This is a genomic window from Egibacteraceae bacterium, from assembly GCA_035540635.1.
Classification (GTDB): Bacteria; Actinomycetota; Nitriliruptoria; order Euzebyales; family Egibacteraceae; genus DATLGH01.
The window spans coordinates 1-57,671 of sequence record DATLGH010000045.1 but is presented as its reverse complement, the minus strand read 5'-3'; the positions used below and the strand labels follow the sequence as shown (position 1 = coordinate 57,671).

The 57,671-nt window shown below is 72.8% G+C and carries 55 protein-coding genes (1 of these 55 running past the window's edge); 20 read left to right on the top strand and 35 right to left on the bottom strand.

All coding sequences use genetic code 11. From position 1 onward, the window contains the following. From VM324_07785 to VM324_07770, 4 genes are all read right to left on the bottom strand, one after another. A protein-coding gene (locus VM324_07785; GenBank protein ID HVL99178.1) for a fumarylacetoacetate hydrolase family protein crosses the window boundary here: on the bottom strand, positions 1–615 show its 5' portion. It extends 195 nt beyond the left edge of the window; the window shows 615 of its 810 coding nt (coding positions 1–615); it begins with the start codon at positions 613–615; its stop codon lies beyond the left edge, outside the window. Between the two features lie 155 nt (positions 616–770). After that, positions 771–2,477 (bottom strand): citramalate synthase, encoded by a 1,707-nt coding sequence (gene cimA, locus VM324_07780; GenBank protein ID HVL99177.1) that lies wholly within the window; start codon positions 2,475–2,477, stop codon positions 771–773. A gap of 295 nt (positions 2,478–2,772) precedes the next feature. Further along, the gene (locus tag VM324_07775; protein ID HVL99176.1) at positions 2,773–3,693 is read right to left on the bottom strand and encodes a branched-chain amino acid transaminase; all 921 of its coding nucleotides are present in this window, start codon (positions 3,691–3,693) and stop codon (positions 2,773–2,775) included. A 5-nt stretch (positions 3,694–3,698) separates the two neighbouring features. Beyond that, a complete protein-coding gene (locus VM324_07770) occupies positions 3,699–4,775 on the bottom strand; it encodes a 3-isopropylmalate dehydrogenase (protein ID HVL99175.1) in 1,077 nt (358 codons plus the stop codon). 87 nt (positions 4,776–4,862) lie between these two features. Here VM324_07770 and VM324_07765 point away from each other — a divergent pair, with 87 nt between their 5' ends. The 3 genes from VM324_07765 (at position 4,863) to VM324_07755 (ending at position 6,979) form a co-directional block, all read left to right on the top strand. Next, positions 4,863–5,372 carry a GNAT family protein gene (locus VM324_07765; protein ID HVL99174.1) on the top strand — a complete coding sequence of 170 codons (510 nt, stop codon included), beginning with the start codon at positions 4,863–4,865 and terminating at the stop codon, positions 5,370–5,372. A gap of 8 nt (positions 5,373–5,380) precedes the next feature. Beyond that, positions 5,381–5,767, top strand: coding sequence for a VOC family protein (locus VM324_07760; protein HVL99173.1), 387 nt, complete (start codon positions 5,381–5,383; stop codon positions 5,765–5,767). Between the two features lie 102 nt (positions 5,768–5,869). Continuing rightward, positions 5,870–6,979 carry a hypothetical protein gene (locus VM324_07755; protein ID HVL99172.1) on the top strand — a complete coding sequence of 370 codons (1,110 nt, stop codon included), beginning with the start codon at positions 5,870–5,872 and terminating at the stop codon, positions 6,977–6,979. 25 nt (positions 6,980–7,004) lie between these two features. Here VM324_07755 and VM324_07750 read toward each other — a convergent pair whose 3' ends face one another. Then, entirely contained in the window at positions 7,005–7,937 is a 933-nt protein-coding gene (locus VM324_07750) for a sigma-70 family RNA polymerase sigma factor (protein HVL99171.1), read from the bottom strand. 307 nt (positions 7,938–8,244) lie between these two features. On the opposite strand from VM324_07750, the gene VM324_07745 reads away from it, so the two are divergent. Next, on the top strand, positions 8,245–8,694 hold the full coding sequence (locus VM324_07745) for a phage holin family protein (protein ID HVL99170.1): 450 nt from the start codon (positions 8,245–8,247) through the stop codon (positions 8,692–8,694). Next, the gene (locus tag VM324_07740) at positions 8,664–9,119 is read left to right on the top strand and encodes a DUF4235 domain-containing protein (protein ID HVL99169.1); all 456 of its coding nucleotides are present in this window, start codon (positions 8,664–8,666) and stop codon (positions 9,117–9,119) included. Before VM324_07745 ends, VM324_07740 begins: the two co-directional genes overlap by 31 nt. Before the next feature lie 38 nt (positions 9,120–9,157). Here VM324_07740 and VM324_07735 read toward each other — a convergent pair whose 3' ends face one another. The 11 genes from VM324_07735 to VM324_07685 form a co-directional block, all read right to left on the bottom strand. Further along, positions 9,158–9,910 carry a hypothetical protein gene (locus VM324_07735; protein ID HVL99168.1) on the bottom strand — a complete coding sequence of 251 codons (753 nt, stop codon included), beginning with the start codon at positions 9,908–9,910 and terminating at the stop codon, positions 9,158–9,160. Continuing rightward, positions 9,910–12,849 (bottom strand): DEAD/DEAH box helicase, encoded by a 2,940-nt coding sequence (locus tag VM324_07730; GenBank protein ID HVL99167.1) that lies wholly within the window; start codon positions 12,847–12,849, stop codon positions 9,910–9,912. The genes VM324_07735 and VM324_07730 overlap by 1 nt, the downstream gene beginning before the upstream one ends. Positions 12,850–13,063: 214 nt before the next feature. Beyond that, complete coding sequence (locus tag VM324_07725; protein HVL99166.1) at positions 13,064–13,618, bottom strand: hypothetical protein; 555 nt, start codon at positions 13,616–13,618, stop codon at positions 13,064–13,066. Between the two features lie 180 nt (positions 13,619–13,798). Continuing rightward, positions 13,799–17,413, bottom strand: coding sequence for a YCF48-related protein (locus tag VM324_07720; protein ID HVL99165.1), 3,615 nt, complete (start codon positions 17,411–17,413; stop codon positions 13,799–13,801). A gap of 94 nt (positions 17,414–17,507) precedes the next feature. Next, the gene (locus VM324_07715; protein HVL99164.1) at positions 17,508–18,317 is read right to left on the bottom strand and encodes an ABC transporter permease; all 810 of its coding nucleotides are present in this window, start codon (positions 18,315–18,317) and stop codon (positions 17,508–17,510) included. Positions 18,318–18,337: 20 nt separating this feature from the next. After that, the gene (locus tag VM324_07710; protein HVL99163.1) at positions 18,338–19,279 is read right to left on the bottom strand and encodes an ATP-binding cassette domain-containing protein; all 942 of its coding nucleotides are present in this window, start codon (positions 19,277–19,279) and stop codon (positions 18,338–18,340) included. Between the two features lie 25 nt (positions 19,280–19,304). Further along, positions 19,305–19,895 (bottom strand): 3-isopropylmalate dehydratase small subunit, encoded by a 591-nt coding sequence (gene leuD / locus VM324_07705; protein ID HVL99162.1) that lies wholly within the window; start codon positions 19,893–19,895, stop codon positions 19,305–19,307. Positions 19,896–19,947: 52 nt separating this feature from the next. Continuing rightward, on the bottom strand, positions 19,948–21,378 hold the full coding sequence (gene leuC, locus VM324_07700; protein HVL99161.1) for a 3-isopropylmalate dehydratase large subunit: 1,431 nt from the start codon (positions 21,376–21,378) through the stop codon (positions 19,948–19,950). 86 nt (positions 21,379–21,464) lie between these two features. After that, positions 21,465–21,680, bottom strand: a complete 216-nt coding sequence (locus tag VM324_07695) for a hypothetical protein (protein ID HVL99160.1) — start codon at positions 21,678–21,680, stop codon at positions 21,465–21,467. Next, a complete protein-coding gene (locus tag VM324_07690; protein ID HVL99159.1) occupies positions 21,677–23,251 on the bottom strand; it encodes a 2-isopropylmalate synthase in 1,575 nt (524 codons plus the stop codon). Before VM324_07690 ends, VM324_07695 begins: the two co-directional genes overlap by 4 nt. Before the next feature lie 231 nt (positions 23,252–23,482). Next, on the bottom strand, positions 23,483–23,983 hold the full coding sequence (locus tag VM324_07685) for a TIGR00725 family protein (GenBank protein HVL99158.1): 501 nt from the start codon (positions 23,981–23,983) through the stop codon (positions 23,483–23,485). 55 nt (positions 23,984–24,038) lie between these two features. Between VM324_07685 and VM324_07680 the strand changes: the two genes are divergently transcribed. After that, positions 24,039–24,599 carry an ACT domain-containing protein gene (locus VM324_07680; GenBank protein HVL99157.1) on the top strand — a complete coding sequence of 187 codons (561 nt, stop codon included), beginning with the start codon at positions 24,039–24,041 and terminating at the stop codon, positions 24,597–24,599. On the opposite strand, the gene VM324_07675 is transcribed toward VM324_07680, so the two are convergent. Further along, positions 24,572–25,231, bottom strand: coding sequence for a PhoU domain-containing protein (locus tag VM324_07675; GenBank protein HVL99156.1), 660 nt, complete (start codon positions 25,229–25,231; stop codon positions 24,572–24,574). The genes VM324_07680 and VM324_07675 overlap by 28 nt on opposite strands. A gap of 15 nt (positions 25,232–25,246) precedes the next feature. After that, positions 25,247–26,347, bottom strand: coding sequence for a Na/Pi symporter (locus VM324_07670; GenBank protein HVL99155.1), 1,101 nt, complete (start codon positions 26,345–26,347; stop codon positions 25,247–25,249). A gap of 398 nt (positions 26,348–26,745) precedes the next feature. Here VM324_07670 and VM324_07665 point away from each other — a divergent pair, with 398 nt between their 5' ends. From VM324_07665 to VM324_07625, 9 genes are all read left to right on the top strand, one after another. Next, entirely contained in the window at positions 26,746–27,861 is a 1,116-nt protein-coding gene (locus tag VM324_07665; protein HVL99154.1) for a potassium channel family protein, read from the top strand. Between the two features lie 253 nt (positions 27,862–28,114). After that, the gene (locus VM324_07660) at positions 28,115–28,339 is read left to right on the top strand and encodes a hypothetical protein (GenBank protein ID HVL99153.1); all 225 of its coding nucleotides are present in this window, start codon (positions 28,115–28,117) and stop codon (positions 28,337–28,339) included. Next, entirely contained in the window at positions 28,336–28,587 is a 252-nt protein-coding gene (locus tag VM324_07655; GenBank protein HVL99152.1) for an MrpF/PhaF family protein, read from the top strand. The genes VM324_07660 and VM324_07655 overlap by 4 nt, the downstream gene beginning before the upstream one ends. After that, entirely contained in the window at positions 28,584–28,895 is a 312-nt protein-coding gene (locus VM324_07650) for a monovalent cation/H(+) antiporter subunit G (GenBank protein HVL99151.1), read from the top strand. Before VM324_07655 ends, VM324_07650 begins: the two co-directional genes overlap by 4 nt. Then, the gene (locus VM324_07645; protein ID HVL99150.1) at positions 28,892–29,131 is read left to right on the top strand and encodes a hydrogenase subunit MbhD domain-containing protein; all 240 of its coding nucleotides are present in this window, start codon (positions 28,892–28,894) and stop codon (positions 29,129–29,131) included. Before VM324_07650 ends, VM324_07645 begins: the two co-directional genes overlap by 4 nt. Beyond that, on the top strand, positions 29,128–29,883 hold the full coding sequence (locus VM324_07640) for an MnhB domain-containing protein (protein ID HVL99149.1): 756 nt from the start codon (positions 29,128–29,130) through the stop codon (positions 29,881–29,883). The genes VM324_07645 and VM324_07640 overlap by 4 nt, the downstream gene beginning before the upstream one ends. Continuing rightward, positions 29,880–30,230: an NADH-quinone oxidoreductase subunit K gene (locus VM324_07635; GenBank protein ID HVL99148.1), complete on the top strand. Its 351-nt coding sequence runs from the start codon at positions 29,880–29,882 to the stop codon at positions 30,228–30,230. The genes VM324_07640 and VM324_07635 overlap by 4 nt, the downstream gene beginning before the upstream one ends. A gap of 2 nt (positions 30,231–30,232) precedes the next feature. Beyond that, positions 30,233–32,023, top strand: coding sequence for a proton-conducting transporter membrane subunit (locus tag VM324_07630; protein HVL99147.1), 1,791 nt, complete (start codon positions 30,233–30,235; stop codon positions 32,021–32,023). Between the two features lie 148 nt (positions 32,024–32,171). Then, positions 32,172–32,927, top strand: a complete 756-nt coding sequence (locus tag VM324_07625) for an alpha/beta hydrolase (protein ID HVL99146.1) — start codon at positions 32,172–32,174, stop codon at positions 32,925–32,927. Here the strand turns inward: VM324_07625 and VM324_07620 are convergent. Next, positions 32,924–34,393: a hypothetical protein gene (locus VM324_07620; GenBank protein ID HVL99145.1), complete on the bottom strand. Its 1,470-nt coding sequence runs from the start codon at positions 34,391–34,393 to the stop codon at positions 32,924–32,926. The genes VM324_07625 and VM324_07620 overlap by 4 nt on opposite strands. Before the next feature lie 118 nt (positions 34,394–34,511). Here VM324_07620 and VM324_07615 point away from each other — a divergent pair, with 118 nt between their 5' ends. The 3 genes from VM324_07615 to murJ all read left to right on the top strand — a co-directional run bounded on the left by VM324_07615 (position 34,512) and on the right by murJ (position 39,316). Further along, a complete protein-coding gene (locus VM324_07615) occupies positions 34,512–36,098 on the top strand; it encodes an SDR family oxidoreductase (GenBank protein ID HVL99144.1) in 1,587 nt (528 codons plus the stop codon). A 388-nt stretch (positions 36,099–36,486) separates the two neighbouring features. Beyond that, positions 36,487–37,536 carry an NAD-dependent epimerase/dehydratase family protein gene (locus VM324_07610; GenBank protein ID HVL99143.1) on the top strand — a complete coding sequence of 350 codons (1,050 nt, stop codon included), beginning with the start codon at positions 36,487–36,489 and terminating at the stop codon, positions 37,534–37,536. A gap of 88 nt (positions 37,537–37,624) precedes the next feature. Continuing rightward, complete coding sequence (gene murJ, locus VM324_07605) at positions 37,625–39,316, top strand: murein biosynthesis integral membrane protein MurJ (GenBank protein HVL99142.1); 1,692 nt, start codon at positions 37,625–37,627, stop codon at positions 39,314–39,316. Between the two features lie 112 nt (positions 39,317–39,428). Here the strand turns inward: murJ and VM324_07600 are convergent, their stop codons facing one another. From VM324_07600 to pdhA, 8 genes are all read right to left on the bottom strand, one after another. Continuing rightward, the gene (locus VM324_07600; GenBank protein HVL99141.1) at positions 39,429–40,157 is read right to left on the bottom strand and encodes an ABC transporter ATP-binding protein; all 729 of its coding nucleotides are present in this window, start codon (positions 40,155–40,157) and stop codon (positions 39,429–39,431) included. Continuing rightward, on the bottom strand, positions 40,154–40,921 hold the full coding sequence (locus tag VM324_07595) for an ABC transporter ATP-binding protein (GenBank protein ID HVL99140.1): 768 nt from the start codon (positions 40,919–40,921) through the stop codon (positions 40,154–40,156). The genes VM324_07600 and VM324_07595 overlap by 4 nt, the downstream gene beginning before the upstream one ends. Continuing rightward, positions 40,918–42,033, bottom strand: a complete 1,116-nt coding sequence (locus VM324_07590) for a branched-chain amino acid ABC transporter permease (GenBank protein HVL99139.1) — start codon at positions 42,031–42,033, stop codon at positions 40,918–40,920. Before VM324_07590 ends, VM324_07595 begins: the two co-directional genes overlap by 4 nt. A gap of 1 nt (position 42,034) precedes the next feature. Next, the gene (locus tag VM324_07585) at positions 42,035–42,967 is read right to left on the bottom strand and encodes a branched-chain amino acid ABC transporter permease (GenBank protein HVL99138.1); all 933 of its coding nucleotides are present in this window, start codon (positions 42,965–42,967) and stop codon (positions 42,035–42,037) included. Positions 42,968–43,006: 39 nt separating this feature from the next. Next, entirely contained in the window at positions 43,007–44,191 is a 1,185-nt protein-coding gene (locus VM324_07580) for an ABC transporter substrate-binding protein (GenBank protein ID HVL99137.1), read from the bottom strand. 181 nt (positions 44,192–44,372) lie between these two features. Next, on the bottom strand, positions 44,373–45,707 hold the full coding sequence (locus VM324_07575) for a dihydrolipoamide acetyltransferase family protein (GenBank protein ID HVL99136.1): 1,335 nt from the start codon (positions 45,705–45,707) through the stop codon (positions 44,373–44,375). A 2-nt stretch (positions 45,708–45,709) separates the two neighbouring features. Continuing rightward, positions 45,710–46,681 (bottom strand): alpha-ketoacid dehydrogenase subunit beta, encoded by a 972-nt coding sequence (locus VM324_07570; GenBank protein ID HVL99135.1) that lies wholly within the window; start codon positions 46,679–46,681, stop codon positions 45,710–45,712. Further along, entirely contained in the window at positions 46,682–47,791 is a 1,110-nt protein-coding gene (gene pdhA, locus VM324_07565; protein HVL99134.1) for a pyruvate dehydrogenase (acetyl-transferring) E1 component subunit alpha, read from the bottom strand. 273 nt (positions 47,792–48,064) lie between these two features. Between pdhA and VM324_07560 the strand changes: the two genes are divergently transcribed. Continuing rightward, positions 48,065–48,229, top strand: a complete 165-nt coding sequence (locus VM324_07560; protein HVL99133.1) for a hypothetical protein — start codon at positions 48,065–48,067, stop codon at positions 48,227–48,229. A gap of 55 nt (positions 48,230–48,284) precedes the next feature. Next, the gene (locus VM324_07555; GenBank protein HVL99132.1) at positions 48,285–49,232 is read left to right on the top strand and encodes a sirohydrochlorin chelatase; all 948 of its coding nucleotides are present in this window, start codon (positions 48,285–48,287) and stop codon (positions 49,230–49,232) included. Positions 49,233–49,257: 25 nt separating this feature from the next. On the opposite strand, the gene VM324_07550 is transcribed toward VM324_07555, so the two are convergent. The 8 genes from VM324_07550 to ilvN all read right to left on the bottom strand — a co-directional run bounded on the left by VM324_07550 (position 49,258) and on the right by ilvN (position 57,502). Continuing rightward, on the bottom strand, positions 49,258–50,520 hold the full coding sequence (locus VM324_07550) for a glycosyltransferase (protein ID HVL99131.1): 1,263 nt from the start codon (positions 50,518–50,520) through the stop codon (positions 49,258–49,260). A gap of 956 nt (positions 50,521–51,476) precedes the next feature. Further along, a complete protein-coding gene (locus VM324_07545) occupies positions 51,477–52,157 on the bottom strand; it encodes a hypothetical protein (protein HVL99130.1) in 681 nt (226 codons plus the stop codon). Next, complete coding sequence (locus VM324_07540) at positions 52,154–52,381, bottom strand: hypothetical protein (GenBank protein ID HVL99129.1); 228 nt, start codon at positions 52,379–52,381, stop codon at positions 52,154–52,156. Before VM324_07540 ends, VM324_07545 begins: the two co-directional genes overlap by 4 nt. Positions 52,382–52,432: 51 nt before the next feature. Further along, the gene (locus tag VM324_07535) at positions 52,433–53,401 is read right to left on the bottom strand and encodes a D-isomer specific 2-hydroxyacid dehydrogenase family protein (protein ID HVL99128.1); all 969 of its coding nucleotides are present in this window, start codon (positions 53,399–53,401) and stop codon (positions 52,433–52,435) included. A 1-nt stretch (position 53,402) separates the two neighbouring features. Continuing rightward, positions 53,403–54,974, bottom strand: coding sequence for a phosphoglycerate dehydrogenase (gene serA, locus VM324_07530; GenBank protein ID HVL99127.1), 1,572 nt, complete (start codon positions 54,972–54,974; stop codon positions 53,403–53,405). Between the two features lie 78 nt (positions 54,975–55,052). Then, the gene (gene metF, locus VM324_07525) at positions 55,053–55,934 is read right to left on the bottom strand and encodes a methylenetetrahydrofolate reductase [NAD(P)H] (GenBank protein ID HVL99126.1); all 882 of its coding nucleotides are present in this window, start codon (positions 55,932–55,934) and stop codon (positions 55,053–55,055) included. Between the two features lie 5 nt (positions 55,935–55,939). After that, positions 55,940–56,935 (bottom strand): ketol-acid reductoisomerase, encoded by a 996-nt coding sequence (gene ilvC / locus VM324_07520; protein HVL99125.1) that lies wholly within the window; start codon positions 56,933–56,935, stop codon positions 55,940–55,942. Between the two features lie 42 nt (positions 56,936–56,977). Beyond that, on the bottom strand, positions 56,978–57,502 hold the full coding sequence (gene ilvN / locus VM324_07515) for an acetolactate synthase small subunit (GenBank protein HVL99124.1): 525 nt from the start codon (positions 57,500–57,502) through the stop codon (positions 56,978–56,980). Between the last annotated feature and the right edge of the window lie 169 nt (positions 57,503–57,671).

Sequence of the window (57,671 nt, the reverse complement as noted above, 5' to 3'; positions counted from 1 at the left end):
CGCCACGAGCTCGGCGACCCCGAACACGAGGTCGGCGGTCGAGCCGTCCTGGCGCAGCTCGCCGTTGACGCGACACCGCACCGCCAGACCGTCGGTGGGGTCCACCGCCGTGTCGATCCAGGGACCGAGCGGGCAGAAGGAGTCGAAGCCCTTCGCGCGCGTCCACTGGCCGTCGCGGGCCTGCAGGTCCCGAGCGGTGACGTCGTTCGCGCAGGTGTAGCCGAACACGTAGCCGAGCGCCCGCTTGGCGGGCACCTTCCTCGCGAGCACCCCGACCACCACCGCGAGCTCCGCCTCGTGGTGGACCTCCCCGGAGAGCACCGGCAGGCGCACCGGCTCACCCGGTCCGATCACCGCGGTGCTCGGCTTCGAGAAGACGAGCGGCTCCGCGGGCACGTCACCACCCATCTCGGCGGCGTGGTCGGCGTAATTCTTGCCGACGCAGAAGATCTTGGAGGGGATGATCGGCGCGAGGAGGCGAGCCTTGTCGAGTGCGGCTGCCTGGTTCGTGAGGCGGAACTCGGTGAATGGATGGCCCTCGACGAGGACGACGTGGCCGTCGCGGACCACGCCGAACTCGGGGCCGTCAGGGCGCGAGACACGGACGATGCGCACGGCACGGCTCCTTGCACGGGGGTCGCGCCCGGAAGCCTAGCCGACCGCTACGGCCCTTCCCGTGGCGCCCCCGAGCTTGGCAGTGGCGGCGCCTCGGACACGGAGGCGCGTACGACGTCCCGCGCCGGCGATGACGAGCGCCCGGTGGCGGCCGGTCACGCATCCGCGTCCTGCTGCTCGCGCAGGCCGTAGGTGTACGCATCGGCCATGGCCAGCCACGACGCCTCGATCACGTTCGCCGACACGCCGACGGTGTCCCACTCGCGCTCGCCGTTGCTCGAGCGGATCAGTACCCGGGTCGTCGCAGCGGTGCCGGAGTCCGAGTCGAGGATGCGGGCCTTGTAGTCGGCGAGGTGCAGCTTCGCGAGCCCGGGGAACCGGCCGTTCACCGCGGCGCGGAAGGCCTGGTCGAGCGCGTCGACGGGGCCGTTGCCCTCACCCGTCCCGATGAGCCGCTCACCCCGATATCCCCGCCCGCCGGCGTCGCCTCCGGCGACGCCCTCACCCCGATATCCCCGCCCGCCGGCGTCGCCCTCACCCGGGACCCACAGCTTGATGGTGGCCTCGGCGACCATGCGTCCGTCCTCCCGCCGCTCGACGATGATCCGGAAGCTCTCGAGCGTGAACGCATGCACGTCCTCGCCCATCTCGCTGCGGACGAGCAGCTCGAAGGAGGCGTCGGCCGCCTCGAAGGCATAGCCGGCGTGCTCGAGCTCCTTGACCCGGCCGAGGATGCGGTTCACCGCGTCCCCGTCGGCGGTGAGATCGAGACCGAAGTCCCTGCCCTTCAGCACGACCGTCGAGCGTCCGGCGAGCTCGCTCACGAGCAGCCGCAGAACGTTTCCGACCCTGGCCGGCTCGACGTGCTGGTAGAGGTCCTCGCGCTTCGCCAGCGCCGAGACGTGCAGCCCGGCCTTGTGCGCGAAGGCGGCGTGGCCGACGTACGGCGCGTGGGGGTCCGGCGTGGTGTTCATCACCTCCGCGACGGCGTGCGCGACGTGCGACAGCCGCCGCAGGTCGTCGTCGCCCACGACGTCCATGCCGAGCTTGACCTTGAGGTTGGGGATGATCGACATGAGGTTCGCGTTGCCGCAGCGCTCCCCGATGCCGTTCACGGTGCCCTGCACGTGGGTCGCGCCTCCATGCACCGCCACGAGCGAGTTGGCGACGGCGCAGTCGGTGTCGTTGTGCACATGCACGCCCACCTGGGTGTCGCCGAGGACACCGACGACCTCGCGAACGACGGCCTCGACCCGGTCGGGCAGGGCCCCGCCGTTCGTGTCGCACAGCACGACGCACTCGGCGCCGGCGCCGGCCGCCGCGGCGAGCACCTCCAGCGCGTAGGACGGGTCGCGCGCATGGCCGTCGAAGAAGTGCTCGGCGTCGAAGAACACCCGGCGCCCCTCACGCCGCAGCAGGCGCACGGAGTCGGCGACCATGGCGAGGTTCTCCTCCGCCGTCGTCCCGAGCGCCTCGGTGACGTGAAGGATGTCGGACTTGCCGACGAGGCACACGACCGGCGTCGCGGCCTCGAGCAGCGCAGCGAGGGTCGGGTCGTTCCCCGCCGCGCCACCCGGGCGGCGGGTCATGCCGAAGGCGGTGAGCACGGCGCGGCGCAGCTGCAGCTCGCCCGCGGCCACCCGGCGGAAGAACTCAGTGTCCTTTGGGTTCGCACCCGGCCACCCACCCTCGATGTAGCTGACACCGAGCGAGTCGATCTCCGCCGCGACCCGCAGCTTGTCGGCCACGGTGAGCGAGATGCCTTCGCGCTGCGTGCCGTCGCGCAACGTCGTGTCGTAGACGTCCACGGGCGTGACGTCCACCGGTGCGTGCAGCCCTGCTGCGAGGAGGTTGCGAGCCACGAGCCCACCTTGTTCTCGGGGGCTGCCCGCTCCGGCTGCGAGGTGGCGGGGGCACTGCTCCGTGCCGCCGCTCCTGCGGGCCGGCACGGGCAACCGGTCCTACAGGAGCGGTCCAATGATGATGGTCGCCGCCATGCGGGCGCGCGCGCCGCAACACGCCGACGGGTGGCGCGCGGACTCGAGCTGCGAGGCGAACATCCCCTGGAGTGTGCCGGGTCGCGGTCGGCCGCACAAGCGCGCCGCTCGGCAGCCGCGGGATGCAGCCGCGGACGCGGGCCAGGTGCGTGTGGTCTCTTTACTCCCGCACGTAGTCGACCATGTGCTTGTACCGGTCGTTCTTGCCCTTCACGACGTCGAAGAAGAGGTCCTGCAGCTGCTTCGTGACCGGCCCTGGCGCCCCGATGTCACGGTCGTCGACGGAGCGGATCGGCACCACCTCAGCGGCGGTGCCGGTGTAGAACGCCTCGTCGGCGAGGTAGAGGTCCTGGCGCAGCAGCGTCGTCTCGGAGAAGGGGATGTCGAGGTCGGTGGCCAGCTCGATCACGGAGTCGCGGGTTATGCCGCGCAGCACTCCCTCGGCGAGCGGCGGGGTGAGCAGCGTGCCGTCGCGGACCACGAAGACGTTCTCGCCGGAGCCCTCGGCGACGTGGCCGTGCTCGTTGAGCAGGATGGCCTCGTCGTAGCCGGCCTTCAGCGCCTCGACCTTGGCCAGGGAGGAGTTGATGTACACGCCACAGGCCTTCGTGCCGGTCGGGATCATGTTCGTGCCGATGCGCACCCACGACGACACCTTCGCCCTGACCCCGTTCTGCAGCCCCTCGTCACCGAGGTAGGTGCCCCACGGCCAGATCGCGATCGACACCCGCACCGGGCTCGGGAGGGGGTTGAGGCCCATCTCGCCGTAGCCCAGGTACACGAGCGGGCGGATGTAGCAGGACTCGACGTCGTTGACGCGGATGAGCTCGCGGGTGGCCTCCATGAGCTCGTCGACGCCGAAGGGCACCTCCATCTGGAGGATCCGCGCGGAGCGGTGCAGGCGCTCCATGTGCCTGCGGTGCTGGAAGATCGCAGGCCCACGGTGGGTCGCGTAGGCGCGGATGCCCTCGAACACGCCCCACCCGTAGTGCAGCGTCGGCGTGAGGATGTGGACCTGCGCATCCTCCCAATCGACGAGGTCACCGTCCATCCAGATCTTGTCGACTGAAGGGATGGGCATGGTCCTCAGGCTCCTTTGCCGGCAGGCGACGCGACCGCTTCCGCGAGGAGGTCGCCGATCTGCTCCGTCGAGTATCCCATCTCCGGGCCGCCCATGGCGCCGAGCGCGGGCAGCACCGACGCGACCGCGCGGTCCAGGGCCGTCGCCGCCTCCCGCTCCCCGAGATGCTCGAGGCACAGTGCGGCGCTGAGCACCGCCGCGGTGGGGTTCGCCCATCCCTTCCCCGCGATGTCGGGCGCGGACCCGTGCACCGGCTCGAACATGCTCGGTGCCGTGCGCTCGGGGTTGAGGTTGGCACTGGCCGCCAGGCCGAGACCGCCCTGCACCGCCGCACCGAGGTCGGTGATGATGTCGCCGAACAGGTTGTCGGTCACCACCACGTCGAAGCGCTCCGGGGCGGTGACGAGGTAGAGGCAGGCCGCGTCGACGTGGACGTAGTCGACGGTCACGTCGGGGAACTCGGCGCCGACCTCGTCGACCGTGCGCTGCCAGAGGTCCCCGGCGTAGGTGAGCACGTTCGTCTTGTGGCACAGCGTCAACCGGCGTCGCCGCGTCGCTGCGCGGCTCATGGCGTGACGCACGACCCGTTCCACGCCCCTGCGGGTGTTGAGCGACTCCTGGGTGGCGACCTCGTGTGGGGTCCCCCGGTATACCGAACCGCCGGCCCCGGCGTAGAGGCCTTCGGTGTTCTCCCGCACGATGACCATGTCGCACCGGTCGGCGTCGAGACCCGCAACGGGTGAGCGGACGCCTTCGTACAGCCGGACCGGACGCAGGTTCACGTACTGGTCGAACGCGAAGCGCAGGCGCAGCAGCAGCCCGCGCTCGAGCACACCGGGGGGCACGTCGGGGCTGCCGACCGCGCCGAGCAGGATGGCGTCGTGGCCGCGCAGCTCCGTCTCCACGCTGCCGGGCAGGACCTCGCCCGTGCGGAGGTAACGCTCGCCTCCGACGTCGTAGGCGGTGATGTCGACGACGAAGCCCCAACGCTCGCCCGCGGCCCGAAGCGCCTTGCACGCCTGGGCGGTGACCTCCGGCCCGACGCCGTCGCCGGCGATCACCGCCAGGCTGTACCTGCCCATGCGCCCTCCCTTTCGGACGGGCAGTCTACGCCGACCCCTCAGGTGGCGAAGCGTGCGGCATCTGGCAGGATGGGCCGAGAGGAGACCATGACTTCAGTGCTGCACGGCACGGCGACCACCCTGCGCAGGGTGCGGCCCGAGGACGCCGAGGTCCTCGCCGCGATCCTCGCTGATCCGGAGGTGGCTCGCTGGTGGGGCCGCTACGACGCCGACCGGGTCCGGCGCGACATCATCGAGGCGGAGGACACCGTCGTCTACGTCATCGAGGTAGACGGCGAGGTCGTCGGCTCCATCCAGTACGTCGAGGAGCCGTCGCCCGCCTACCGGCATGCGAGCCTCGACGTCTTCATCCACAGCGTCTGGCACGGCAAGGGGCTCGGGACCGACGCGGTGCGCACGCTGTCGCGCCACCTCATTCACGACCGCGGTCACCACCGGCTCACGATCGATCCGAGTGTCGACAACGTGAAGGCCATCCGCACGTACCGGCGGGTGGGCTTCCGCGAGGTCGGCGTGATGCGCTCCTACGAGCGCAACCCTGACGGGCAGTGGCAGGACTGCCTGCTCATGGACCTCCTCGAACGCGACCTGCACTAGCGGCGGGTATGCACGTCCTGCAGTCCCGCGTCCTGCTGCGGCCCTCCGACCTCGACGCGTCCGTGGCCTTCTACGAGCACCGTATCGGCCTCGTCCGCTACCGCGAATGGGGGCACGCCCCCCACCGCGGCGTCGTGTACTTCCTCGGGGGCGGCTACCTCGAGCTGAGCGAGAACGCAAATGGGCCGACGCCGGACCCGGGCGTGCGTCTGTGGCTGCAGGTCGTCGACGCCCGCGCCGCCCGGGAGGAGCTGGCCGCCAAGGGCGTCGCAATCGCGGCGGAGCCCGAGCGCAAGCCGTGGGGTCTCATCGAGCTCAGCGTCCACGACCCCGACGGCCTCGAGCTCGTCATCGTCGAGACGCCGATCGACCACCCGCTGCGCCGTCGCGAGTAGGAGCGTCGCGGGGCGTGGGACGACCCGCCGCCCACCGGGCACGTGTCCCGTGAAGGGAGTAGCGTGCCGGAAGCCATGCCCGCCGCTGTCGGAAGGCGCACCATGACCGACTGGATGACCCTCCGGGTGGTGCTCCTCGGCCGCCGCGGCGAACCCCTCGCCCGGCCTCCGGGACGCCTGTTGCTCATGCACTCCGACCACTCGTTCGCCGACCTGTCCGAGGCCGTCGACGTGGCGTTCGGACGATGGGACCTGTCCCCGCCGCACGAGTTCACCGTCGAGGGCCGCCGCCTCGTGTCCGGTGGCGTCGACGACGACGCCGAGGACAGCGACGACGTCACCGTCGGCGAGGTGGGTTTGCGCCTCGGCACTCCCTTCACCTACGTGTTCGACGTCGGGGAGGGGTGGACGCACGAGTGCCGGGTGGAGTCGGTCGACGTCGATCCCGTCGACGAGTACGGGGAGGTCCCCCAGGCACCGGTGCCCCTGTACGGCTGGGGCACGATCCCCGACCAGTACGGGCGCCTGACCGAGGACGACGAGGACATCGAGGTGCTCGACACCGAGCTGACCGGCGAGGCCGAGCCCGGGACCGCAGCCGAGGAGCCGGCGGCCGACGACCGCCCCGACGAGCAGGCCGTCGCGCAGCCGCCCTGGACCCGGGCGGAGGGCTCGGCGTGGGGGGTCGTCGCCGAAGCGCTGGCCGGCTTCGAACGGCGACGCGACGACGCTGCCCTGCGCGCGGTCGTCGGCGGGCTCCGCAGGCTCCCCGACAACGAAGAGTGGCCCTACGACGTGCTGTTCGCCGCCGGAGGCCTCGACGACGACGAGCCGCCGGAGGACGACGAGGAGCTGTGGCTGACGCTCGCCGCAGGTGTCGTGGAGCCGCGCGGCGCGCTGCCGCTCGACCCCGACGCCGAGAGCGCCTGGGCGGCGCTCGAGCCGGCCGACTGGGCCGGTGCGGTCATCGAGCTCGTGCGGGCGGGTGTGGGACAACCCGCGGACCCCGAGACGCTGCTCGGGCTCATCGACCGCTGCCCGGAGGTGGAGGGCGCCGACCTGACCCCCGAGGACGAGGAGATCCTGCTCGCCGGGCTCGACACCGTCGTCCAGCTGTGGACGGCTCTCGGGGTCCTCGACGGGAGCGGCGCGCTCACACCGCTCGGCCGCTGGGGGCTCCCCGAGAGCCTGCGCACCGCCTGGAAGGCGTGACGCGGGTAATCCCCCGCGTCGAGCGCTACGCGGCGGTGTCCGACAGCGCGCGGCCCCGGGAGGGGTGGCGCAGCTTCGACAGCGCCCGCGCCTCGAGCTGGCGGATCCGCTCGCGGGTGAGGCCGAAGTAGCGGCCCACGTCGTCGAGGGTGCGCGCCTCGCCGTCGAGCAGTCCGAAGCGCAGCTCGAGGATCGTGCGCTCCCGGTCGGGCAGACCCGCCACGACGTCGAGGAGCTCCTTGCGGGCCAGCCCCTTCGCCGCGACCTCGAGCGGGTCGTCGGCGTTGCGGTCCTCGATGAAGTCGCCGAGCTCCGCGTCGCCGTCCTCGCCGACCGGGGTCTCGAGCGACGTCGGCGTGCGCGCGTAGGTGAGCAGCTCCTCGACGAGCTCGACCTCCTCGCCGAGCTCGCTGGCGAGCTCCTCCAGGGACGGCTCACGACCGTACTGCTCCGCGAGGTCGCGCTGCATGGACAGCGCGCGGCGGACCCGCTCCATCATGTGGACGGGCAGGCGGATGGTGCGGCCCTTGTCGGCCACCCCACGACCGACGGCCTGGCGGATCCACCATGTCGCGTAGGTGGAGAACTTGTAGCCCCGACGGTAGTCGAACTTCTCCACCGCACGCAGGAGACCGAGGTTGCCCTCCTGGATGAGGTCGAGGAGCGGCAGTCCTTGGCCCTGGTAGCGCTTGGCCACCGACACGACCAGCCGCAGGTTGGCCTGCACGAGGCGCTCCTTGGCGCGCTTGCCGTCGCGGTCGACCTGATTGAGCTGCCGTCGGCGCGTCGGCGTCGTGCGCTTGCGCTCGCTGAGCAGCCGCTCGGCCTCCAACCCCGCCTCGTAGCGCTTGGCGAGGTCGACCTCCTCCTCCGCGGTCAGCAGCGCGGTGCGGGCCATCTCCCGCAGATACAGCTGCACGTGGTCATGCAGCGGCATCTCCTCGACCACTTGTGGCACGGCGGCAGTCACCTTCCCCTCGGTAGGCGCGGGGGCGGGGGGCCTCCCACCACAAAGGGCGAGACCCCGCACCGGCGGGTCATCGTGCGCTGGGTGCCGTCGAGGCCCTGCGGCGCACGCTGAACAATCGGCCTCAAGGGTACGACGAACCTCCCCGGTGCAGGCAAGCACTTTGTTGGTGAATCCACTGTAGCGCCTGCGTGGGGGTGGGCCGCCGTCCGGTGTGGGGACCCCCCACAGGGGGTACGCGTTCGGGAGGAAAGGCGCTACCGCGCTCACATTCGCGACCGGGGAGCAGAAGACGGCGATGACCGCGTCACCACGGCAGCCCTTCGAGCAGCCACTCCAGGGCGTCCGCCGACTGTTCAACTCGCAGCCGACCATCGGTGCCGGTGCCGCGGCGAAAGCCGTGGCAGAGGACGCGAGCGCGCTCGTACGCGCCGAGGTGGAGCTCGCGAAGGCCGAGCTCGCCGAGTCCGTCAAGGCCAAGGCCTCCGGTGCGGGCCTGCTCGCCGGGACGGCGATCCTCGGCTGGCTCGGGCTGCAGGGGCTGCTCCTGGCCGCCGGACTGGCCCTCGCGCTCGTGCTGCCGGGCTGGGCCGCCGCCCTCGTCGTCAGCGTCGTGCTGCTGGTCGCCGGCGGGGTTCTCGGGCTGATCGGCAAGCGCAAGCTCGCCACCCCGGTCAGCCTCGACACCACCAAGCACAACGTCGAGGAGGACGTGGCGTGGGCGAAGTCGCACCTGGCCAACCGATAGGGACACGGACGCCGCCCGCGCAGGCGGCGGGAGCGCACAACGGTCTCGCGGAGCACGTCGCCGCGGTCCAGGAGGCCCGCCTGCGGCTGGGCCGTGACCTCGACCGGCTGACCGTCGAAGCACGGGCACAGATGGGGCAGACCATGGAGAAGATCGCCTGGAAGCTCGCTGCGGCAGGAGCGGGCGTGGCAGCCGGCCTCGCCGTGCGCAAGGCAATGGCGGCGGCGTGGAAGGCTGCCCGCCACGAGGAGCCGCCGGGCAATCCCGCGGCTCCCGGAACGAGTTGGGCGCCGGCGCTCGCGTGGACCCTGGCCATGGCCGCGGGCATGGGCGCCGCCAAGCTCGTCGCCATCCGCGGGGTCGCCGCCGGATGGCAGAAGGCGACGGGGACGCTGCCACCCGGCCTCGAAGAACCAATGGCCTGACCCGGCGGGAACGGCCGTCGGGCCGGCTCGCGGAGAGGCTAGGCGTCGCTGCGCAGGGCGCGCGCCCAGTCGGCGGCCCGCTGTACGAGCGGGCCGAACAGGCTCTCCGCGCCGGGCCCCGGAGGCCAGCCCGGGGGATCGCCCAGCACGCGCAGCGGGCTGAACGCGGGCCCCCCGTCGTCCTCGGGGGGCAGGTGCAGCGCCTCGAGCGGTGAGCGAGCGCGGGTCCAGCCCTCCACCCCCAGCCCCTCGAGGGGCACACGGTCGGTGCCGGCTGCGTGCCGGGCGCGCTCGGCGGCCAGCTCCGCGAGGAGCCGCTCCCGGCCACGGCCCCGCAGGCGAAGGAGCGTGAAGGGGTCCTCGTCGATCCGCTCGGTGACCGCCTGCCAGACGGCGGCGGTGTGGGCGCAGGGCTGGGCCTTCCCGCAGCCGCAGTTGGTGTCGACCTCGTCGGGTCCCGGGAGAAGCCGCACGCCCATCGCCGACAGCTCCTCCTCGAGCCCCTCGGGCTGTAGGCCGGCCAGCAGCCGGGCGCTGTGGCGCAGCTGGCCCGCGAGCAGCCGCACGATGCGGGACCACTCGGGGTCGCCGAGGACCGGCACCGCCACCTCGACCGCCCGGGGGGTGGCGAGATTGCCCTGGACCCGTCCCCGGAGCCGTCCCGTGGCTACGCGCAGGGCGGTGACCCGGCCCGAGCGGTGGTAGGACCGGCCCTGAGCGACCTCCCGCGCGGTCGCCGGGTCGTCGGAGGGCAGCAGCGTCTCCCACCTCCTGGCCCACGACCAGGCCACTACGACGCCTCCCGGACGGCGGGCGGACCACCCTCGTCGTCGTCGTCGACGTCGACGTCGACGATGCTCGCAGCCGGCGAGAGCGCGACGAGCTCGGCGAGCTCTTCGTCGCCGAGCTCGGTGATCCACGCCTCCCCGGCCCCGACGACGTGGGCGGACAGCTCCCGCTTGCGTTCGATGACCTGGGCGATGCGCTCCTCGACGGTGCCGGCGGTCACGAGCTTGTGCACCTCCACCGTGCGCAGCTGTCCGATGCGGTGCGTGCGGTCCGTGGCCTGGTCCTCCACCGCCGGGTTCCACCAGCGGTCGTAGTGGACGACGTGGGTGGCGGCGGTGAGGTTCAGGCCGGTCCCACCCGCGCGCAGGCTCACGACGAGGACCGGGGGGGTGGCACCATCGCCCTCCCCCTGGAAAGCCGCGACCATCCGGTCCCGCGCGGTGGCGGTCACAGCGCCGTGGAGGAACGGCACCGGCGTGTCGAGGTCGGCGCCGAGCTGGGTGACGAGAAGGCGGCCCATCACGACGTACTGGGTGAACACGACGACCTGGTCGCCGGCCTCGACGGCCTCTCCGATGATCTCGCGCGCCGCGGCAAGCTTGCCCGACCGACCGGGGATGACCGGGTCGGTCTCGCCGAGCAGCTGCGCGGGGTGGTTGCAGACCTGCTTGAGCGCCGTGACGAGCCCGAGCACCCGCCCCCGTCGCTCCATCGACGAGGTCTCCGTGACCGCGTCGGGTCCGCGCCCGAACGCGCGGTCGACGGCGGCCCGGTACAGCTGCGCCTGCTCGGAGGTCAGCGCGCACGCGACCGTTCGCTCGATCTTCGGCGGCAGCTCGGCGACCACGGTCGGGTCGCTCTTCTCGCGCCGCAGGATGAAGGGGGCGACGAGCCGGCGCAGGCGCGCCGCCGCCCGGCCGTCCCTCCGCTGCTCGATGGGGCCGGCGAAACGGCGACCGAACGCCGCGCGACTGCCGAGCAGCCCCTTGTTCGTCACGTCGAGCAGCGCCCACAGCTCCGACAGCCGGTTCTCCAGCGGCGTGCCGGTGAGCGCCACGGTCTGAGCGCTGCGCAACCGGCGGACGGCCCGCGCACCCGCGGTCGCGGGGTTCTTCACATGCTGCGCCTCGTCGAGCGCGACGACGTCCCAGTCGACGGCGACGAGGGGGTCGGCGTCGCGGCGCAGGGTTCCGTAGCTCGTGACGACCACCCCTTGCCAGCCGTGGAGGTCGGTGGGGCGGTCGGGGCCGTGGAACCGCGCGACGTCCAGCCCGGGGGCGAACCGGTTGAGCTCGCGCTCCCAGTTGCCGACGACCGAGGTCGGGCAGACGACGAGGTGCGGCCCGCCGGCCCGGCTGAGCAGGTAGGCGATGAGCTGTATGCCCTTGCCGAGACCCATGTCGTCGGCGAGGACGGCGCCGAGTCCGAGCTCCCCCATGCCCTGCAGCCACGCGACCCCTCGCCGCTGGTAGGGCCGCAGCTGGCCGATGAAGCCGGCCGGAGTGGAGGGCGCGGGCGGTCCCTCGCCCGCCGCGGCCAGCCGCTCGAGGAAGCGCTCGACACCGCCGCCGGCGACGACGTCCACGTCGTCGCCGGCGTAGCCGCCGGTGGGGTCGCTGCCCGCTGTGCCGGCAAGCCCGAGCGCGATCGCCTCCCCGAGGGGCAGCCGCCCGCCGCCGGGCGGCGGCAGCCGTCCGCGAACGGCCCGCAGCTGCCCCTCGTCGACGCGGACCCACCGGTCCCGCCAGCGCACGAGCGGCGAAGACAGGCCGAGCAGGGCGTCGAGCTCGTCGTCGGAGAGCGGCTCGCCGCCGAGCGCCACCTCCCACGAGACCTCGGCCACCACTCCGTCGAACGGCCCGCCCGCGGGACCTCTCACGTCGCTTCCCGCGTTTGCGGCGTCGGCGGCGGTGTCGACGCGCAGGCGCAGCCGCAGGTCGTCCGCGGCGAGGTCCTCGGGCAGGACGAGCACCGCCCCCGCCTGGGCGAGCCCGGACGCCCCCCCGCTGATCAGCGTCCACACCTGCGCCAGGTCGAGCTCGGCCCGCTCCGGGGTTGGCTCGCGCAGCGCGATGTCGAGCGGCGGGTACACCCGGGCGCAACGGCCGAGCCCGCGCAGCAAGGCCTCCTGACGGCTGGGGTCGCCGCCGTGCCACACGACCCGTGCCGGGACCCAGCCGTGCCCGGCGCTTCGCAGCCCGATCTCGAGCACCCACCGACCGTCCTGGGCTTCCGGCGCGTGCAGCCGCAGCTCGGGCGCCCCGTCCTCGGGCGCGGTCCCGGCCGCGTTGTGCCAGGCGGCGACCACCGCGACCACCTCCTCCGCGTCGTCACGCAGAGGCACGCACGCGTCGTGGGGGTCGGCGAGCGCCTCCGCCCATCGCGCCGTCCACGGCAGGAGCCGCTGCCGGGGCCGGGTGGCAGACGGCGCGGGGCCGGGCGTGCGGACGGCGAGATCGGCCACGGCGTCGAGGAACGCGGTCAGCAGCGCGGACGGCGCCCACACGCCCCGGTCGCCGCAGGCGAGTGCGTGACCGGCCCGTGGCATCGCCGCGGCGAGCCACCCGACGACGGCCTCCTCCTCCGGGTCGCCACCGAGCCATGCCCGCCACACGCCGTGGACGCGGGCCTCCCCCGCCGCCACGAGGGTCGGCACGAGCCGGCCGTGCGCCACCACCCGCACGGCCAGCCGCGCGGCGAGCGCCCATGCGCGCAGCGAGTCGGGCGGGCGGCGGTAGGCGGGACGCTCGTCGACCGGCATGGCGAGCAGTCGCGGCACGGCCTCGTCGAGCGGGATGGTGGTGGCGGGGACGTCGCGGAGGGCGGCCACGTGGTCGTGGACCGTCGCGACGCGCACCCGCGTGGCGGTGCCCTCCCCCAGCCGCCACCGGCGCGCCTCGTCGTGCAGCACCTTCTCCGCCTCCGGCCGCGATGCGTACAAGGCCAGCCTGCCGTGTGCGGGCAGGGCGGGCTCCGGGACGAAGACGGCGTCGACGCCGCTCGCGCTCCAGGTGGGCGGTTGGCGGGACGGCCAGGCGGAGGGGCTCAGGGGTGCACACCTCTCGGGGTTGCGGTCATCCCGCCCACGCTACCCGCAGTCCCGCGGCGACGGCCACCCGGCGGGCGCCGGCGTCCCGCGAGGCGACTTGCCCGGGTCAGTCCTCTTCGAGCTCGGCGAGGAGCTGGCGCACGGCACTGGCCGGCACCTGGTCGCCCTCGGCGGTGGCGAGCAGCTCGCGCAGGGCGGCGGCCAGGGCGGCGCGCCCCGGCACCTGATGGCGCCGCGGCACGCGCGTCGCAGGCCGCGAGGTCGGCGGGGGACGCTCGGCCTCGGGCGGTGCTGCGAACAGCGCGGGTTGCGTCCCCGTGGGCAGCCGCGAGCGGGCCTCGAACTCTGCGGGGCTCACCCCGGCGATCGCCGCAGCCCACCAGACGAGACCGCGGTCCCATGCCGTGCCCGCCGGGCGGCGGGTCGGCAGGCGGCCGTTGAACGCCACATCGGCGATCGACCCGACGACGATGTCCTGCACGAAGGCGTCGGTGGCCAGCTGCTCGCGCAGGCCCTCGACGAACGCGGTGGTCGCGGGCTGGCCGGTCAACCGCCGCGCCACCTCCTCGAGAACGGGCCGGGACCGCTGCAGCCACGCCCAGGCGTACGCCGGCGCGCGCGGGAGCCGCCCGCCGGTGCTCTGGGGTGCGGGGTCCGCCACGGGGGCTCCTCATCGTCGCAGCGCCGGCGGTACGCGAATGCACTCGTGCGGCACGCCGCGTCCCGAGCTGACCGCCGCGCCGTTCGGCCGTTGCCCCAGGGTCCCCGTCCGCCGGCCGCTGGTCAAGGACCCGCGGCGGCGCGAACCCATCGCGTCCTGGCCGATCAGGGTGCGCCGCGGTCAGGGCAGGCCGCCGGGGAGGTCCTCGAGCAGGCCGAGCCCGCCGGAGCCGTCGGGGCGCCGGTGCGGCAGCACGGGCGGCTGCTCGGGCGATGGCACGGGCACGTCGGGCAGCGGTGGGAGCAGCTGCGCGGGCGGCGCCTCGGCAGGCGGTGCCGCCGGCGCCGGCGCCGGGGCGTCGGGGCCCTCGCGCCGCGGCGAGCCGGCCCTGCGCCCGCCGAACGCGTAGACGTCCCCCGACCCCATGCCGAGGACGACTTCGTCCGCGCCGTCGCCGTCGAGGTCGACGACGCGTGCGACGTGCGGCGCCTTGCGCACGCTGCAGCGGGTGAGGACGCGACCGCCGACGTCCACCGTCCGCACCGTGTGGCGGGTTCCGGGTACCGCGTCGGGCGCCGCCGGGCTGGTCACGACCGCGATCCGGCGCCCGTCCCCGTCGAGGTCGGCCACGGCGACCGGGCCGGGCCAGCCGTTCGCGACCGCCCACAGGCGGGAGCCGGTGCGCCCGTCGACGGCGTGGGCGTGCCCGTCCATGCCCGTGCCGACCACGTCGGCCACGCCGTCGCCGCTGAGGTCACCCGCGGCCAGGTGCGCCGCTGCGTCCCCGAGCGCGTAGCTCCACAGCCGCTGCCCGGTGGCCGAGAAGCCCTGGAGCGTCGGTCCCACCGCTACCGCGAAGTCCTCCAGCCCGTCGCCGTCGAGATCGGCGGCCACGGCGCCGACGATCGCCGAGCCGGCGGTCGCCTGGCCGCGCAGCGCACCCTGCTCGTCGAGCAGGCGCAGCACCCCCGCGGCATCGCCCGCGGCGACCCACCCGCGTCGGGGGGCCGTGACCAGGACGCGGACGGGAGCGGCTCCTCGCTGCTGCCACACCGTCGTTCCGTCGCGGACGTCGAGGGCCACGACGCGCCCGTCGGCGAGGCCGATCGCGACGCGCCGCGCACCGGCGGCGGCGACCGCACCGACGCCCGCGTCGAGGTCGGTCTCCCACAGCCACGCGCTCGTTCGCGGGTCGACGGCGGCGACCCTACCCGCGGCGGTGGCTCCGACGATCTCGTCGAGCCCGTCGCCGGTGACGTCGACGGCGACCACCCCCACGGTGTGCCGGGGGAGGAAGGCGTCACGCCCGGGCGCGAGCAGCCGCCCGGCGAGGTCGAGGCCGAAGACGCGTCCGGCGGCGCTGCCGACGGCGACCCCGAGAGCGCCGCCGGGACCCATGCGGCCAGGGGCGACCTCGGGACGACCGCCGGCGTCGTAGGGCCAGCGGACCCCGCCGTCGACAGGGTCGCGCACCGCCACGAGGTGGTCGCCCGACGCGCTCACCAGCGCCCGGCGGCCGCCCTCCTCGGCCACGGAGACGTGGGTGTGCGGAGGCTGGCGCGCGACGGTGAACAGCCGCTCGGCCGGGCGCGGGCGCGCGAGCAGACCCGTGCGCGCGGGCGGTCGCGCGCCCCTCACCCCGAGCAGGGCACCGCTCCAGCTCGACAGGTAGACCTCGGCCACACCGTCGCCGTCACCGTCGGTGGCCACGAGACCCTCAGGGGTGTACGCCGCCTGGACGCCCCCGGACCCGTGGGTGGTGCCGGCGGTCCAGAGCAGCTCCGCCGGCGCGAGGTCGCCGGCGACCCGGCCGGCTCCCCGGAAGGCGACGAGGTGGCCCTCACCGAGCTTTGCCACGTGCGCGACGACGTCGCGGACCCCGTCGCCGGTGAGGTCGCCGGTCGCGACTGCGACGACGCGGTCGGTCCCGCCCGCCGCAACGGCCCAGTCCCAGGCCCGCCGCCCGTCGGCGCCGTGCACGACGGCGACGAGCGGGCCGCTGCGCTCCCCGACGGCGAGGGTCCCGCCGTAGCCGGGGCTCGTGGGCGCGGCCGCGGTCCCCCGCCCCCCGAGGACGGCCTCGAGCCTCCCGTCGCCGGTGACGTCGGCCAGGACGACGGTCTCGAGCAAGCCCGCCTCGACGCGGTAGGTCCAGATGACGCGGTCGCGTGCGAGGTCGACAGCCACCGCTCGGCCGTCGGCGAGGGCGATCACCGCGTCCGCCGCCCGGTCGCCGTCGAGGTCGCCGACCTGGAGCTGCTTCGGCCGGGCTCCGAGCGCGCGAGGTGGCCGCAGGTCGACCCCGTCTGCGCCGGACAGCACGTGCAGGGCGTTGCCGGCGGTGATGACCACGAGGTCGTGGCCTCCGGTGCCGTCGACGTCGGCTGCCCGGACGACCGAGGCGCCACCGGACAGCTGGCGGCTCCAGAGCGTCCGCCCCGTCGCGGCGTCGAGCACGAGCACGCCGGAGCGGCTGGGACGCTCGAGAGCCCCGGCCACGACGACCGACGGGCGGCCGTCTCCGGAGAGGTCGGCGAGCAGCACCCGCCCGGCACGGGCCTGGAACGGCCGCTCCCACAGGGTCGCCTGGGCGGTGGGCCTCCCGGGGCGCAGCGCCCGCACCCCCTCGGGGCCGGCCACGACGATCTCCCGGCTGCCGTCCCCGGTGAGGTCGCCGCTTGCCGCCGCCGCCGGGTAGCCCGCCGCCGGGGAGGACCAGCGGACCTCGAGGCGGCCGCCCGAGGGGTCCTCGGCGGGGTCCACGCAGGCCTCGGGGTCGGGGGCGACGTCGAGCGGCTGGGGGCCCTCGCCCACCCGGTAGGTGGCGACCGCGCCGCCTGCACCCGCCGCGACGGCCGCCGACGGCGACGGCGCCGACACGGCGGCGAGGTCGTCCGCGGTGCCGGCGGGCTGGGTCGACCACGAGCGCCCCCCGTCGATGCTCCGCAGGGCCAGCCCGCCGTCGCCGACCGCGAACGCGGTGCCGCCGGCGTGCGCCAGCGCGCGGACGTCGCGTTCGGCGGCGGCGACGGGCGTCCAGGTGATGCCGCCGTCGCCGGTTCGGTAGATGGTCTCCTGGACGGCGGCGAGGCCCGTCGCCGCGTCGATGCGGACCACCGCGGCGACGTCACCGGTCGCGCCCAGCACCATGGGCGTCCACGTGGCGCCCCCGTCGGCCGTGCGGTAGGCCACCCCGAGATGACCGCCGGCGAAGCCGTGGCGGCGGTCGGCGAAGGACACGCTCCGCAGCCCGAGCCCGAGGGGGGCCGCCTGTCGTGTCCACGTCGACCCACCGTCGGTGGTGGTCGCGATGACGTTCGTCACGATCGGGAAGGCGGTGTGGCCGACGACCCAGCCGTGCGTCGCGTCGACGAAGTCGACGCCGCGCAGGACGGAACCCACGGGCGCGCCGGTGACCGTCCGGCGCCAGCTCCGCCCGCCGTCCCGCGTGGTGACCAGGGTGTCGTCGGCGCCGACCGCCCAGCCCGTGGAGGCGCCGACGAAGTCGAGCCCGTGCAGGTCGGCACGCGTCGGCGTCGGTCGGCCCGCCCAGGTGCGCCCACCGTCACGTGAGCCGAGAAGGGTGCCGCCCGCCCCGGCGAGCCAGGCGAGCTCGCCGCTCGGCGCGGCGGCCGCGTGCAGGTCCGCCGCCCCGACGCGCTGCGCGGTCCACGCCCCGGGCGCGCCGGCGGCTCCCGCACCCGCCGGCGCGTGCAGCAAGGCCCCCGCCACCACGAGGGCGACCACGAGGGCGGGCACCCGTGTCCGCGATCGCAGCGCTCCGCAGCTGGCCATGGCATCCTCGCGCCCGGGCACGGGTCCGTCGGCGGTGGCCTTGGCCGGGCGCCCCCGGAATGTACCCGAATGCCGTGGGGCGTGGGACGGGCAGTCAGCTGCGCACCCGGTGCTCGAAACCCTGGATGCCGGCGTAGCCGGCGACGAGGGTGAAGCCCGCGAGCCCGCTGAATATGGCCCAGGGAGCCATGTGCGGCAGGTGCGGGGTGAGCGCCATGCGGAAGCCCTCCGCCATGTACACGAGCGGGTTCGCGAGCACGGCGACCTGCAGCCACGGGATCGCGTCGAGGTCCGCCCACGGGAAGTACGTCGCGCCGAGGAAGGTTACCGGCAGGATCACGACGCTGAACATCAGCGGGACCTGGTTCGGCTCGACGACCGTGCCGAGCACGAGCCCGACCGCCGATGCGAGCAGGGGGGCGAGGACGAGCACACCGACCAGGACCGGCCAGGAGATCGTGAGCTCGACGGGCTCCGCGGGCACGAACCGGGCGATGGGGAAGACGATCGCCGCGGCGATGAGCCCCTGCGCGGCGCCGGCGACGATCTTCTCGACGGCGACGGCCCACACGGGCAGCGGCGCCATCACGCGGTCCTCGATCTCCCGCGTGTAGCCGAACTCCTGGACCAGGGGCAGCGCCACCGCCTGGATGCCCTTCACGAGGATCGCGATGGCGACGACGCCGGGCACGAGCACGTCGGTGAACGACTGCCCCGCGCCGGTCCGGAATCCCTGCCCGATGGTGGGGAAGACGTAGGTGAACACGAAGACGAGCAGGAGGGGCTGGCTCACCGTGCGGAGCAGGAAGCGCCCCCGCTCGGTGGTGAGGACCCGCAAGTCGCGCAGGAGCATGCCCCCGAACGCGGCGACCGCAGCGGCCTGCACGGTCCTGGGTTCGTCCACCCCCGCTCGCCGGCGGACGCTCATTCCCGCAGCTCCCTGCCCGTGAGGGCGATGAACACCGTCTCGAGACTCGGTTCGACGACGGAGATGTCGACGATCGGGATGCCCTCACGTTCGGCGAGGAGCACGATCCCCGGCAGCAGTCCGCTCGTGTCGTTGGCGAACACCCGCACGGTGCCGTCGGCCACGTCGGCGCGGGAGGCCGGCTGGTTGGCGCGGAGGGCGGCAGCCAGGCGGTGCAGGTCCCCCACGGCGCTGACCGCGACGACCGTGTCGGCGTCAACGGAACGCTTGAGCTCGGCGGGCGTGTCGAGGGCGAGGATGCGGCCCTCGTCCATGATCGCCACCCGGTCACAGAGCGCGTCGGCCTCGTCCATGTAGTGGGTGGTGAGCAGGATGGTCTGGCCCTCGGCGTGGAACTCGCGTAGGAGGTCCCAGAGGGCGATGCGGCTCTGCGGGTCGAGGCCGGTGGTGGGCTCGTCGAGGAAGAGCACCGCGGGGCGGTGCACGAGCGCGCGGGCGACGAGCAGGCGCTGGGCCATCCCCCCCGACAGATGGTCCGGCCGGTCGTCGCGCTTGTCGGCGAGGCGGAACCGGTCGAGCAGCTCGTCGGAGCGCTCACGCGCCACCTGCCGCGAGAGGCCGAAGTAGCGGCCGTGGTAGTAGAGGTTCTCCCGTACGGTGATGCTGCGGTCGAGGGTGTTCGTCTGGGCCACCACCCCGATGCGCTGCTTCACGCGCGTGGGGCTGACCCCGACGTCGATGCCGTCGACGAACGCCCGGCCCGCCGTCGGCACCACCCGGGTCGTGAGCATGCCGATCGTCGTCGTCTTGCCCGCGCCGTTGGGGCCGAGCAGCCCGAAGATCTCGCCGGCCCCCACCCGCAGGTCCACGCCGTTCACCGCCCGGAAGCCGTTGCGGTAGGTCTTCTCGAGGGCGCGCGTCTCGATGAGGTCACGCATCGCGTTGTGACCCCACGGGACGGCGTCAGCCCGTGGTGGTCGGCAGCCAGACTGGTCGGCCCGACTCGAACGCCGCGATCGCGTCGTCGCGCGCGAGGGTCAGCGCGATGTCGTCGAGGCCCTCGACGAGCAGGTGCTTCGTGTGCGGGTCGATGGCGAACGGCACCTCGAGCGCTCCGGCGAGGACCTTCTGCTCGGGCAGGTCGATGCGCACCGGCGTCTCGGGGTCCTGCTCCGCCAGCGCCACGAGCTGCTGGCACTGCTCGGCGGGCAGCTCGACGGTGAGCAGCCCGATCTTCGCGCAGTTGTTGCGGAAGATGTCGGCGAAGCTCGGCGCGACGATCGCCGCGAACCCGAACTGCTGCAGGCCCCAGGGAGCGTGCTCGCGTGAAGAGCCGGAACCGAAGTTCGCTCCCGTGACGAGCACGTTCGCGCCCGCGTACCGGGGGTCGTTGAGCACGAAGTCGGGGTCGGCCCGCCAGTCGTGGAACACGAACTCGCCGAAGCCGGTGCGCTCGATGCGCTTGAGGAACTGCTTCGGCATGATCTGGTCGGTGTCGACGTCGGCACGCCACAAGGGCACCATCCGGCCGCGGATGACCGTCACCGGCTCCATGAGCGTCGCCTTTCCTGACGCGGCTCGATGCCCGCCGGCTTCCCTGGCTCGTTCACGCGAGCTCCCTCACGTCCACGAAGTGCCCGTTGATCGCGGCGGCGGCCGCCATCTCCGGTGAGACGAGGTGGGTGCGCCCGCCCCTGCCCTGGCGGCCCTCGAAGTTGCGGTTGGAGGTTGACGCGCAGCGCTCCCCCGGCGCCAGGATGTCGGGGTTCATGCCGAGGCACATGGAGCAGCCCGGCTCACGCCACTCGAAACCGGCGGCACGAAACACCTCGTCGAGGCCCTCGGCCTCCGCTTGCATCTTCACCGGATAGGAGCCGGGGACGACCATGGCGCGCACGTGGCCGGCGACACGGTGGCCCTCGACCGCCTGTGCGGCGGCCCGCAGGTCCTCGATCCGCGCGTTCGTGCACGAACCGATGAAGACGCGGTCGACGGGGATGTCGGTGATGGCCTCCCCACCGCGCAGGCCCATGTAGGCGAGGGCGCGTCGGGCCTGCTCGGGGTCGCTCGTCTCTTCGGGCACGGGCACGCGGCCGCTGACCGGCACGCTCATCGCCGGCGTGGTCCCCCAGGTGACGGTGGGCTCGAACACACCCGCGTCGAGGCGCACGACCCGGTCGTAGGAGGCGTCGTCGTCGGTCGACAGCGCGCGCCAGTCGTCGAGGGCAGCCTCCCAGTCCGCGCCGGGCATGCTCCCGCCCCCGCGCGACATCGCCGGTCCCCCGGGCGCGTGCGGCCGCCCCTCGAGGTAGGCGTAGGTGACCTCGTCAGGGGCGATGAGACCGGCGCGGGCCCCTGCCTCGATCGACATGTTGCAGACCGTCATGCGCCCTTCCATGGACAGGGCCTCGATCGCCTCGCCCCGGTACTCGATGACGTGCCCGACGCCGCCGCCCACGCCGATCTCGGCGATCACGGAGAGGATGAGGTCCTTCGCGGTCACGCCGAAGTGCAGCGCCCCGCCGACCTCGACCGCCATGGTCTTCGGGCGCGCCTGGGGCAGGGTCTGCGTTGCGAGCACGTGCTCGACCTCGCTCGTGCCGATCCCGAAGGCGAGGGCGCCGAACGCCCCGTGGGTGGCCGTGTGGCTGTCGCCGCACACGATGGTCATCCCCGGCTGGGTGAGGCCGAGCTCGGGACCGATCATGTGCACGATGCCCTGCGCGTCCGACCGGCGGTTGAGCACCCGTATGCCGAACTCGGCGCAGTTCGCCTCGAGGGTGTCCATCTGCTTCGCCGACAGTTCGTCGGCGACCGGCAGCGAACGGTCGGTCGTCGGGACGTTGTGGTCCATCGTCGCCAGGGTGAGGTCGGGGCGACGCACGCGCCGGCCGGCCAGCCGCAGGCCCTCGAAGGCCTGCGGGCTCGTCACCTCGTGGACGAGGTGCAGGTCGATGTAGAGCAGGTCGGGGGCGCCGGCCTCTCCACGGGCCACCACATGGCGGTCCCACACCTTCTCGACGAGGGTGCGACCCACGTCAGTCCTCCCTCACGGTCGGGTTGCGGCCGCCACAACCTGCAAAGGAGGCCATCGCCTGCGCGGGGGCTGCGGCCCCGCCCATCTCAGTCGCCCCAGCGGGCGCCGCGGGTCATGCGATCGGCGACGTTGCCCTCGACCCGCACCTGCTCGCTGACCTTCAGCTCGAAGTTCACCTGGTCGTGCCCGGTCGACTCCGCCACGGCGGCGGCCACCCGCGCGACGAGCGCGGCCTCCTCCTCGGGGGTCTGATCGGGAGCCACGGCCAGGCGGACGGTCGTGGTGTGCGCGGGGTCGTTCATGGCGTCTCCGTGGGTTGCACCCGCACGCGGTTGTGCAGGCGGACCGAGCGGTTGAGCGCGGACAGGAAGGCCCGCGCGCTGGCCTCGACGACGTCGGTCGAGACCCCCCTGCCGGTGTAGCGCTGACCGGCGACCTCGACCTGGCAGGTGACGTCGCCCAGGGCGTCGACGCCGGGAGTCACCGCGGCGACGTTGAACGTGACGAGCGCCCCGTCGATGCCCGTCGCCTTGCGGATGGCCCCGCAGGCCGCGTCGACCATGCCGTCGCCCATCGCGGACTCGTCGATGAGACGGTCCCCGGCGACGTCGCGGACACGCACCGTGGCGGTGGGAGCGCTCGCCGTACCGCCGGCCACCTGCAGGGAGACGAGCTCGTAGGCCTCGTCCTCGGTGGCGTAGACCTCGTCGGCGACGATCGCCTCGAGATCCGAGTCGCTGATCTCGACCTTGCGGTCGGCGAGCTCCTTGAACCGCAGGAAGGCGCGGGCGATCTCCTCCTTGTCGAGGTCGTAGCCCATGTCCTGGAGCTGGCGCGTGAAGGCGTGCTTGCCGGAGTGCTTGCCGAGCACGATCTGCGCCCCCGCCACGCCGACGTCCTCGGCGCGCATGATCTCGTAGGTCAGGCGGTCCTGCAGGACACCGTGCTGGTGTATGCCCGACTCGTGCGCGAAGGCGTTGCGACCGACGACCGCCTTGTTGAACTGCACGGGGTAGCCGGTGAGGGTGCTCACGAGACGCGACGTGCGGGCGATCTCGCGGGTGACGACGCCGGTGGGCTGACCGAGCAGGTCGTAGCGGGTGGCGAGCGCCATGACAACCTCCTCCATCGAGCAGTTGCCGGCCCGCTCGCCGAGCCCGTTGACCGCGACCTCGATCTGCCGGGCGCCGTTGCGCACCGCCTCGATGGAGTTGGCGACCGCAAGCCCGAGGTCGTTGTGGCAGTGGACGCTGACGGTCACGTCAGGACCCACCCGCGAGACGACGTCGGCGATCAGCCGGCCGAAGTCGTGCGGCAGGGCGTAGCCGACCGTGTCGGGGATGTTGATCGTCGTGGCCCCGGCCTCGACGGCGGCGTCGACCACCCGCAGCAGGAAGTCGTACTCGGTCCGGGTCGCGTCCTGCGGGCTGAACTCCACGTCCTCGGTGTAGGTCAGCGCGCGCTTCACCGCGTCACGGGCCTGCGCCACGATCTCTTCCTCGCTCGCGCGGAGCATCGCCCGGCGATGGATCTCCGAGGTCGACAGGAAGACGTGGATGCGGGAGCGGTCCCCCGCGCCCTTCAACGCCTCGGCCGCCTGGACGATGTCGTCGGGGTGGCAGCGTGCCAGCGCCGCGATCACCGGACCGCCCGGCTCCGTGCCGACCGTGTCGGCGATGGCCTTGACCGACTCGAAATCGCCCCGCGAGGTGATCGGGAAGCCGGCCTCGACGACGTCGACGTGCAGCCGGGCAAGCTGCTCGGCGATCTCGAGCTTCTCCTTCGTGTCGAGGGAGATGCCGGGGGCCTGCTCGCCGTCGCGCAGGGTCGTGTCGAAGATGCGGATCGGTTGGGGGTCTGCCGTCGTGCTCATCCTGTGGTCCTCTCACGTCCTCGACGATGCACCCTGGCGTGGGGTTCTCCGCGGGGGGCTCGAGTGCTGTGCGTGGCCGCCCGCGGCGTCAAAGGAGGAGGAGGAGGAGCCCCGGCAGGGGGGCCGGGAGCAGCCACACGCCGCCGACCGCGGCGCGGGACGCGCGCGCGGTGCCGCTGGCTGTGGCGTCGGTCTGCATCACCCCGTTTGTACGCGCTTTCACGAGCGGCGTCAATCGCCGCGTCCCTGTGCGGCCGGACGGTGCGCCAGCGCACCCAGCGCACGCTCCACCGCCTCGTCCGCACGCTCGACCGTGGGGAAGGCCTCTCGGCGCCGCCCGTCCTTGTGCAGCGCCCACGTGCGGAGCCCGACGACGGGCCGGCCGAGCTTCAACGCGAAGGCGAGCTCTGACAGGGTGCCGTACTCGCCGCCCACGGCGATGACCGCCACGGCGGCGCGCACGACCAGGATGTTGCGGCCCTCGCCGAAGCCGGTGGGTAGCGCCACGTCGACGAAGCCGTTCGCGGCCTCCCGGTCGCTTCCGGGCAGCAGCCCGACGGTGAGCCCCGCGTGGCGCTTCGCGCCGCGGCACGCCGCCTCCATCACCCCGGCGAGACCCCCGCACACGACACCCACGCCCCGGCGCGCGAGGCCGGCGCCGACCTCCTCGGCCAAGGTGAGGAGGTCGTCGGCGGCGGTGCCCGGTCCGACCACGGCCACGAGATCGTGCATCGCCCACCCCCGATCCGTGACCCGCCCGAAACACCGGCGCATTAGCCTACGCGGCATGGAGATCGTGTTGCGATGCCTGATGGCCGACCGGCCGGGCGCGCTCGCGAGCCTCGCCGGCGCGGTCGGCAAGGCCGGCGGCGACATCCAGTCGGTGGAGGTGCTCGAGCACGACGACGGCCAGGTCCTCGACGACCTCGTCGTCGCGATCGACCCACTCGACCTTCGCGCCCTCGTGACCCGGCTGCAGACCATGGAGGGCGTCGAGCTCGTGCACGCCGGCCCGTCGCGCGGTGACCCGGGGGACGCGGTGACCCGGCTTGCGATCGTCTTCGAGGCGCTGCTCGACGGGTCGATGCTGCCCGAGCGTGCCCTGACCACCCTTGTGGGCGGCCTGCTGCGGGCGAGCTCGGCGGAGGTGGTGGCGACCGCGCAGGCGCCCCGCAGCGGCCGGCGCACGCTCGTGGTACCGGTCGACGGGGGAGCCCTTGTCGTCCGCCGCGACTACCCGTTCACCCGGGCCGAGCAGCAGCGAGCGACCACGATCACGCGGGCGTGCGCCCGCGCGACGGCCGGTAAGCGATCCGTGGACTACTGGTCGGGCACGTCGTCGGGGTAGTCGAGCCGGTCGAGCGGCATCACGACCGCGGAGACGATGTTGAGGAGGTTCGCGACGATGCGGCTGACGTGGCGGTAGGTGAGGACCGTCGCGGCCGCCTGCGGCACGTCCGCCTGGTCGCGCAGCAGCCGGTCTATCTCCTCGGTGCAGTGCTCCTGCAGCCGCCGGGCGGCGTCGATGAACGCCTCGGCCGCCGCGCGGTCGTCGTCGGCGAAGATCCGGGTCGCCTCGGTGATCATCGGCGAGATCGTGTCCCACAGCCGAGCGAGGTCGTCGCGGACCTGCCCGGGCGGCGGCGGGCCCACGGTGCTCGCGATGCCGAACAGGTTCTTCGACAGGTCGGCGATGCGCTCCGCGTCCTTGGCGATGCTCATGTACATGAGGCAGGCGGGGATGTCGGTCGCGCCGTGGACGCTTGCGTGCACCAGCACGAGCCGGCGGATGCGCCGCTCGGCCTCGTCGGTGCGCTCCTCCGTGCGGTGCAGCGCCTCGGCGATCGTCGCGGGGTCCGCGCCGCCGACCCGCGCGCTCATCGCGAGGTCGAAGACGTGCCGGTCGTCGCTCAGCATGTCCGCAAAGGCCTCCTCGACCTCTGCGAGCCCGTCTCCACTGGCCCGTAGCCACTTGAACATGCGGGTTCCTTCCGCTCAGCGCGCGACCACGATCACCAGCAGGGGCAAGACCACGAACAGGAGCACCACGTACACCAATACCATGGTGCGCCGCTTGACGGCTTGGTCGGCGACCGCCCGGGAGGCCCGCAGGGGCAGCCGGCGCAGGAACGGGACGGGGTAGAAGATGAGGATGCCGACGACGTTGAACAGCAGGTGCACGAGCGCGATCTGCAACCCGGCGATCTGCGGGATGGCGAGCGCGGCGAGCAGCGCGGTGATCGTCGTCCCGAGATTGGCGCCGAGCGTCACCGGATAGGCGTTCTCCAGCCGCAGGACGCCCGCCGCGATCATCGGGATGAGCAGCGACGTCGAGATGCTCGACGACTGCACCGCCACGGTCAGGATCGCCCCGACGAGGATGCCGAGCACGCCGCTGCGTCCGAGGACCGCGTTCAGCGAGCGCTCCGCGGGACCGGCGACCACGACGCGCATGTTCTTCGTGATCGACACGAGCGTCACGAAGATGAGCAGCAACCCGCTGGCGAGCAGGATCACGGCCCCCACCCGCGTCGGTCCGGCGAGCGCCGCGGCGGCGTCCTCGACGAGGCCCGCGCCGACTCCCACCGCCTCGCGCACGGGGCTGTTGAACTCCCCGCCGGCAGCGTCGCCGAAGATGTCCGACAGCGCGACGGCCGTCCGCGCGAGCACACCGGTGGCGATCTCCACGGGTAGGAGGATCATGACGCTCGCCACGTTGAAGAAGTCGTGCATCGTCGCTCCGGCGAACGCCCGGCGGAACTCCTCCACGCGGCGGATGCTGCCGATCGAGGCGAGGGTGTTCGTGATCGTCGTGCCCACGTTGGCACCCATGATCATCGGCACGGCGTCGCCGACGCTCAGCACGCCCGCGCCCACGAGGCCGACGAGCGTGGCCGTCGTCACCGAGGACGACTGGGCGAGGACGGTGGCGAGGATGCCGACCGCCAGTGCCGCGAGCGGGTTGCCAACCCCGCGGAAGAGCTGATCGGTGAACTCCTCGCCGAGTCCGGCGATGCCGCTTCCGAGCAGGTCGACGGCGACGAGGAACAGGTAGAGGAGGACGAACAGCAGCAGCAGTCGGGCGGCTCGCTCCACGCCCGACATCTCGCCCCGGGGGGCGCGCGCGCCCGCCCCCGCGTGCCGCGTCACGAGGGCAGACCGGGCGGAGGGGTCCGAGGCGGTCTCACAGGCGCGGAGGATAACCGCGCCGGGGCGTTGGCGTCCGGCCTCGCTACCGCCGGGAGGCAACCTGGCGGGCGGCGGCCACACCGCCGGCGACGGCGAACAGCGCGACGACCTTTCGGCGCACGGGGGCCGGCGACCTCCATTCCGGTCCCGCGTCGACGCGCCGAGCCCAGCGCGTACGCGGCCGGGATGACCGGTTGCTCAGGTGGGTAGTGCCTCTCCGACCCCTGACCGGGCGTCGATGACGCTGCGCCGTCTGCCTGTGCATTGGCACACGGGAATCGCAGCACGGATAGGCAGGAGGTGCCGTGGAGGCGTGGGGGTGGGTGTCGGCGACCGCCGGCGGGCTGCTCGCCGTGACCGTGCTCGCCGACATCTTCTTCACCACCCTGCATCCCGACATCGAGGGACCGATCGCCAAGGCGGTGCAGCGGTCCGCCTGGGCCGCCGCCGTGGGCCTCGGCAACCGCCTGCGGCGGATCCGCCGGCAGCTGCTCGCTTTCGTTGGCCCGTTCATGGTGGTGCTGACCTTCGTGGTGTGGGTCGCGCTGTTCATCGTGGGGATCGCCCTGATCGTGTGGCCCAACCTCGGCAGCTACCGCGCCGAGGGTGAGATCGAGCTGCTCACGTTCTTCGACGCTCTGTACTACTCGGGGATCACCGTGTCGGTCCTCGGCTACGGCGACATCACGCCGGTGACCCCGTGGCTTCAGCTCGTGGCGGTGGCTGCCTCCTTGTCGGGGTTCGGGATGCTCACCGCAGTGGTCACCTACATCATCGAGCTGGTGGGCAGCCTCGACGAGCGCAACCGGCTGTCGCTGCGCGTCCACGACGAGACGGGGGGCACGGAGCGGGGGGTGCAGCTGGTGCTGCGCCATGCGCCCGCCGGCACCCGCGCCCTGGAGGACCGCTATGTCGCGTGGGCGCTGCTGGCCCGTCAGGTGGAGGACAAGCTGCACCGCTACGCCCTGACCAGTCTGTACTACCGCTCCCGCGACCCGGCGTACGACCCCGAGGGCACGCTGCGGATCGTCGGCGAGGCCGTCGTGGCCGGCTACCTGCTGGCCACCGACCCTGAGGCGCCGGTGCGCCCCGCCGTGGAGGAGCTGGACCTGGCGACCACACGGCTGATGGGCACTGTCGCCGAGCAGTACCTCGACGACACCGTCATGGACGCCCTCGAGGCCCCCGACGTCGTCGAGGACGACCGGCGCTGGGTCGAGCAGATGAGCGAGGTGATGGTCCAGGCGCTGGGGGACCGCTGGTCGCCGGGGGATCTCGATCCGGCGGCGGTGGCCACCGCCGCCCGGCTCCGCGCGTTTCTCACCGCGCTGGCTCACCTCACCGACTGGACACCGGCCGACGGCCCGCTACCCACGGGCGAGTCCGACCACCACCGCACCCAACCGAAGGGAGCCGGATGAGCACCGACCACCCCTCCGAACCGCCGGGACCACCCCGCTCCGACGCGCCCGCAACACGAGCTCTCGTCGCGAGCTGGCTGGCCTGGACGGCGACGCTTGCGCTGCTGTGGCTGGGCCTGGCGGGACAGCTGGACGTCGCCGAGATCGTTGCCGCAACCGTGGTCGGAGGGCTGGCCTCCGCCGCGGGGCTGGCCGCCCGCCAGCTTGTCGGCCTGCGGCACCGGCCCGGCGGAGACTGGCCACGGACCCGGGCATGGTGGCCCAGGCGTTCAGCGACTGTGGGCAGCTGGCCGCTGCTCTGGCCCGGCGGCTGGCCGGCCGGCCGGTGACCGGGTCCTTCAACGCGCTGCCCTGCGACGTCGGCGGCCGGGACGGGCGCAGCACCGCCCGCCGGGTGCTGATGACCGTCGGGACGTCGCTGCAGCCCAACAGCTACGTCGTCGGGTTCGACCACGAGGACCTGCGGGGCCGTTCGTGAACGCCTGGCTGGTCACTGCCGCGGTGGTCGCGGCGGCGATGGTGCCGCCGACCGTGATGACGCTGCGCGGCTCGGTGGAGCAGCGCCTGGTCGCCCTGCAGGCGCTGAGCATCCTGACGCCGGTCGCGCTGGTGGCGGTGGCCGTCGGCGCGGGCCGGTCGGTGTACGTCGACGCGGCGATCGTCATGGCCTTGCTGTCCTTCGCTGGTGGGCTCGCCTACGCCCGCGTCCTGGAGCGGTGGTTGTGAGCGTGGTCGTGGTGGCCCTGCTGGTGGTCGTGGCCCTCGCCGCGCTGCTGGCCGTCGGCGGGCTGCTGGTGATGGACGACGCCCAGGACCGCCTGCACTACACCGGAGTGGCCACGATCCTGGCCACCGTGGCGCTGGTCGCGGCGGTGGTCGTGGAGGTCGGGGTCAGCGAGGTGGCGGTGAAGGCCCTGGCGGTCGGGGTGGTGGTGCTGACGAGCGGGCCGGTGCTGAACCACGCGACCGGCAGGGCGATCCTGACCCGCCGGCACGGCCGCCCCGCCGGGGACGACTGGAAGGTCACCGGATGACCGCCGTGCAGGTGATCGCGTTGCTGTTGGTCGCCGTCACCGCTGCCGGGGTGGCCGCGACCCGCGACACGACGCGCCAGGCGATCGTGTTCGGCGCGCACGGGATGGCGCTGACGCTGCTGTTCCTCACGTTTCACGCACCGGGCGTGGCCATGGCCGAGGCCGCGGTGAGCGGCGTGGTGCTGCCGTTGCTGGTCCTGCTGGCGCTCGCCAAAGTTCGATCGGGAGGGCGGTGAGCGCCCGCGGCTTCATCGGCCTGGCGGCCGTCGTGCTGTTGGGCGCCTGGCTGGTCGAGGGGCTCCTGGGCCTGCCGGGGTTCGGTGAGGACGCCCCCGCCTACGGGCTGGCCCTCGCCGACCTGGCGCTGGCCGAGCGCAACGCCACCAACGCCGTCAGCGCGGTGCTGTTCGACCTGCGGGCGCTGGACACCCTCGGCGAGGCGCTGGCGCTGTTCGCCGGCGCCGCGGCGGTGCAGACGGTGCTGCGCGAGCTCGCCGGCGAGGAGGAGAGCGAGCCGCCGGCGAGCACCGCCGTCGACCGCCGTCCCGCCCCGACCGGCGACGCGGTGCGCGCGGTCGCGCTGTGGCTGGTGGCCCCCACGGTGCTCTACGGCGCCTACATCGCCGCCCGCGGGCACGTCTCGGTCGGCGGCGGGTTCCAGGGGGGCGCCATCGTCGCTGCGGCCGTCGCCCTGGTATTCCTCGCCGGTCGTCAGGCGACCATGCACCACCTGGCACCCGAGAGCGCCCTGGACATCACCGAGTCCATCGGCGCCGGGGGCTTCCTCGTCGTCGGGCTGGTCGCCCTGGCGACCGGGGCGGGCTTTCTCGGCAACGTCCTGCCACTCGGCGAGGCGGGCCGGCTGCTGTCAGCCGGGACCATCGGGGTGCTCAGCGTCCTCATCGGGCTCGAGGCCGCGTCCGCCCTCGCCACGCTGATCCAGAAGTTCGTCGAGCAGACCGTCGAGATCCGACAGGAAGAGCCATGAGCGCGGAGCACCTGCCCTACCTCCTCGCCGCCTGGGTGCTGCTGACCGGCCTGGCGGGGATCGTCACCAGCCGCGACCTCGTCCACACGATCATGTGCCTGGCGGTGCTGCAGACCTCCGTGCACGTCCTGCTGCTGGCGATCGGCTACCGCCACGATGCCACCGCGCCGATCTACGACGACGTCCCCGCCGACGTCGCCGTGGTCGACCCGGTCGTGCAGGCGCTGACGGTGACCGACATCGTCGTCGGTGCCGCGGCGACGGCGCTCCTGCTCGCCTTCGCCGTCCAGGTCAACAAGCGGACCGGAAGCCTCGATCCCGCAGGCCTCGTCGCGCTCCGGGGCTGAGCATGGACGCGCTGATGCCCCTGGCGATCGCCGTGCCGCTGCTCGCCGCGGTCGTCCTGCGCTCCCTGCCGCCGTCGGTGGACCGCCGCGTCCGTGACGGACTGGCGGTGCTGTCGGCTGCGGCCACCGCGCTCGTGACCGCGTGGCTGCTTCGGGCATCCGCCGCCGAGACGCTGGTCCACTGGGTCGCGGGGTGGACGCCCAGGGAGGAGAACGCGATCGGGATCGCGCTGGTCGCCGACCCGATCGGCGCCGGCATCGCCGCGCTCGGCGCCGTGCTGATGACCGCGGTGCTGCTCACCAAGTGGAACCGCGAGACGGTGGACGACCGCTCCCACACGCTGGCGCTGATCTTCCTCGGCGGCTTCTGCGGCTTCGCGTTCGCCGGCGACCTGCTCACCCTGTTCGTGTTCCTGGAGACCACGAGCATCGCCGCCTACGCGATCACCGGCTACCGCCCCCAGGAGCTGGCCTCGCTGCAGGGGGCCGTCAACTTCGCGTTGACCAACACCATCGGCGCGACGCTGTTCCTCACCGGCGCAGCGGTCCTCTACGCACACGCCGGAACGCCGAACCTCGCGGAGATCGCCGAACTCCTGAACGGCGCCGGCGTCGAGGCCCCGACCGTCATCGCCCTCGGCCTGATGACCGCCGGGCTGTTCACCAAGGCGGCCGTCGTGCCGTTCCACTTCTGGCACGCCGACTCCCACGCCGTCGCGCCGTCGTGGGCGGCCGCGTTCTTCTCCGCCGTGCTCATCCAGGTGGCCCTGTACGCCATCGCCCGCCTGCACTGGACAGCCTTCGCCGGACCGGTGGAGGCACACACCGACGAGCTGCGCGCCTTCTACGCGGTGTTCGCCGTACTCACCGCCGGGGTGGCGGCGGTGATGTGCCTGGTGCAGGACGACCTCAAGCGGATGCTGGCGTTCTCCACCGTCGCGCACCTGGGCATCGCCGCGATCGGCTTCGCCACGTTCGAGCCGGACGGCATCGCCGGCGCCGGCACGTACGTCGTCGGCCACGGGCTGGTGAAAGCCGGGCTGTTCCTGGCCGCCGGCTGGCTGCTGGTGCAACACGGCACCGTGAGCCTCGCGGCGTTCTCCGGCAGGGCGTATCGGCTGCCACTGCTGGGAGGCATCCTGGCGGTCGGCGGGCTTGGCCTTGCCGGGCTGCCCCCGTTCGGGATGTACACCGGCAAGGTGCTGATCGACGAAGCCGCCGAAGCGGTCGGCTACGGGTGGCTTTCCTACGTCGCTCTCGCCGCTGCCGCGCTCACCGGCGCCGCGGTGCTCCGCGCCGCCGCCCTCGTCGGCCTGCGGGCCACCGACCGGGGCGGCGACCGCGGCGACCCCGACCGTGACGGAGGGCAGGGCGGCCAGCGCGTCACCCTGCTGATCCTGGTCCCCGCCGTGGCCCTGATGGCCGCTTCGGCGGTGATCGGGCCGCTGCCCACGTTCATCGCCGCCGCCGAGGAGGCAGGCGAGCGGTTCGTCGAAGTCGACGCCTACGTTGATGCGGTGTTGCACGGCGAGGCGGTCGCCGAGCCTCGACCCGAGCCTGAAGACATCTTCACAGCCGAGTCGCTGGTCGAGTCCGCCCTCGCGGCCCTCGCCGCGCTCATCCTCGTCGCCGCCAGCCTCGCGATCCGTCCGACCGCGGCCGCACTGGCCCCGCTCGGCGCAGCCGTCGGCGGGTTGCGCCGCGTGCACAGCGGCCACGTCGGCGACTACGTCACCTGGCTCGTCGCCGGCACCGCGGCCATCGGCATCACCCTCAGCACGCTGCTGCGATGAAGGACGCCGGCTCGCTGATGGGCGTAATCCGGCCTAATGCCTGGCCACGAAAGGAGTTGGGACGACGGCTCGCAGCAGATCCCGTCGCCGTCCCCGTTGAAGCTGGGCGGTTGCATGCGACGGGGGGCAAGCGGGCATTGAGCCCGACATGGCCGACGTCGGCACCTTCACGCCCCAGCCCGCCTTTGTGGCGGGCCTGCGCTGGCACGCCGTCGTGGCAGGGCGTTCGTCGGCGCGCCCGGTGGTGGTCCTGCACGGTTGGGGGGCCGCGGGGGAGGCGCAGCTTCCGGCCGCCCGGTTGCTCGCGAGCTCGCTGCGGGTGCTCGTGCCCGACCTTCCCGGCTTCGGACGCAGCGAGCAGCCGTCACACGTCCCGACCCTGCCGGAGCTCGCTGACGCTTTGGCGGGGTGGATGACCGCGATGGGCCTGGCTCCTGCGGTGGTGGTCGGCAACTCGATGGGCTGCCAGGTGCTCGCGCATCTTGCGGCCCGCCATCCGGACCAGGTCGATGCGGTGGTGTTGCAGGGGCCGACGATCGACGCGGGCGCGCGGACCGTTCTCCGGCAGGCGGCGCGACTGGCCCATGGCTCGCGGTTCGAACGCCCGTCTCTGGGATGGGTGCAGGCCCGCGGCGTCCGGCAAGCGGGGGTGGGGCGCCTCATGACCACGCTTCGTCATGCGCTGGATGACCGCATCGAGGAGACGGTGGCCGAGGTGGCCTGTCCGTTGCTGGTGGTCCGAGGCAGTCGAGATCCTTTGGTGACGCAGCAGTGGGCGGAGACGGTCGCGTGTCGAGCCCCGCGAGGCGAGCTGCGGGTTGTGCCGGGGCCGGGGCACTGCATGGTGTACTCCGCGCCGTTGGAGCTCGCCCGCCTCGTCAGGGGGTTCCTGGGACGCCACTAGCCCCAGCTGCTGGCCGCGGCCTGTGTGGGCTGTGGCGCGCGCTCCCCCGGCTTGGGCCAGGCCACGGGGAACCGGTCGCCTTGCTCGTCGAGGAACTCCTCGAGCTGTGCCAGCGCCAGGTAGCCGGGCATGGGGTAGCGGGCCGGGACGTCCTGCAAAGCGTCGTGGTAGCGCCCCATGTGGTCGAAGTGCAGCGGGTAGGCGTCCTCGTCGACGTCGAGGAAGGCGCCGACGTCGCGGGCCTGGGCGAGGGATGCTTTCCAACGGTCGATGGGCGGAAGCCCGACGCATTCGACGCCGTGGGCGAACAGCATCATGCGGATGTCGTCGAAGGGCCCGAACTCGGCGAGGTAGCGCTCAAGCGCCTCGGCCGAGGGCTCCATGTTGAACTTCAGCCACAGCGGCGCCGCGCCCAGCCGCAGGGTCCACCACGGGTCCATGAGCAGGAACGAGTCGACCAGCAGCCGGTTGGGGGAGAGGCGGCGCTGGCGGTACCACCAGCGGTACAGCTCCGCAACCAGGGGGCTCAGGTGCTCGGGCTCGTCGAAGACGATGCGGCGCACGTTCCAGCGGTGCTCGGCGGCAAGCTCGAGGAGGTCGTCGGTCACGGCGGGCTCGAAGCCCCACTCGGCTTCCGGGAAGTCCCCGTCGGGCGCCGGCGGGTCCCACCTGGTCATGATCTCGCCGCGGTTGCGGCGGGGGCGCCGGCCGCGGTCGGACTGGTAGTGGCGCAGGTACTCCTCGACGCGGGGGCCGCCGGTGAAGAACTCCTCCTCGGTGGCGCCTCCCAGGGCGCCGAACTGGTAGTAGAAGCGATCGTCGACCTTCGTCTGGGGCCAGGTGCGCCGGCACTCGGAGATGAACAGCGTCCCACCGGCCGGCAGGACGTCGCTGAGCCACCTGCGGTAGGTGTCGGGCATCCGGCGCCACTTCACGCGGAAGTACTGCATGCGGGTGAGGGTGAGGCGGTCCTGGTTGGGGTCGTGCATGACGTGCAGCTGCAGGTCGGGGTTGGACTCCAGCAGCTTGCGGCCCGGCTTGAGGCTCTTCTCCAAGCCGCGCCGGGGTTCGTCTGGATGCGCGTCGGGTTGGCGGATGCCGATGAGGTAGGTCTGGGGCAGCCACGGCATGCCGAGCGCGGCGGCCAGGTGCACCAGGGCGCCGCTGGACGAGCCGACCACCGCCGCCGGGTAGTATCGCTTCGGGTAGGTGCTGGTGATCCAACGCGCGACGGCCTCGTCGTTGACGCGCCCGGCGAACGAGGGCCGGATGGCCTCCCCGGCGCTGTTGTACGCGTAGGCGATCTCGCGGGCACGTCGCGGCAGGCGCTTGGCGATCCGCGGCGGGTACTTCACGGGCGCGCCGAGCCCCAGGGCCGGGAAGTCCTTGCCCTTCAGGTAGCGGGCGGTCGCACGGACCATCGCCGACGCTGAGTCGAAGTTGGCGATGTAGCTCGGTGGCTTCACGGCAGGGCCCCTCGGGATGGACGGCTGTCCACTCCCTGCCCGCGCCGGCCGGTCGCTATGCGTGACCGGCGGCGGCAGTGGGCATCCCGGATGCACACCACAAGGAGGGGACTCGTTCATGGCTGGAAAGCTGAAGGACAGCGTCGTCGTCATCACCGGCGCGTCGAGCGGCATCGGGCGGGCCGCCGCGCTGCGGTTCGCCAAGAAGGGCGCGGCGGTCGTGCTCGCCGCTCGCCGCGAGCAGGTGCTCAAGGAGGTCGCCGAGGAGTGCCTGCAGGCTGGCGGGCGCGCGCTGGTCGTAGCCGCCGACGTCACCGACGAGGGGCAGGTCCGCGAGCTGGCCCGGCGGGCTGTGGAGGAGTACGGGCGGATCGACGTGTGGGTCAACAACGCCGCCGTCAGCCTGTTCGCCCGCTTCGAGGAGGCACCGCCGGAAGAGTACGACCGGGTGATCGACACGAACCTGCTCGGCTACGTCCGCGGCATGCGGGCGGTGCTGCCGGTGTTCCGCGAGCAGGGCTACGGCACGATCATCAACAACGCGTCGGTCTTCGGCAAGATCGGCAGCCCCTATGTCACCGCGTACACCACGAGCAAGTTCGGGATCGTGGGGTTGAGCGAGTCGCTGCGCCAGGAGCTCGTGGCCGACAAGGACATCCACGTGTCCACGCTCCTGCCCGCCTCCATCGACACACCGATCTTCCAGCACGCCGCGAACTACATGGGCCGCAAGGTCAAGCCGCTGCGGCCGGTGTACGACGCCGACGTGGTCGCCAAGGCCATCGTCGGCTGCGCCCGCAAACCGCAGCGTGAGCGCATCGTCGGCGGCGCCGGGCGCATGCTGTGGCAGCAGCGGCTGACGAGCCCCGCGCTGTTCGAGAAGATGCAAGCCCGCATGGTCGACCGCGACCACTTCGAGCAGGCCCCGGCGGAGCCGACCTCGGGCAACGTCAACGAGCCCGTCGCCTACGGCACCGCGGTGAGCGGCGGTTGGCCCAGCAGTCCCGCCCCGATCGCCGGCAAGCTGCTGCCCGTGCTCGCCGTCGGCGGCGTCGCCGCCGCGCTCGCGGTGCGCTCCTCCTCTGACGGTCGGCTGGCCGCGTTGACGTCGAAGGTGGAGCCGTCCACGTCGCCGGTGACGTGGGGGGTCAACCCGGTCGTGCGGTCGATCCGCGACGCCGGCCTGTCCGCCTGGTTCGGCGGGTCACTCATGGGGGTCGCCGCGGTCAACCGCGCGGTCAGCGACATCGACGATCCCGCCGACCGGCTGCGGACGGTCGACGCCGTATGGGATCGCTGGACCGTGCCGGGGGGCATGGCGATCGCCGCGCACCTGCTGGGCAGCGCCGTCGCCGGCTGGGGCAACAAGAGCCGCGTCCTCACCCAACGCGGCATGGCGTCGCAGATGGCGGTGAAGGGGGCTGTCAGCCTGGCCGCGCTGGCCAGCACGGTAGCCGCACGGGTCTACCGCAAGCAGGCGGTCCGCGCCGCCGGAGACCGTGCGCCCGTCATGGACGCGACCACGCCCACCCCCGGCACTCCCGCCGAGGTCGCCCGGGCGCAACGACGTCTCAGGGCCGCTGAGTACGCCGTTCCGGCGCTTACCGGCGCCGTGGTCGTCCTCAACGCCAAGATGAGCGAGGACCAGCGGCCCGTTCCTACGCTCCGGCAGGTCGCCGCCCGACTCAACCCGCTCGCCGGCTGATGCGACCAACACCGGGAGTGCATCGCCGCGATGGCCCGGGGTCGGAGACTACGTTCCGCCGGCGCGGCCGCCGATGAGGCTCCCGTCCGGTCCTTCTTCCGGCCATGCAAGCTGGACACGGCGGCGACCGCGGCCGCTCTCGGCGCGGCTATCGTTCGCGTCCGCCTGCGTCGCGGGGTAGACGGCGGCGCGTCGGCCCGAGCCACCGCCTCTCGACTCGCTGTCCTCGACGGGCTTGTTGCGCCCCACGAGGTTCGCGACGCGTGTCCCGCCGCATCCCTGGGCGCCTGGAGGTGTCGGAAGCCACCCGGGGGCCGGATCGACGAGCCGACGCAGCTCGCGGCCTCCCGCTGGGGTTGAGGAGCCGGTCGAGGGGAAGGGTTCGGGCGTGCGCGTAGTGATCACCGGAGCGACCGGCAACGTCGGGACGAGCCTCGTCGAAGCGCTCGCCGACGAGCCCGCGGTCGACACGATCGTCGGCATCGCTCGCCGCCCTCCCGCGGTGAGGGCGCCGAAGACCATGTGGGTGAGCGCCGACGTTGGCAAAGACGACATGGGACCCCATCTGCAGGGTGCCGACGCGCTGGTCCACCTCGCATGGCTGTTCCACCCGATGCGGCGGCCGACGGTCACGTGGCAGGCGAACGCCGTCGGCAGCGCGCGGGTGTTCCGCGCGGCCGCCGAGGCTGGCGTCGCCACGATCGTCTACGCGTCCTCGGTCGGTGCCTACTCGCCCGGCCCGAAGGACCGCCCGGTCGACGAGACGTGGCCGACGCACGGGTGGCCGACGGCGGGCTACGCCCGCGAGAAGGCCTACGTCGAGCGGACCCTCGACGGGCTCGCCGCCGAGCGGTCCGACATCCGCGTCGTGCGCCTGCGCCCGGCGTTCATCTTCAAACGCGAGTCCGCTTCCGAGCAGCGCCGGCTGTTCGCCGGCCCCCTGCTGCCGAGCTGGCTCGTCCGGCGGGAGTTCATCCCGATCGTGCCCGACTTCCCCGGTCTGCGCTTCCAGGCGCTGCACACCGCCGACGCGGCCGAGGCCTTCCGTCTCGCGCTCGTGCGTCCCGTTGCGGGGGCGTTCAACCTGGCCGCGGAGCCAGTGGTCGATGCACGTGTGCTCGCCGAACTCCTCGGGGCGCGTCCCCTGCGGGTTCCACGCGCCGCCGTGCGTACCGCCATGGCGGCCGCCTACCGGCTCCGGGCCATGCCGGTCGACCCCCGTCTGCTCGACGTGTTCGTCCGGGTGCCCATCCTCGACAGCGCGCGGGCCCGCGACGAGCTCGGCTGGCAGCCCCGGCACACCGCCACCGAAGCGCTAGCCGAGCTCTTCGCCGGGATGCGGGAGGAGGCGGGGATGCCCACACCGCCCCTCGACCCGCGGACGAGCGGCCGGCTCCGCGGCCACGAGCTCGCGACCGGCGTCGGCGAGCACGCGTAGGCACCCCCGGCCGTTCGGCCGCGCGGGCGTTGCGTCACGCCGCCTCTAGCATCCACCGCCGGCAAGCAGACGACGGAACGGCGACGGTGTGGCGGACCCCGAAGGGCCGGCCTCCTCCTCGCGGGGCGGCTCGATGCTCGTGGCGACGGGCATCTTCCTCTCGCGTGTCAGCGGCCTCGCGCGCGAGCGGGCACTCGCCCACTTCCTCGGCACGAGCTTCGCCACGGAGGCCTTCCGCGCCGCGATGCGCATCCCGAACCTCCTGCAGAACCTGCTGGGGGAAGGCGTGCTTTCGGCCTCGTTCATCCCGGTCTACAGCCGGTTGCTCGCCGAAGGCCGGGAGCGCGACGCCGGCGTCGTCGCGGGGGCGATCGCGGGTCTGCTCACCGCGCTGACCGGCGCCCTCGTCGTCGCGGGGGTGCTCTTCGCGGAACCGATCACCTCGGTCATCGCCGCGGGGTTCACGGGAGCGCGGTTCGACCTCACCGTCACGCTCGTGCGCATCGTCACGCCGGGCATCGGCTTTCTCGTCCTGTCGGCGTGGTGCCTCGGCGTGCTCAACAGCCACCGCCACTTCTTCCTGTCCTACGTCGCACCCGTCGTCCTCAACGCCGCGCAGATCGCCGTCCTCGTCGGCTTCGGGCTGACCGTGTTCGGTGAAGGCCTCGGCGACGGACCAAGCGAGCCGGCGGCCCTCGCCGGTCTCGCCACGGCGCTCGGGTGGGGCACCCTGGCCGGAGGCGTCCTGCAGTTCGCGGTGCAGCTCCCGAAGGTGCTGCGGGTCGCGCCCGGGGTGCGGCCGAGTCTGCGCACCGACCTCCCCGGCGTGCGCAGCACGCTGCGGGCCTTCGGGCCCGTCGTCGCCGGTCGCGGCGTCGTCCAGCTGTCGGCGTACGTCGACACGCTTCTCGCGAGCTTCCTCGTCGTCGGCGCCCTCGCCGCGCTGGGGTACGCGCAGATCTTCTACCTCCTGCCGATCTCGCTCTTCGGGATGAGCGTGGCAGCGGCGGAGCTGCCGGAGCTGTCGAGCACCACCGAGGAGGACCGCGGCGCGCTCACCGCCCGACTCGACCGGGGCCTGGCTCGGATCGCGTTCTTCGTCGCCCCGACGATCGCGGCGTACCTCGTCATCGGCGATCTCGTGGTCGGCGCACTCCTCCAGACCGGCGAGTTCGGGCGCGCCGCGACCCTGCAGGTGTGGGCGATCCTCGCCGGGTACAGCCTCGGGCTGCTCGCGTCCACGGGTTCCCGGCTGCTCCAGTCGGCGCTCTATGCGATCGGGGACGCAGCGACGCCGGCCAAGATCAGCACCCTGCGCGTCACGGCCTCGGCGGCGGTCGGCGTCGCCTTGATGCTCCAGCTCGACCGGGTCGGCATCAGCACGGCCGGCGTGGTGCTGCTCGACCAGCTTCCGGCGTTCGCGCCGCTGCCCGCGCCGCTGCGCGAGGCGGCCGGCGGCCCACCCCGGCTCGGCGCACTCGGGCTCGCCCTGGGGGCGGCCATCGGCGCGTGGCTCGAGTACGCACTCCTGCGGCGCACGGTCCGCCGGCGGATCGGCCGGACGCGGCACGGCGGCGGGCACCTCCCGCGAACCGCCGTGGCCGCCGGCGCCGCCGCGATCGCCGGCGTCGTGGTACGCCCGCTGCTCGCCGGCCTGCCGGTCCTCGTCGCGGGCCCGCTCGCGGCGGGTCTCCTCGGGGTGGTGTACCTCGCGGTGGCGAGCCGCCTTCGCCTGCCCGAGGCTTCGCGCCTCCTCGAGGCCGTGCGCCGGCGCCGGTAGCGCAACGGCCCCCGACGGCCCGCGCCCCCATGCAACTTTCCCGCGCTGACGCGGGAATCCTCACCCCGCACGCTCGAACCCGCCAGGCCACCGGGCGCCACGCCTTGCCCGGTCAGGTGCCGAGGTAGGCCTTCTGCACCTCGGGGTTGCCGGCGACCTCGTCGGCGGGGCCGGCCAGAACGACGGCGCCCGTCTGGAGGACGTAGGCGCGATGGGCGTGGCGCAGCGCCATGTGGGCGTTCTGCTCCACCACGAGCATCGTCGTGCCCGCGCGGTTGATCTCGACGAGGGTGTCGAACACCTGACGCACGAGCTTCGGCGCGAGTCCCATCGACGGCTCGTCGAGCAGCAGCACCCGCGGGCGCGTCATGAGCGCCCGCCCGACGGCGAGCATCTGCTGTTCGCCGCCCGACAGGAGATCGGCGAGCTGTTCCCTGCGCTCCTCGAGGCGGGGAAAGAGGGAAAAGACCCGTTCGAGGTCGTCGGCGATCTGCGGCTTGTCCCGCCGGGCGAACGCCCCGAGCCGGAGGTTCTCGAGCACGGTGAGGTTGCCGAACACCCGCCGGCCCTCCGGCACGAGGCACACCCCGAGGTCGGTGACGATCTCGTGCGCGGGCCGCCGCAGGACCTCCTGCCCTCCGACGGTGACCGTCCCCGACTCCGCTCGACCTCCCAGCTCGCCGAGCTGGCCGACCATCGACCACAGCGTCGTCGACTTGCCTGCCCCGTTCGCGCCGATGAGGGTCACCATCTCGCCCTCGGCGACCTCGAAGGACAGCCCGTGCAACGCACGGATCGCGCCGTACGACACGACGAGGTCACGCACCTCGATGAGCGTCACACGGCCTCCTCCCCCAGATAGGCCCGGATGACGTCGGGGTTGTTGCGGATCTCCTCGGGGCGTCCCTCCGCGAGGACCCGGCCGAAGTCGAGGGCCTGGATGTGCTCGCAGACGCCCATGATGACCCGCATCTGGTGCTCGATGATCCAGATGGTGACGGCGAAGGTGTCGCGAACCCATGCGATGAGGTCGAGCAGCACGGTGATGTCGGCCGGGTTCATGCCTGCGGCCGGCTCGTCGAGCAGGAGCAGCTTCGGGCGGGTGACGAGCGCGCGCGCCATCTCGACCCGCCGCCGTATGCCGTAGGAGAGGTTCTTCGCGAGCTCCTGCGCGTAGGACTCCAGGTGGAAGCGCGCGAGGAGCTCGCGGGCGAGGCCGTTGAGCTCGCGCTCATCGGCATGCAGGCGTGCGGTGCCGAGAAGGGCATCGCGGATGCCGTAGCGGATCTGGCTGAAGTGCGCGACGCGGACGTTGTCGAGGACCGACAGCTCGTCCCACAGGCGGATGTTCTGGAAGGTTCGACCGATGCCGAGGGCGGTGATCTCGTGGGGGCGCCGCCCGACGAGGCTCTGCCCCTGGAGCTCGATGGACCCGCCGGCCGGCTGGTACAGGCCGCAGACGAGGTTGAACACCGTCGACTTGCCGGCGCCGTTGGGGCCGATGAGACCCACGACCTGGTTCTCCTCGAGCGCCACGGAGAAGCCGTCGACGGCGCGCAGCCCACCGAACGTGTGCGTGAGCCCGTCGATGCGCAGAAGGCTCACGAGACGCGCCCGCCCGTGTGCTCGAAGTGCTCGTCCTCGGGCGGTCGACCGAACCAGCGGCGCAGGGCGGGGAACACGTCGGTGAGCTCACGGCTGCCCATGAGCCCGGTGGGGCGGAAGCGCATGAGGAGGATGAGCAGCAGGGGGATGAGCACCCAGCGGAAGACGTGCAGCGGACGCATCGCCTCGAGCAGGACGGTCAAACCGGCGGCGCTGAGCACCGAGCCCGTGATCGAGCCCATGCCGCCGAGGTAGACCATCACGAGGACCTCGGTCGACTTCAGGATGCCGAACCCGGCGGGGTTGATGAACCCGAGGACATGGGCGAACAGGCCTCCGGCCACGCCCGCGAGCCCGCAGGACAGCAGGAAGGCGACGACCTTGACGCGTCGGGTGTCGACGGTCATGAGCTCGGCGGCGATCTCGTCCTCGCGGATGGCGACGATGGCTTTGCCGAAGGTGGAGTTCACGAGGCTGTGCACGACGTAGACGGTCCCGACCGTCGCCACGAACGCCCAGATCATCGTCCACGGGACGTCGACGGCACGGCCCATCGCGCTCGTGACCCGCGTCATGCCGAGGAACCCCCGGGGACCGCCGATGACGTCGAGGTTCTCGACCAGGCTCTTGAAGATGAAGTTCACCGCCAGCGTGATGATGGCGAGGTAGTCGCCGCGGACGCGGAAGGAGGGGATGGCCACGAGCAGGCCGAAGACCGCTGCCGCGACGCCCCCGAGGAGCAGGGAGAGGGGGAACACCACGAGCGAGGAGGCCTCCGGCAGCAGCGGGCCCCCGAGGCGGGGGTTGCCGATGACGAGCGCGACGGTGGTGACCGAGCTCACGTAGGCCCCCACGCCCATGAAGGCCGCGTGCCCGACGGAGAACTCGCCCATGTAGCCGTTGACGAGGTTGAGGCTGACGGTGAGGACGATGTTGACGCCGATGTAGATCAGCACGAGCTGGATGTAGGGGTTGTAGAGGCCCAGTCCCGACGGCACGACGGTGGCCAGGAACAAGACGCCGATGAGGGCGGGCATCGCGGCGCGCCGCCGCCACGTCCGCGGGGGGCGCCGGTGGCTGCCGGCGGGTGGCCGGGACTCCACGGCCGTCACGTCACACCTTCGTCCTTCTCGCGACCCCGAACAGGCCGGTCGGGCGGATGGTGATGATGAGCAGCAGGACGCTGAAGGCGATGAGGTCCCGGTAGGTCGACGGCATGAAGGCCGCGACGAAGATCTCCACGAAGCCGAGGATGTAGCCGCCGACGACCGCGCCGCGTATCGAGCCGATGCCGCCGACGACCGCGGCGATGAACGCCTTCCACCCGAACAGCAGCCCCATGTTGAAGCTGAGTATCGGGTAGGACACGCCGAACATGACCCCGGCGAGGGCGGCCATCGCGGAGCCTATGACGAAGGTGACGACGATGATGCGGTCCACCGACACGCCCATGAGCGGGACCGCGAGCCGGTCGTAGGAGATCGCCCGCATCGCCATGCCGGTCTTCGTCCGCTGGACGAGGAACCCGAGCACGGCCATGGCGAGCAGCGACAGCACGATGACCGCCACCCGCACGTTGGTGAAGCGCACCCCGCCGATGTTGTAGAGCGTCGGCTCGATGAGCCGGGGGAACTGGCGGTCCCGCGCCCCGAGGGTCGCCAGGTTGCCGTACTCGAGCAGCAGGCCGAACATGAGCGCGGTGATGACGACGTACAGCCTCGGCGCGCCCTTGCGCCGCAACGGGCGGTAGGCGACCCGCTCGATCGTCACGCCGACGACTGCGGTGAGGGCCATCGCGACGAGGATGGTTAGCGGCAGCAGCGCCCATGCGGGCAGGTCGAGGGGGAGGGCGACGTCGTACTGGGCGAGCAGGAACAGGGCGACGAACATCCCGAGGTAGGCGCCGACCATGAAGATGTCGCCGTGGGCGAAGTTGATGAGCAGCAGCACCCCGTACACCATCGTGTAGCCGACCGCGATGAGCGCGTAGAAGCTGCCCCACTGCAGCGCGTTCAGGAAGTGCTGCAGGAACGTGGTCAGGCTCACGGCGCGGCCCCGTTCGTGCCCCCCTACGGGTGCTGCCCTCTACGGGCACACCTCCTGGTGGAAGACGAAGTCCCCCTCCTCGATGCGGGCGATGACCGCGCACTTCACCGGGTCGCCCTCGTCATCGAAGCTCATCGTGCCGGTGATGCCCTCGAGCTCCTCGATCGCCGCCATGCCGTCGCGGATGCAGTCGCGGTCGGTGGCCACCTCACCGGTGATCTCCCCGCAGTTGCGGATGCCCTCGACGACGATCTGCATCGCGTCCCACGTGAGCGCGGCGACGTCCCCCGGGATCTCGCCGTAGCGCTCCTCGTAGGCGTCGATGAACTCCTTCGTCGAGCCGGTCGCGCCGGCCGGCACGTAGTGGGCGCTGAAGAAGGTGCCCTCGCACTCCTCACCGCAGAGCTCGAGCGTCTGGGGGTCGCTCCACGAGTCGCTGCCCATGATCGGCACGTCGATGCCGAGGCTGCGGGCCTGTGACACGATCAACGGCACCTCGTTGTAGTACTGCGGGGTGAAGAGGAAGTCCGCGCCCGAGTTGCGGATCGACGTGAGCTGCGCGCTGAAGTCGCTGTCGCCGGTCGTGAAGGTCTCGGTCGCGACCACCTCGTGACCGTCCTCCTCCCACGCCTGGGTGAAGAACTCCGCGAGCCCCTTCGGGTAGTCGCTTCCGACGTCATAGAGCACCGCGGCGCGCTCGAACCCGAACTCCTCCTCGACGAAGTTGGCGATCACCGGCCCCTGGAAGTCGTCGAGGAAGGGGACCCGGAACGCGTACGGGCGCCCGGCGGTGGTGTCGGGGTTCGTCGACCACGGGCTGATGATCGGTGTGGCGTTCGCATCGGCCACCTCGGCTGCGGGGATCGCCTGTGCACTGGCGTTCGCGCCGACGATGACCGCGACGTTGTCCTGGGTGATGAGCTTCGTCGATGCCGCCGCCGCGCCCTCCGGGGTCGCGCCGTTGTCCTCGATGACGAGCTCGAGCGTGACCTGGCGGTCACCGAGGTCCACACCTCCGGCGTTGTTGAGCTCCTCGACGAACATCTCGGCCGCATGACGCGTCTGCTCGCCCACCTTCGGGATGGAGCCGGTGATCTCGGCGTTGATGCCGACCCGCACGACATCGGCTCCTGCCCCGCCTCCTCCGCCTCCGCCGCACGCCGCCAGTGCGAGCGCGCACGCGGCCACGAACGCCGCCTTCCCGTACCGACGCCACATTCGCATGCTGTCCCCTCCCACTGCGACCGAGCCTCCGCCCGGCCGGTTCGGAAGATGCGGCGAGACGCTGGGCCGCCGACCGCCGGCCCGCCGCAGGGCTCCCGCCGTCTTCGTCGCGGCTGACTGCAGCAGCATGACACCGGGGGTGGCCGACGGCAATCCCTTCTGACGCCCGGGTGAGCCCCGCTCAGAGCACCCCGAGGAGCCTGCCGGGCCTCTCCACGCAGTCGGCGACGAACCGCAGGAAGCCCGCTGCCTCGCCGCCGTCGCAGACCCGGTGGTCGAAGGCGATCGACAGCTGCATCACCTGGCGCACCGCCACGACGCCGGCGACCACCCACGGGCGCTCGCTGATGCGTCCCACGCCGAGAATCGCGGCCTCAGGGTGGTTGATGACCGGGCTGCCCCCGTCGACGCCGAACGACCCGTAGTTGCTCACGGTGAACGTCCCGCCCGTCATGTCCCCGGGGGCGAGCGTGCCCTCCCGGGCTCCGGCCGCCAGCCGGTTGAGCTCGGCGGCGAGCTCGAGTGTGGTCAACCGGTGGGCGTTCCTGATCACCGGCACGACGAGGCCCCGCTCCGTGTGCGCCGCCAGGCCGAGGTGCACGAAGCGGTGCAGGACGATCTCGCCGGTGCCGGTGTCGAGCCGGGCGTTCACCTCGGGGAACTCCCGCAGGCCGGCGACGCAGGCGCGCATGATGATCGCCAGGGGGCTGACCCGGACGACGGCCTGCGAGGCGTTGAGGTCGGCGCGCAGCCCCATCAGCGCGGTGGCGTCGCAGTCCACCCACGTGACCGCCTCGGGGATCTCCCGGCGCGAGGTGGCCATCTTCTCGGCGATGCGCTTGCGCACCCCCCGCAGGGGGATGCGCTCGGTGAGCTCCGGAACGTCCTTGCGGGCGGCCTCGGCGAGCGGCGCCTCCGCCTCGCGTTCGGCGACAGGCCGGGCGGCGTCGACGTACGCCCGGACGTCCTCGCGGGTGACGGTGCCGCCTGGGCCCGAACCGGGCACCTCGGCCAGGTCGACCCCGAGGTCCTTCGCCATCTTGCGCACCGGTGGCTTCGCGAGGGGACGGGCAGGTGGCGTGCGGGGCGCCGACGCGCCGTTGCCGCGCGGCGCCTCCGCCGGTCCACCGACCGGCCGCCGGCGCCGTGCGCGTGCTCCACCGGCGGTGCCGTACCCGACGAGCACGCTGCCCGAGGCCCCGTCGCCTTCCTCGACACCCTCGCTGCCGCGCGCCCCGGCAGGGGCGTCACCGGAAGCATCGAGCGCCGGCGATCCGGCCGCGTCGACGGTCATGAGCGGCTTGCCGACCGCCACCTCCTGCCCCACCGCGGCGTGCAGGGCGGTCACGGTGCCGGCGAACGGGCTCGGCACCTCGACGACGGCCTTGGCGGTCTCAACCTCGGCGACGGGCTGGTCGACCTCGACGGTGTCGCCCACCGCAACGAGCCAGCGCACGACCTCACCGTCGGTGAGACCTTCGCCGAGGTCGGGGAGCAGGAAGTCCCGCGCGACCACCGTCAGTACCCCAGCGAGCGGTCGACGGCGTCGAGGATGCGGTCGACGTCGGGAAGGTAGTACTCCTCGAGCTTGGCTGGCGGATAGGGCACGTCGAACCCGCCGACGCGCAGCACCGGCGCTTCGAGGTGGTAGAAGGCCCGCTCGGTGATCTGAGCCGCGACCTCCGCGCCGAACCCGGAGAACACCTGCGCCTCGTGGACGACGATGGCCCGGCCGGTGCGCCTGACGCTGTCCACCACGGTGTGGTGGTCGAAGGGCACGAGGGTGCGCACGTCGACGACCTCCAGATCCCACCCCTCGTCTTCGGCGGCTGCGGCCGTGTCGAGGCAGGTCCGCACCATGGGTCCGTAGGCGATGAGGGTGGCGGTCTCCCCCGGGCGGCGGATGACCGCTCGACCGAATGGCTCCGTGGTGACCGGCAGCTCGACCTCCTCCTTCAGCCAGTAGCGCCGCTTCGGCTCGAAGAAGATCACTGGATCGGGCGAGTCGATGGCTTCGCGCAGCAGCGAGTAGCCGTCGCTCGGCAGCCCGGGCGAGACCACCTTCAACCCCGCCACGTGGGCGAACAGGTTCTCGGGGCTCTCCGAGTGGTGCTCGACCGCGCCGATGCCCCCGCCGTACGGGATGCGCACCACCACGGGGACCTCGACGGTGCCGCGTGAGCGGTTCCGCAGCTTCGCGAGGTGGCTGACGATCTGCTCGAAGGCGGGATAGGTGAAGCCGTCGAACTGCATCTCCACGACCGGTCGGTAGCCGTAGAGGGCCATGCCGATCGCCGTGCCGACGATCCCCGACTCCGCGAGGGGGGTGTCGAAGCAGCGCTGCGACCCGAAGCGCTCGGCGAGCTTGTCGGTGATGCGGAATACACCGCCGAGCCGGCCGACGTCCTCGCCGAAGACCACCACCTTGTCGTCGGCGTCCATGGCGTCGTGGAGAGCGGTGTTGAGCGCCTGCGCGAGCGTGACGGTCACCTAGCCCCTCCTCTCGCTGCGGAGCTCCCTGCTCAGCTGCTCACGCTGCTCGCCGTAGCTCGGCGGTGGCTCGACGTAGACGTGGGCGAAGAGCTCGAGCGGGTCACCGTGCGGGGCGTCGTAGACCTCCTCACGGACCCGGCTGGCGGCGTCCGCCGCCTCCTGGTCGACCTCGGCTCGGAAGTCGTCGTCGAGGAGGCCCTCGTGCTCGAGGAACGTCTCGAAGCGGGCGATGGGGTCACGGCGCTGCCACTCGTCGAGCTCCTCGCGCGTGCGGTAGCGCGTCGGGTCGTCGGCGGTCGTGTGCGCCTCCATGCGATAGGTGACCGCCTCGATGAGTGCGGGGCCCCCGCCGGCGCGGGCGAGGTCGACGGCCTGCCGCGTGACGGCGTAGGAGGCGAGCACGTCGTTGCCGTCGCAGCGGTAGCCGGGCAGGCCGTAGCCGACTGCCTTGTGCGCGATCGTCGGCGCCCTGGTCTGCAGGCTCAACGGCACGCTGATCGCGTACTGGTTGTTCTGCACGAAGAAGACGCACGGGGCGGCGAACACCCCGGCGAAGTTCATCGCCTCGTGCGGGTCCCCCTCGCTCGTCGCACCGTCGCCGAAGTACGCCATGACGACGAGATCGCTCCCTTCGAAGCGCGCCCCCATCGCGAAGCCGACGGCGTGCAGCACCTGCGTCCCGATCGGTATGGACATCAGGGCGAAACGGTGCTCGTACGGGTCGTGGTCGGACAGCCACGTGCCGCGGAACAGGTGGAGTATGCGCACGGGGTCGACGCCGCGGACGAGAGCGGCGCCCAGCTCGCGGTAGGAGGGGAACACCCAGTCCTGCTGCGCGAGGGCGTAGGCGCTGCCGATCTGGGCGGCTTCCTGGCCCAGCAGTGAGGCGTACACGGCGAGCTGGCCCTGGCGCTGGAGGTTGATGGCCTGCTTGTCGATGCGCCGCGCGAGCACCATGAACCGGTACAGCTCGCGGAAGTCGTCGTCCTTGAGGTCGAGGGGGTAGCCGTCGGCCTCGGTCAGGTTGCCGTGGTCGTCGAGCAGCTGGGTGGGAGGGTCGGGAGGCAGGAGCGACGCAGGATCGGGCGTCGGTGAGGCGGCAGTCATGCGGGTGCTCCCTTGTGTCGCCGCGGGGTCGCCGCGGTGGCGGTCGCGTGCGCGCAGCGTGTTGTTCCCGCTGGCGGGACCGACGACGCCGTGCGGGTGGCGGCGGCTGCGGTCTCCTCTTGAGCCTATTCCATGGCGGGGTAGAGCGCGGCGGCTCGCGCGGGACAGGATCCACCGCGGGCGGGGGTTCTTCGCACCCGAGGCGGGTAGGCCCCGGGGTATGGTCATGCGGGCCGGTCCACACCGGCTCCTCGAGGTTGTAGGAGGCGACAGATGAGCAAACCGCTTGCGATCGCTGGGGGCCTGGTGCTGCTCGCCCTCGTTCTCGGCGTCCTCGGCATCGTCCTGCGGGCGCTGCGCTGGCTGCTCATCATCGCCGCGCTCGTCTTCGTGGTCGGCGCCGTGGCGGGTTTCGCCGGCCGGAGACGCACCGGATAGCTCGCGGTCGCACCGCGGGCGCCGACCCGCGCGGCCGCTGCGGCAGGATGGTCCCATGGACCACCGACCCGCCCTGCTGCTCATCGCCCACGGCACCCGCAACCCCCGCGGGCCCGTGGAGATGGACGAGCTCGTGGGGCTGCTGGGCCGGCGCCTCGACACGCCGGTCGCCAGCGCCTGGCTCGAGCACGATCTCATCGAGCCCGATCCCGTGACCGCCGCGGGGCGTCTCGTCGCCGATGGCGCCCGGGCGATCGTCACGCTGCCGTTCCTCGTCCTCGGCGCGGGTCATGCCAAGACCGACGTGCCCGGCAGCGTCGCCGCCATCCACGACAGCCATCCCGGCGTCGCCCTGCGACACGGTCGGGTGCTCGGGCTGCATCCGTCGCTGTTCGCACTCGCCCGCGAGCGGGTCGCGTCGGCCCGCCCCTGGCCCGAGCCCCCCGGCGGCGGGGAGGCGCTGCTCGTCACCGGGGCCGGGTCGAGCGATCCCGACGCGAACGGCGACCTCGCGAAGGCGACCCGGTTCCTCGCGGAGACGACCGGTCACCGCTGGGCGGAGAACGCCTACGCGGGCGTGACGTGGCCGACCGCCGACGTCGCCCTGCACCGCATCGCCGCTGCGGGCGGGCGGCGCGTCGTGCGGTTCAGCTGGTCGCTGCTCGCCGGGGTGCTCGAGGAGCGTGTCGACCGCTGGGCCGCCGAGGCGGCGAAGCGCACCGGCATCGAGATCGTCGACGCAGGCCGCTTCGGGCCGGCCAGGGAGGTGGCCGAGGCGGTGGCGGACCGCTACCGGGAGGCGCTCGCGGGCGAGGCGCGCATGAACTGCGACCTCTGCCAGTTCCGCCTCCCGCTCCCCGGACGCGAACGGCGTGCGGGCCTGGCGTCGGCGGGCGGCACCGGAGAGCGGGTGCACCCGGCTGCGATGCCGATCCGGCGGGCCGACGCTCCGCCGGCGTCCCCTGCGATGGGGCGCGCGCCGAGCGTCGAGCCGGGCTCCTGAAGCCGCGCGTGGTCCTCGCAGCGGCTCAGCGGCTGGTGATGGCGACGGCGGCGAGGCGGTTGGCCACGCTGTCCCAGCCCCACTGGGTGACCGCGGCCCGCCGGGCCGCGCGTGAGAGCGACCTCCACTCCGTACGTGGCAGCGCGGTCAGGGCGGCGAGCTTGGCGCGCAGGTCGTCCACGTCGTTGTTGGCGAACGACACGAGCGACCGGTGCTGCGGGGGATACGCGGCCGCGATGCAGGCAGCGATCTCCGCGAGGCCGGAGTGGCGGGCCACGAGGGGCGGGCACCCGCACGACGCCGCCTCGGCTGCCACCATCCCGAAGGCCTCGGGGAAGACCGATGGGGTGACCGCGACGTCGGCCAGCGGCCACAGATGGGCGAGGTGGCGGTGCTCGAGCGGTCCGGTGAACAGCACGTCGGGACGGGCGCGTGCCTCGAGGCGCTCGCGGAGCGGGCCGAAGCCGACGACGACCGTCCGCGCCTGCAGGGTCCTCGTGGCCTCGAGCAGCAGCGTGACCCCCTTCTCCTCGCTGAGCTTGCCGACGTAGACGACCGTGGGCGCGTCGCCGGTCAGGAAGTCCGCGAGCCGCCGGGCGTTGCCGGGGTCGGGCGCGCGCTCGTCGCTCGTCCCCGTCTGCGGGGCAACATCACGGTGGCATTCCGCGATGAGCGCCCGCAGTGCTGCGGGACGGTCCTGCGGCCGGAGCACCGCGGTGTCCACGCCGGGGGGCACGATGTGGCGCCGCGGCGTGTGCTCCCCCGGCCCTACGACGTCATCGAGCACGTCGGCGACGTGGCGCGAACCGGCGATCACGGCCCGCGCCGCCCGCAGCGTCTCGTGCGCCCACCGGCACAGCTCGGGGTGACCGCGCATGGCGAACTCGAGCTCTGAGCCGTGGGTCTTGACGACGAAGGGCACACCCGCCGCGGCGCCCACCGGCGCCCCGAGCAGGACATGGTTGGCCAGCAGGAAGTCGGCGGGCAGCTCGTCGCGGACCGCCCGCGCGTTCACCTCCACGAACCGCCTGCGGTCCTCCACCGCCATGTCGGGAAGCCGCACGGGCGTTGCGTCGGTGTAGTGATCGAGGACGAAGACCGGCAGCGGCCCGTCGATGCGGGGCCGCACGACCCGAGCGCCGCCGAGGTCGTAGCGCTCGGGGTGCGGCTCCTGGCAGAGCACCACCACGTCGTGCCCCTGGCGACTCCAGGTGCGGGCCAGCTCGCGCGTGTAGACGTTCGAGCCGGTCCCGGCGAGCAGGTAGCCGTGCCAGACGAGGATCCGCATGGTCACACGATAGGCAGCCGATCGATGCCCTCGCGGGGTCACCCTCGGTGGACCGTAGCCCACCGGACGTGGCGCGCCGAACCGTCGCCGCCGAGACGCTGGGGGTGGTGCTGGCCGTGCGGGCCCTCACCGGGCTCACCGCTCCCGCTGTGCCGCTCGTCGCCGAAGGGTCGGGCGACGGGCCTGCATGGTCGCCGGCGTCTCCGCCACCGGGCTCGGCTGCCTGCTCGTCGCCGGTGCACCCGCGTTCGGGGTCGCGGCAGCCGGCATCGTCCTCTGCGGCCTCGCCAAGCCCGCCTTCGACGTGCCGATGCAGGGGTGGTTCGGCGCACGGGTGCCCTTCGCACGCCGGAGCAGGGTGCTCGGCGCGACCGAGCTGACGTGGGCGCTCGGGCTCGTGCTCACCGTACCGGCCGGTGCCCTCATCGCCCTGACGAAGCTGGCAGGCGCCCTTCGTGCTTGTGGGCGCGGTGGCCGTCGCCGGGCTTGTCGCAGTCACCCGGCTCATCGCGCCCGACTCTCCGACCGCTTCGGCCTCCGCCGCTTCGTCCTCGGCGGCCTCCTCGGATGCGCCGTGGCCTACACGACCCTCGGCTTGGTGGGCGGTTCGCTCGTAGCGGGGACCGTCGTCGTGATCTGCTGGTTCGTGGCGTCGGAGATCACGAGTCGTGGCGATGATCCCGTTCGTGTCGGAGCTCGCCGTCGAGTCCCGCGACCGCCTTCTGTCGCTCAGCCGGGAGGGCCGTCACGATTCCGGACGATCAGCTCCCAGCCTTCAGGGCCAATCCGATCGACGGCGACCATGCCCCGACGCTAGCCGCCTCGTTTGTCGCGGCGACTCACCTCGAAGCGTGCGCGGACCGGCGCCACCTCGCCGCCGCAGCTCGTACACCGCTTCTGCATCGACGCCATCATCGCCGCCGCGGGGCCGAACGTCCATTTCGCTTGGTGTGGCCTCAGCCGTGCTCGTCGGTCACCCAACCGCGGGTGAGGAACAGCCAGAACGCGAGGCCGGCCCAGCGCCCGTAGCGGGCAAAGCGCCGCTCGATGGTCCGGTCGGCGACCTGCTGGCGGCCCACGAGGCGGGCGTAGGTCGGCCGGGTCCACGAGTCGAGGATGAGCCGCGAGTAGCGGCCGATCATAAGCCCCACGTGCGCGCAGGCGTACGGGCCGATGCCGGGCAGGGACCGAAGGCGCGCGTCCGCGTCCTCGTCGCTCACCGCATCGGGAAGCGCGAGCTCCTCGAGAGCGACGTCCCCCGCGTTCACCCGCTGCGCGATGGCATGGAGGGAGCGCGCGCGGTAGCCGGCCCGCATCACGTCGGTGTAGAAGTCTTCGCCCGCCTCAGCCATCGCGGCGGGCGTGGGAAAGGCCCGTCCGGAGTGGTCGGCGGCCAGCTCGCCGAGGTGCTCGACGAGCGCGGTCACCATCCGCCGGGTCGCCGACCAGTGGCAGTTCGTCGAGCAGACGGTCTTGACCACGTCCTCGAAGACACTCGGGCTGCGGGTCAGCCGCCCGGCGCCTCGGCACACCCAGGCGAGATCGGGGTCGGCGCCCGCCAGCGAGTAGAAGCCCGACAGGTCCTCGTCGAGGCGCAGCATCGACCGTACGGCCCCCACGAGCGCGGCGGCCGTCATCGCCCCGGGGCCCGCCCCACGACGGTCACCAGAGCCGCGTCGGGGCCCTCAGGACGCACCTCGACCGTCCGGGGGCGTCCCCGCGGCACCGGCACGGTGACGGCCAGGCTGGGCACGGCCTCGTCGAGGCGCAGCGGCGGCAGGTCGGCCCACGCCCAGCACAGGGTGCGGCGCAGGTCCACCGGCTCCCCCGCCGGCCCCACCAGCCGCACAAGCTGCTCCACCCTCAGCGCACCGACGTCAGGGCGGGCGTGCACGGTCGGGGCCGGCCGGCCTTAGTACCCGAGCATCGCGTCGACCGGGCCGATGAGTTCCTCGCCGGCGCCGAAGCGCCGGACGTTCTCGGCGATGCGCTCGGACAGCAGCGGGATCGCCATGTCCTCGGTGTTCGCCGTGTGCGGAGTGATGAGGCAGTTCGGCAGCGACCACAGTGGGTGGCCTTCGGGCAGCGGCTCGGGGTCGGTGACGTCGAGGGCCGCCCCACCGATGACGTCGCCCTGCAGGGCGACGAGCAGCTCGTCGGTCACGACGTGCTCCCCACGGGCGACGTTCACGAGCCAGGCGTGGGGTGCCATGAGCTCGAACTCGATCGCCCCCATGAGCCCCGCCGTCTCCGCGGTCAGCGCGAGCGCGAGGAACACCACGTCGGCATCGCGCAGCGCTTCGTAGCGTTCGCCGAAGCCGAACACGCGCTGGACGCCACGCAGGGGCGGGGCCTGCGTGCCCTCGGGCGTCCCCCCCTTGCCGTCGAGGCGAGCGTCGGGGTGGCGGCGGACGACGGTGACCTCGGCGTCGAACGGTGCGAGCAGGCGGAGCAGTTCCCGGCAGATCCCGCCCCCACCGAAGATCGTCACCTTGCCGCCGACGAGGCTTATGCCGGACTGCTCGTCCCAGCTGCGGGAGGTGGCGAAGCGCTTGAGGTTACGCAGACCCGCCAGGGCGAGCGCGAGCGCGTGCTCGGCCACCGGGCGGGCGTAGACGCCCTTCCCGCAGGTCCACAGCCGGCGGTCGTCGAGCACCCCCGCGCGAGCGAACGGCTCGACGCCCGCCCACGGCAGCTGCACCCAGCGGATGCCCGGGACGTCGTCGAGCAGCCGCTTGAGGTCCGCGGCGCGGTCGGTCTCCGTCCACACGATGCCTTCGGCGCGCTCCGGCTCGACGAGCTCGGCACCGCCGGCGCGCACGGCGTCGCAGACCCACTGGCGGGCTCCCCCCGGGGCGACGGCGATACGGGGTGCGGCCACGTCAGCTCACCAGGTCGATGGCCCGGGCGTCCGTCGCGCCGATAGTGGCCGCGATCCGCTCGACCACGTCGGATGGCACCGCGGAGTCCACGGTCATGGCTATGAGCGCCTCGCCGCCGGCCTCCTGACGGCCGACCTGCATGCTCGCGATGTTCACCTGCGCCTCCCCGAGCTCGCCGCCGATGATCCCGACGACGCCGGGACGGTCGGCGTAGCGGAAGAACACCATGTGGTCGGCGGGCTCCATGTCGACGCCGAACCCCCAGACGGCCACGAGACGCTCCCGGTTGGCCGGCCCGACGAGCGTGCCCGCCACCTCGACCTCGCCGGCGCGGACCCGCACGAGCGACACGTAGTCCTCCGTGGACGCCGACGCGACGGTGGAGATCTTCAGGCCGCGCTCCTCGGCGAGCAGCGGGGCGTTGACGAACGTGACCGGTTCGTGCACGACATCGGTGAGCAGGCCCTTCAGCGCCGACAGCGTCACGGCCTGGGTGTCCTCGCCGGCGATGCGCCCGACGTACTCGACGGTGACCTCCGCCGTGGACCCGGCCCGCAACGCCGTGCACAGCCGCCCGAGCTTCTCGGCGAGCGGCATGAACGGGCGGGCCGCCTCGGGGATACCCGCGCCCACCTGCACGTTGACCGCACTGGGCACGAAGTCGCCCCTCAAGGCGAGCACCACCGCCTCGGCGACCATCGTGCCCGCCTTGTCCTGGGCCTCGGTCGTGGAGGCGCCGAGGTGCGGGGTCACGACGATGTTGTCGAGGCGGAACAGCTTCGAGTCGGTCATCGGCTCGGTGGAGAAGACGTCGAGCGCCGCACCGGCGATCCAGCCTTCGCTCAGCGCGGTGTAGAGCGCGTCCTCGTCGACGATGCCGCCCCGTGCGGTGTTGACGACGCGCGCACTCGGCTTCATGGCGCGCAGCTCCGGCTCGCCGATGATGCCGACGGTCTCGGCTGACTTCGGCAGGTGGACGGTGAGGACGTCGGCGGCGGCGCACAGCTCCTGCACCGACCCGACGAGCTCCGCCCCCATGCGCGCGGCCCGCTCGGCCGACACGAACGGGTCGTAGGCGAGGAGGCGCATGCCGAACGCGTGGCAGCGCTGAGCGACGAGCGTGCCGACCCGCCCGAGCCCCAGGAGGCCGAGCGTCTTGCCGTGCAGCTCCATCCCCTCGAGGGCGCTGCGCTTCCATTCCCCCCGCCGGAGGCTCTGGTGGGCCTCGGGGATCCGCCTGGCCAGGGCGAGCAGGAGCGCCACGGTGTGCTCGGCGGCGCTGATGACGTTCGACTGCGGCGCGTTGCAGACGATGACGCCACGGGCGGTCGCGGCCGCCACGTCGACGTTGTCGAGGCCGATGCCGGCGCGGGCGATCACCTTGAGGTTGCGGGCCGCAGCGATGACGTCGGCGTCGATCGTCGTCGCTGAGCGGACCACGACGGCGTCGTACTCCGGGATCGCCGCGACGAGCGCGGACTTGTCCAGACCGGTGCGGACGTCGACCTCGGCGTGCTCGGACAGCGCGGCGACGCCGGCCTCGGAGAGGGTGTCGGCGACGAGGACCTTCATTGCAGGGCGACCTTCGGCCGGGTGATTGGTGGGCCCCACTGTAGGGCGGGGGTGGCGGCGGAAGCCAACCGCCACCCCTCAGACCTGTCGCAACCCCAGCTCGGTGTAGATCTCGCGGGTCGCCGTCGACCGGTTGAGGGTGTAGAAGTGGATGCCCGGCGCGCCGCCGTCGAGCAGCCGGCGGCACAGGTCGCTCGCCACCTCGACGCCGATGGCGCGCACGCGCTCGGGGTCGTCGCCGACGCGCCGGAGGCGCCCGGCGAGATCGATCGGGAACGCCGCACCCGACAGGGCGGCCATCCGCTCGATCGACGACAGGTTCGTGACGGGCATGACCCCTGCCACGATCGGCACGTCGCAGCCGGCCTCCCGGACCCGGGCGACCATCCTGAAGTAGTCGTCGGGGTCGAAGAAGAACTGCGTGACCGCGAAGTCCGCGCCTGCTGCGACCTTCTCCACGAAGTAGCGCACGTCGGTGTCGGGATCGGAAGACTCCGGGTGGGTCTCGGGGAACGCCGCCACGCCGACGCAGAAGTCGCCCTCCTCGTGGAGCAGGGCGACGAGCTCGGCCGCATGGCGCAGGCCGTCACGGTGGGCAACCCACTCCTTGTCGAGCCCTGCCGGTGGGTCCCCACGCAGGGCGAGCACGTTGCGCACACCCGCGTCAGCCAGGCGCCGGATGGTGGTGCGCAGCTCGTCGCGCGAGACGCCGGCGCAGGTGAGATGAGCGACCGGCGTGATCGACGTCTCCCGTGCGATGCGCTCCACCGTGCGGATGGTGCGCTCGTGGGTGGACCCGCTCGCCCTGCAGGTCACCGACACGTAGGTCGGCTTCAGGGGCTCGAGCTCGCTGATGGCGCGCCAGAGCTGCTGCTCGCCCTCGTCGGTCTTGGGCGGGAAGAACTCGAAGGAGAACGCGGGCCCCCCGTCGCGCAGCAGATCCCGGACGTAGGGCGCCATCGGCCCTACCTGCTCGGTAGCCAGCTCATCATCGCGCGGAGCTCCCGGCCCACCGTTTCGATCGGGTGCTCGGACTGGCGGCGGCGCTGCGCCCGGAAAGACGGCTGGCCGGCGGCGTTCTCGAGAATCCAGTCGCGTGCCCACGTGCCGTCCTGCACCCGGTCGAGGACCGTGCGCATCCGCTGCTTGACCCCGTCGTCGACGACGAACGGGCCGGAGGTGTAGTCGCCGTACTCCGCGGTGTCGCTGATGACGTAGCGCATCCGCTCGAAGCCGCCCTCGTAGAGGAGGTCCACGATGAGCTTCAGCTCGTGCAGGCACTCGAAGTAGGCCACCTCGGGCTGGTAGCCGGCCTCGACAAGCGTCTCGAAACCCTTCTGCACGAGGCTCGACGCCCCTCCGCAGAGGACCGCCTGCTCACCGAAGAGGTCGGTCTCGGTCTCCTCGGCGAACGTCGTCTCGATGAGCCCCGCGCGGGTGGCCCCGATCCCCTTCGCATAGGCCATGGCGAGCTCGCGGGCGTGGCCCGAGGCGTCCTGCTCGACCGCGAAGAGCGCCGGCACGCCGGTGCCTTCGGTGTAGGTGCGGCGCACGAGGTGGCCGGGGCCCTTCGGGGCGACGAGGCAGACGTCGACGCCCTCGGGAGGCGCGACCTGCCCGTAGTGGATGTTGAAGCCGTGGGCGAAGAAAAGGGCGTTGCCCTCGACCAGTCCCGGCTCGATCTCCTGGGTGTAGACCTGCGGCTGGATGGTGTCGGGCAGCAGCACCATGACGACGTCGCCGCGCTTGGCGGCCTCGCTCGTCGGCAGGACCTCGAGGCCCGCGGCCTCCGCCTTGGCGGTGCTCCGCGACCCGGCGTAGAGACCCACGCACACCGTCACGCCCGAGTCCGCGAGGTTGCGGGCGTGGGCGTGGCCCTGGGCGCCGTAGCCGAGGACGGCGACGGTCTTGCCCTCCAGGAGCTCGAGGGACGCGTGGTCGTCGTAGTACATGTTGGCCATGAGCTTCCTCCGCCGGACGCCGTGACGCCCGCTCCCGTTCCTCTACGCCGTCCGCTCCAGACGGAGCCCGCGGCCCTCGGTGATGCTCCTCGACCCCCGGCCGACGGCGATGAGCCCCGACCCGACGAGCTCGCGGATGCCGTAGGGACTGAGCAGGCGCACCATCGCCGCGAGCTTCTCCGGTGAGCCGGTGGCCTCGATGGTGATCGCGTCCACGTCCACGTCGACGACCTTGGCGCGGAAGACGTCGGCGATCTCGATGATCTCGCTGCGGTTGCCGCCCTCGGCGGCGACCTTGACGAGCTGGAGCTCCCGCTCGACAGTCAAGCCCGGTTCCAGCTCGACGATCTTCAGCACGTGGATGAGCTTGTTCAGCTGCTTCGTCACCTGCTCGAGTGGCTGGGCGGCCGCGTCCACGACGATCGTCATGCGCGAGACGTCGTGCACCTCCGTGGGTCCGACGGCCAGCGACTCGATGTTGAACCCGCGCCGGCTGAAGAGCCCCGCGATGCGGGCCAGCACGCCCGGCCTGTTCTCGACCAGCACGCTCAGCGTGTGCTTCGCCATGGGTTCGCCTTTCTGGCGCTCGAGGCGCTCACGGGGAGAGGGTACCGGAGGCGCGTTGCGGCCTCACACGACGTTGCCCTCGCGCAGATGGTCGGGCAGGCCGGCACCACCCGGCTCGCCGGCACCACCCCGGGCGCCGGCGGCGACCTTCGCGTACCACTCCTCCGCC

Coding starts and splice junctions, on each gene's coding strand:
- VM324_07745 (HVL99170.1), top strand. CDS start 8,245: ATGACCGCGTCACCACGGCAGCCCTTCGAGCAGCCACTCCAGGGCGTC.
- metF (HVL99126.1), bottom strand. CDS start 55,934: ATGGCGCCCTACGTCCGGGATCTGCTGCGCGACGGGGGGCCCGCGTTC.
- VM324_07660 (HVL99153.1), top strand. CDS start 28,115: ATGGTGGCCCAGGCGTTCAGCGACTGTGGGCAGCTGGCCGCTGCTCTG.
- VM324_07550 (HVL99131.1), bottom strand. CDS start 50,520: ATGCGGATCCTCGTCTGGCACGGCTACCTGCTCGCCGGGACCGGCTCG.
- VM324_07690 (HVL99159.1), bottom strand. CDS start 23,251: ATGAGCACGACGGCAGACCCCCAACCGATCCGCATCTTCGACACGACC.
- VM324_07675 (HVL99156.1), bottom strand. CDS start 25,231: ATGTTCAAGTGGCTACGGGCCAGTGGAGACGGGCTCGCAGAGGTCGAG.
- VM324_07775 (HVL99176.1), bottom strand. CDS start 3,693: ATGCCCATCCCTTCAGTCGACAAGATCTGGATGGACGGTGACCTCGTC.
- VM324_07760 (HVL99173.1), top strand. CDS start 5,381: ATGCACGTCCTGCAGTCCCGCGTCCTGCTGCGGCCCTCCGACCTCGAC.
- VM324_07645 (HVL99150.1), top strand. CDS start 28,892: ATGACCGCCGTGCAGGTGATCGCGTTGCTGTTGGTCGCCGTCACCGCT.
- VM324_07755 (HVL99172.1), top strand. CDS start 5,870: ATGACCGACTGGATGACCCTCCGGGTGGTGCTCCTCGGCCGCCGCGGC.
- VM324_07625 (HVL99146.1), top strand. CDS start 32,172: ATGGCCGACGTCGGCACCTTCACGCCCCAGCCCGCCTTTGTGGCGGGC.
- VM324_07710 (HVL99163.1), bottom strand. CDS start 19,279: ATGCGTGACCTCATCGAGACGCGCGCCCTCGAGAAGACCTACCGCAAC.
- ilvN (HVL99124.1), bottom strand. CDS start 57,502: ATGGCGAAGCACACGCTGAGCGTGCTGGTCGAGAACAGGCCGGGCGTG.
- VM324_07580 (HVL99137.1), bottom strand. CDS start 44,191: ATGCGAATGTGGCGTCGGTACGGGAAGGCGGCGTTCGTGGCCGCGTGC.
- VM324_07770 (HVL99175.1), bottom strand. CDS start 4,775: ATGGGCAGGTACAGCCTGGCGGTGATCGCCGGCGACGGCGTCGGGCCG.
- VM324_07720 (HVL99165.1), bottom strand. CDS start 17,413: ATGGCCAGCTGCGGAGCGCTGCGATCGCGGACACGGGTGCCCGCCCTC.
- VM324_07680 (HVL99157.1), top strand. CDS start 24,039: ATGGAGATCGTGTTGCGATGCCTGATGGCCGACCGGCCGGGCGCGCTC.
- VM324_07615 (HVL99144.1), top strand. CDS start 34,512: ATGGCTGGAAAGCTGAAGGACAGCGTCGTCGTCATCACCGGCGCGTCG.
- leuD (HVL99162.1), bottom strand. CDS start 19,895: ATGGAGCCGGTGACGGTCATCCGCGGCCGGATGGTGCCCTTGTGGCGT.
- ilvC (HVL99125.1), bottom strand. CDS start 56,935: ATGGCCAACATGTACTACGACGACCACGCGTCCCTCGAGCTCCTGGAG.
- VM324_07560 (HVL99133.1), top strand. CDS start 48,065: ATGAGCAAACCGCTTGCGATCGCTGGGGGCCTGGTGCTGCTCGCCCTC.
- VM324_07545 (HVL99130.1), bottom strand. CDS start 52,157: ATGACGGCCGCCGCGCTCGTGGGGGCCGTACGGTCGATGCTGCGCCTC.
- pdhA (HVL99134.1), bottom strand. CDS start 47,791: ATGACTGCCGCCTCACCGACGCCCGATCCTGCGTCGCTCCTGCCTCCC.
- serA (HVL99127.1), bottom strand. CDS start 54,974: ATGAAGGTCCTCGTCGCCGACACCCTCTCCGAGGCCGGCGTCGCCGCG.
- VM324_07765 (HVL99174.1), top strand. CDS start 4,863: ATGACTTCAGTGCTGCACGGCACGGCGACCACCCTGCGCAGGGTGCGG.
- VM324_07635 (HVL99148.1), top strand. CDS start 29,880: ATGAGCGCGGAGCACCTGCCCTACCTCCTCGCCGCCTGGGTGCTGCTG.
- VM324_07555 (HVL99132.1), top strand. CDS start 48,285: ATGGACCACCGACCCGCCCTGCTGCTCATCGCCCACGGCACCCGCAAC.
- VM324_07695 (HVL99160.1), bottom strand. CDS start 21,680: ATGAACGACCCCGCGCACACCACGACCGTCCGCCTGGCCGTGGCTCCC.
- VM324_07630 (HVL99147.1), top strand. CDS start 30,233: ATGGACGCGCTGATGCCCCTGGCGATCGCCGTGCCGCTGCTCGCCGCG.
- VM324_07685 (HVL99158.1), bottom strand. CDS start 23,983: ATGCACGATCTCGTGGCCGTGGTCGGACCGGGCACCGCCGCCGACGAC.